The sequence below is a fragment of the Escherichia sp. TW09308 genome (assembly GCF_000208565.1).
GTDB classification, from domain to species: domain Bacteria; phylum Pseudomonadota; class Gammaproteobacteria; order Enterobacterales; family Enterobacteriaceae; genus Escherichia; species Escherichia marmotae.
The window spans coordinates 1-56,497 of the sequence record NZ_AEME01000001.1; the positions used below are offsets into that span (position 1 = coordinate 1).

Consider the following 56,497-nt stretch of genomic DNA (forward strand, 5'->3'; position numbering starts at 1 on the left):
ATCGTCTGTCTGTCATGGGCGGTTAATCATTACCGTGATAACGCCACCGCCTACAAAGACCAGCGCGATAAAGCCACATCCATCATCGCTGATATGCAGAAGCGTCAACGTGATGTAGCAGAACTCGACGCCAGATACACAAAGGAGCTTGCTGATGCTAACGCGACTATCGAAAGTCTCCGTGCTGATGTTTCTGCTGGTCGTAAGCGCCTGCAAGTCGCCGCCACCTGTGCAAAGTCAACGACCGGAGCCGGCGGCATGGGCGATGGAGAAAGCCCAGGACTTACAGCAGATGCTGAACTCAATTATTACCGTCTCCGAAGTGGAATCGACAAGATAACCGCGCAGGTTAACTACCTGCAGGAATACATCAGGACGCAATGCCTGAAATGATCGGGCGATGAAAACCAAAAAAAACAGGAGCAATACATGACTAAGCTTTATCACCGCATCTCAACTTTTCTCTCTGGTTGCTGGGCGTTTATCACGTCTATTTCGTTCGCCATCTTTAGTTTCGGTAGCACAGCGTGCTCGCTTAGTCGGGGTCTGTGGCGTGCTATTTCAGCACTAGCGCCGAAATTTTTACCTGAAAAGGCTGTTTGGCGAATTGTAGAGCGAATGTGTAGTGAGAGCGTTCGCGAGAAGATTAACGTATTTGGACGTCATCCTCGAAATACAGGCGCATTGTGCAGTCCGTTACTGTAGTCATTACAAAGCCCATCTACGGGTGGGCTTGATAATGAAACCGGAATTTATTCTGGGTAACCAGTTACGGCAGTACAGCGATACAACCCAAGCCAGTAAGTGGGGAAATAACACTGGCAGCCACTGAAAGATGAACCTCCTGCCTTATGGCAAAAAAGATTCTTTGTGGTGGCGGACTGATGGAAAGACATCCGCTGAATCGATAACGAACAAGTGGAAGATGTTGCGATGGTTTCCGTAAACAAAGACCAGAAGGAAGGCGTTGAATACATCACTGGTGCTGATGGTGTGAAAAGGCCAATGGCTTATTACAAAGCGGCTGAAGAGAGGGCAAGAATGGAAAATATCCCTAAATGCGGCTCATTTTTCGACATGCTGAACCTTCAGCAATGGAAGTTGTGAACAACTAACAGGTCGCTCAGGCGGCCTTTTTATCGCCATCACAAAAACATCTTTAACAACCAACAAGGTCATAATTATGAACGGCCAGCAAATCGAAAAAGAAATCGTTGAGAAAGGCAAAACAGCCCCGCGAATCACTCCTCAGCACATCGAAGACGTGATTAAAAGCGAGCATTACTTTACTGCTTATGATGGACGTAATGGTGCCATTTCCAGCAACGAATATTGTGGCAGGGAAAAACCAGAAGAAGACGATCGTGATTTATCACCATTGAAGTTGCTCACTTTCTGCGTACTGGTGCTGAAGAATGGCTTCACCGTCACCGGAGAGAGTGCCTGTGCAAGCCCTGAAAACTTTGATGCAGAAATTGGTCGGAAGATTGCCCGGCAAAATGCTGTAAACAAAATCTGGATGCTCGAAGGTTACTTGCTGAAGCAGAAGATAAGCGAACAGTAGTTATTACAAAAGCCATTCCCTACAGAGTGGCTTTGATAATGGCTTATACCCTGCACGGGATAACTTAACTGATATCCCTTTTAACGGATAAACGTAGCCAATAATGGCAGAGATTATTCCCATGACTGAAGAACAGAAATTCCAGCTAGAGATTTACAAACTGGTAATGAACCAGAACGCAGCCGCAGAAGAAGCATTTCAATTCATTGGCACTGACGAGCTGAAGCTTGAGCTATTTAAAATTCACTTCCAGTCAGGCGGCGCTAATTCAGATGTCACGACCCGCACTATCGAAGCGGTGCGTAAATCGAAGGAAGCGTTAGACCTGTTCACTACCGGAGCATAAACATGGCAACTCAAGGTTTCGACAACCCATCCAAATTCCGCGATGAATGGGATAAGCAAGCAGAAGGGAAATAATCAATATGGCGACTGAGAAAAAGAATGTCGGTCGCCCTTCGGATTACCTGCCGGAGGTGGCTGATGATATCTGTGCGCTGCTTGCCTCCGGGGGAAGTCTGGTTAAGGTTTGCAAGCGCCCCGGCATGCCAGCAAAGGCTACTGTATTTCGCTGGCTGTCAGAGCATGACGAATTTAGAGACAAGTACGCGAAGGCAACTGAGGCACGAGCTGATTCTATTTTCGAAGAGATATTCGAAATTGCTGACAATGCGATTCCAGATGCTGCTGAGGTGGCAAAGGCAAGACTTCGCGTTGATACCCGCAAATGGGCGCTGGCCCGAATGAATCCCCGTAAGTATGGCGACAAGGTAACTAACGAGCTTGTCGGCAAAGACGGCGGCGCAATCCAGATTGAAACATCACCGATGAGCACTCTATTCGGAAAATGACCTCGATTAATCCTATCTTTGAACCGTTCATTGAGGCGCATCGCTACAAAGTCGCCAAAGGCGGTCGAGGTAGCGGTAAGTCATGGGCAATTGCGAGGCTGCTTGTTGAAGCGGCGCGTCGGCAGCCTGTGCGTATTCTCTGCGCTCGTGAACTGCAAAACAGTATCAGCGATTCGGTAATCCGGTTGCTTGAAGACACCATAGAGCGGGAAGGGTATTCGGCTGAGTTTGAAATTCAGCGTTCAATGATCCGTCATCTCGGAACGAATGCTGAATTCATGTTCTACGGCATAAAAAACAACCCGACGAAGATTAAATCGCTAGAAGGCATTGATATCTGCTGGGTTGAAGAAGCGGAAGCGGTAACGAAGGAATCGTGGGATATCCTGATTCCAACCATCCGTAAGCCGTTCTCTGAAATATGGGTAAGCTTCAACCCGAAAAACATACTCGACGATACCTATCAGCGGTTCGTCGTAAATCCTCCCGATGATATTTGCCTGCTGACGGTGAACTACACCGACAACCCGCACTTTCCTGAAGTTCTCCGTCTGGAGATGGAAGAGTGTAAGCGCAGAAACCCGACACTGTATCGTCACATCTGGCTTGGTGAGCCAGTAAGCGCAAGTGATATGGCAATCATCAAACGTGAATGGCTTGAAGCCGCAACCGATGCGCACAAGAAACTCGGATGGAAAGCGAAAGGCGCTGTTGTCTCTGCGCATGACCCATCAGATACAGGGCCAGATGCTAAAGGTTATGCATCGCGTCACGGTTCGGTAGTTAAGCGCATTGCCGAAGGTCTGCTGATGGACATCAACGAGGGTGCTGACTGGGCTACTTCGCTGGCGATTGAAGACGGTGCTGACCACTACTTGTGGGATGGTGATGGTGTCGGTGCAGGGCTACGCAGACAGACAACGGAAGCATTCTCCGGCAAGAAAATTACCGCCACGATGTTCAAGGGCAGCGAATCGCCATTCGATGAAGATGCGCCTTATCAGGCCGGAGCATGGGCTGATGAAGTCGTGCAGGGAGACAACGTTCGCACTATTGGCGATGTTTTCCGCAATAAGCGAGCGCAATTCTATTACGCACTGGCTGACAGGCTGTATCTGACATATCGTGCGGTTGTTCACGGTGAGTATGCAGACCCAGACGACATGCTGAGTTTCGACAAAGAAGCGATAGGCGAGAAGATGCTGGAGAAGCTGTTTGCAGAACTGACGCAGATTCAGCGCAAATTCAATAATAACGGGAAGCTGGAGCTTATGACTAAGGTCGAAATGAAGCAGAAGCTCGGTATTCCATCTCCTAACCTGGCTGATGCGCTGATGATGTGTATGCATTGCCCGGAGTCGGCTGCGCAACCCGACTATTCCAGTTACTCAATTCCTTGTGGTGTAGGTTGATATGGCAGAAAAAAAGATGACTGACTGGCATCGCAAGGTGCTGTGCAACTTTGATAATGCCTGGTCAGCAACGCAGGATATGCGTGAGCAGATTATTGAGGCTCAACGTTTCGTCCGGGTATCCGGCGCACAGTGGGAAGGCAGCACAAACGCTGGTTACTCATTTGATGAAGGCAGGTTTGAGCATTACCCGCGCTTTGAACTGAATAAGATTTCCCGTGAATGTGATCGCATCATTGGCGAGTATCGACAGAATCGCATCAGCGTTAAATTCAGACCGAAGGACGATAAGGCATCGGAAGCGTTAGCCGAAAAGATGAACGGCAAATTCCGCGCTGACTATCAGGAAACATCCGGTGGCGAAGCGTGTGATAACGCATTTGATGATGCTGTAACGGGCGGATTCGGTTGTTTCCGCATGTGTGCTGATTACGAGGATGAAATGGATCCGAGTAACGAGCAGCGACGCATCAGCCTTCTTCCTGTTTACGACCCAGCGACATGCGTCTTCTTCGATCAGGACAGCAAGCAATATGACCGCTCTGATGCTATGTGGGCTATGGAAATGTTCTCCATGACGCCTAAAGCGTTCGAGGCTGAATACCCTGATTCCATTGCGGCAAGCCTTTCTCGTGATGACACTGGTACTCAGTATGACTGGTCAACGCCCGATGCCATCTATGTTGGACGCTACTACGAAGTTCGCATAGAGAAGGTGAAGCTCACGGCGTGGCGCAATCCTGTCAGCGGAGAAACAGCAATCTATGATGAAGAGCAAATCAAAGATATTGTCGACGAGCTAACCGATGGCGCATTCGAACTGATTGGTGAGCGGACAGTGAAGAAACGCCGCGTTTATTGCGGTCTTCTGTCTGGCGCTGAATGGCTGGAAGAACCGAAGCGTATTCCGGGTGAACATATTCCTCTCATCCCGGTATATGGGCGTCGTTCATTTGTTGATAATCAGGAGCGAATCGAAGGCCACGCAGCAAAAGCGATGGATGCACAGCGTCTTGAGAACCTGATGGTTTCCATGATTGCAGATAACGCTACTCAGGCTGGCGGTGATGGCATTCCTATCGTGGATGTTGATTTCATTCCCGGTCCATTAATGAATCACTGGGCAGAGAGGAATAAGAAAAGACCTGCAGTTCTTCCCATGACCAGCAAGAAGGACAAAAACGGAACGGTCATTTCAGAGGCTCAGGTTGCTGGCTGGACACCTCCGACACAAATGCCTCCTGCTCTTGCCGGGCTATTGCAGTACACCGGAACGGCTATTCAGCAAATTACAGGTGCGTCGCAGCTTGAGAACATGCCGAGCAACGTCGCCACCGATACCGTTGATAGCATTTTTAACCGGATGGACACGCAGTCCTATATCTACATGGACAACATGGCTAAATCCATGCGCCGCGCTGGCGTTGTGTGGCTTTCTATGGCGCGTGAGGTCTATGGCAGTGATACGCCGATGCGTATCGTTAATGAGGACGGCAGCGATGACGTGGCGCTGATGACTGGTGAAGTGATTGACCGTCAGACAGGGCAGGTTATCGCGCTTAATGACCTTTCGCAGGGCAACTATGAAGTGACTGTCGATGTCGGTCAGTCGTTCGCTACTCGCCGTGATGCAACGGTTAAGTCGTTACTTTCCATGCTGGCACTTATCCCGCCAGGAACGCCGAAGCATGACCTTGTATCGTCGATGATTCTCGACAATATGGACGGCGAAGGGATGGACGACCTGAAAGAATACAACCGCAATCAGTTGCTTCTGTCTGGCGTTATCAAGCCGAGAACGCCTGAAGAACAGCAAATGGTTGAGCAGGCGAAACAACAACAGGCCAGTCAGCCAGATCCGGCTATGGTTGCTGCGCAAGGTCAGCTTCTTGCTGGTCAGGCTGAATTGCAGAAAGCGCAGAACGAGCAGGCAGCCATTCAGGTTAAAGCATTCCAGGCACAGACTGATGCTCAGGTTGCAGCGGCAAATGTTGTGAAAATCCTCGCATCTGCTGATAGCCAGCAGAAATCTGATATCCGCGAGGCTCTGAAACTGCTCGGACAGTTCCAGCAACAGCAAGGAGACAATGCCCGTGCTGATGCAGAGCTTGTCCTGAAAAGTCAGGCACAGGGCCATGCGCAGCGCATGGACATCAGCAGCATCCTGCAAAAATCAACTCAGCAACAACCACAGCAGTAATTAACCCATAACGTGCAATGGCTGTCTTTATGAGGCCTGGCACCCTATTGCCTTCCGATGGGCTGAACATCGAGTAAACAGGGGTAACAAATGGACCAGATGGCAGAAAACACACCAGAAGTTGAAATCGAAACCGACGCGTCAGAGCAGATTCCTGATGATGTCGAACTGGCTGAAGAAGTCGAAACAGAAGATGGCAGTGAGTCATCCGGCAATGATGTAGAGGAAGCTACTGAAACTGATGACGACGAATCAGAACAGGAATTCTACTTTGGTGACGAAAAGCTGGATTCGCCAACCAGCGAAGATGGCGCAGAGCATGGACTGGTAAAACACCTGCGCAAGACGATTAAAGAGAAAGACCGTGAGCTGAAAGAGCTGATGCGTCAGTCTCAGAAACCCGTCGAGCAGCAGCCGGTAATCACTCAACCACCGCGAATGCCAAAACTGGATGATGAGGACATCGGTTTCGATGAAGAAATCTACCAGCAACGCATGGCTAAGTGGGCAGAGGATAACGGCAAGTACCAGCAACAGGAGATGGCTCGCAAGCAGAAGGAGCAGGAGCTTCAGGCTGCCTATCAAGAGCGATTATCCAAATATCAGCAACGTGTTAAGGCTCTCAAAGTTCCTGGCTATCAGGAAGCTGAGCAGGCCGTACTCGAGGAAATCCCCATCGAGACACAAAACGCGATCTTGTTTGAGTCAGAGAAGCCGGAAATCGTTGTTCTGGCACTCGGTCGCAACGCTGAACTGCGCAAGCAACTGGCAGAAGCTACCAACCCCGTAGCAATTGGTCGTCTGCTGGAACGTATCGAATCGAAGGCCAGAATCATGCCAAAAGCAAAAACCACGGCAGCCACAACCCCGACAGTTAAGGGGAGCAACGGCGCAGTAATCAACAACCTCGACAAACTGAAAGCCAAGGCGCTGGAAACTGGTGACTGGACGCCGTATTTCGCCGCTAAAAAGGCAAAAAAATAACCTATCGGAGCATTAAGCATGGCTAACCAATTAGCAAAAGACCTTGAAATCATGTTCGAAAACTACGTTGAAGGCTTTGAGGCCGCCTGCGTAGTTTCCCGTAACGCTAAAAAATTCCGTCCCGGTGATACAGCAATGCAGCGAGCAGGTGATGTTCTGTATCGTCCGCAGCATTACCACATGAACATTGAGGAAGGCCTAGACCTCAGCGGCAAAACGCCAACAGCACTGGTTCAGCGCCTTGTTCCTTCTGTGTTCAAGGAGCCGAAAAACATTCTGTACACTCTGGATGCGCGTGAAATGCGTGACCCGGAACATAAAACTGAAGCTGGTCGCGCCGCAGGTATGCGCCTTGCTGCACAGATTGACTCTGACCTGATTTCCATGGTCACGCAGCGTGCTACTAACGTGATCACAATGGCTGACTCAACCACTGGTTCACAGGGCCGTGATTTGTGGAACTGTGCGGCAGGTATTGATGCCACCATGACGGCGATTGGTGTACCACAGGGTATCAACCGCCGCTCTTTCTGGAACCCCTTCAACTACAAAGACCTTGCTGGCGAGCTTGGTCACCGTGCCTATGCTCAGGGCGCAACCCTGACAGCATACGAAAAAGCGCAGATCCCTCCGGTTGCGTCCTTCGATAGCTACAAGACCGATATTTCCGGTCGTGTTCCGAAGGGTACAGCAACTTCCATTACGCTGGCAGCAGCACCTGCGCACAAGGTTGAAGCGAAAGATGCTAACGATATGCCAGTGGATAACCGACAGGGGACCATTACGGTATCTGCTGAAGGTTTGCAGGTTGGCGATGCGTTCACCATTGCAGGCGTGAATTCTGTACACCAGATTACCAAAGATACCACCGGGCAGCCGCAGGTATTCCGCGTTCTGGCAGTAAGCGGAACGACAGTGACTATCTCCCCGAAAATTCTGCCGCCTGACAACGCAGATGTCGCCAGCCGTCCATATGCAAACGTTGATGCTAACGCGGCAAATGGTGCAGCAATCACCATTCTCAACAAAAATGCCGCACCGGCTAACCTGTTCTGGGCTGATGGTTCTGTTGAGCTGATGTACGGCAAACTGGCGTTCCCGACTGGTCAGGGTCCACAGGTAATGACAGCAACCACCGAGCAGGGCGCTACGCTGATCATGTCTTACTCCTTCGACCACATCAAAGGCGTAACCACTGCTCGTTTCACCACTCTTTACGGTTGCTCTGTACTTGTTCCTGAATATACGGGCATCGTTATTGCCGGGCAGTAATTTTGGTGGGGCTTCGGCCCCATTTTTATTGGGAGAATACAATGGCACGAACAATGCTCTATAAGCCTGGCAACATGATCATCTGTGGTCAGTTTGCTGTCGATTACATCATTGTTGATGACGAAGAGGTTAAATCTCACCTGAAAAAAGGTTGGGTAAAAACTCCTGAAGAAACCGCAACGAAGCAAAAATTGGCTAAGGCGGAAGAAGATGGCGAAAACGAAGGGTGATCTCGTTCTAAAGGCTTTACGAAAAGCTGGGCTGTATTCCAATGCCACGTTGACAGATGCTGACCCTCAGGCAATTGAAGATGCCATTAATGACCTCGAAGACATGATGGCAGCATGGCAGGCTAAAGGTATCGAGCTTGGGTATCAGTTTGCTGATACAGAAAACGGCATCATGCCGTTACCGGACGATGATTCAGGTATCCCTGCATGGGCAAATGATGGCGTCGCTTTGAAACTCGCTGTGCAAGTGTGCATGGATAACGTCATTCAGCCGTCGGATGCTCTCCTGACCGCTGCTGACAGTGCATATCAGACAATCTGCATCGCTTTAACCAAAATACCACCACTTGAGCGGCGAAATGACATGCCTCGCGGTAGTGGTAACAAAAGCGCGTTTACGTGGAATCGGTTTTACATCGAGAAAGATGATCCGAGTACGTGAGGTGAATAAATGCCGATTCAGCAACTTCCGCTCATGAAAGGTGTCGGCAAAGACTTTCGAAACGCCGACTATATCGACTATCTGCCAGTGAATATGCTGGCTACACCCAAAGAAATACTCAACAGCAGCGGATATCTTCGCTCATTCCCGGGCATTGCCAAACGTTCTGATGTGAACGGAGTATCGCGAGGCGTCGAGTACAACATGGCTCAGAATGCTGTTTATCGTGTGTGTGGCGGCAAGCTCTACAAAGGCGAAAGCGAAGTCGGTGACGTCGCCGGAAGTGGTCGCGTATCAATGGCACATGGTCGGACATCTCAGGCTGTAGGCGTTAATGGTCAACTGGTCGAGTATCGTTATGATGGCACGGTTAAAACAGTCTCAAACTGGCCTACAGACAGCGGATTCACGCAGTATGAGTTAGGTTCAGTTCGCGACATTACGCGCTTGCGTGGGCGTTATGCGTGGTCAAAAGACGGCACTGATTCATGGTTCATCACTGATCTTGAAGACGAATCGCATCCTGACCGCTACAGCGCACAATATCGCGCAGAATCGCAGCCGGACGGCATCATCGGCATCGGCACATGGCGAGACTTCATCGTCTGCTTTGGTTCATCGACGATTGAATATTTCTCCCTGACTGGTGCAACCACCGTTGGTGCAGCTTTGTATGTCGCACAGCCATCACTGATGGTGCAAAAAGGCATCGCCGGGACTTACTGCAAAACGCCATTCGCTGATTCTTATGCGTTCATCAGCAATCCGGCAACAGGTGCTCCGTCTGTTTACATCATCGGATCCGGTCAGGTGTCACCAATCGCCAGCGCGAGCATTGAGAAAATTCTCCGCTCCTACACTGCTGATGAACTGGCTGATGGTGTGATGGAGTCTCTGCGATTTGATGCGCATGAGTTGCTGATTATCCACCTTCCGCGCCATGTTCTCGTGTACGACGCATCTTCAAGCGCCAATGGTCCGCAATGGTGTGTACTGAAAACAGGCCTGTATGACGATGTGTACCGCGCTATCGACTTCATTTACGAAGGCAATCAGATAACGTGCGGCGATAAGCTGGAGTCCGTGACCGGGAAATTGCAGTTCGATATCAGCAGCCAGTACGACAAGCAACAGGAACACCTGCTGTTTACTCCGTTGTTCAAAGCGGATAACGCCAGAGTGTTCGACCTTGAGGTTGAATCGTCAACTGGCGTTGCGCAGTACGCCGACCGCCTGTTCCTCTCTGCAACCACTGACGGCATAAATTACGGACGTGAGCAGATGATTGAACAGAATGAACCGTTCGTTTACGACAAACGTGTTTTGTGGAAGCGAGTCGGGCGCATCAGGAAAAATGTCGGCTTCAAATTGCGCGTTATCACGAAGTCACCTGTCACTCTGTCTGGCGCTCAGATAAGGATTGAGTAATGGCGGATTCGAATCTAAATGATCCGGTAATCATCCAGGCTACGCGGCTCGACACATCAGTCCTTCCACGCAATATCTTCTCGCAGTCATATCTGCTGTACGTTATCGCACAGGGTACTGATGTTGGTAACGTGGCGAACAAGGCCAACGAAGCAGGGCGGGGCGCTTATGACGCACAAGTCAGGAACGATGAGCAGGATGTGATTCTGGTCGGTCACGAAGAAAGAATTCGTCAGCTCCGCATTGAAGTAGATGACCATGAAATCCGTATTACTGCAAATACCAATGCAATCGCGTCGCTGGATGTCAGACTAACCACGGCTGAAGGTGAAATAGTCACCTTGCAGGCTGATGTCAGTGCTCTTGATGGTAGAGTGACGGAGGCTGAAGGAAATATTTCTGCATTGCAGGACGATTACGTATCGAAAACAGCAACAGCAACACAATCGCTGGCATCCCCCCTCAACGTAACAACATCCTATTCGGTCGGCGGCACCAAGGTTATTGGTGCTCGTCAGACAGGGTGGACAGCGGCTACAGGTACGGCTCTTCGCGGCTCATTCAACGCTAACCAGACATACACGGTAAGTGCCACATACACACGGTCTGAGGTGTCGGCTATGGCTACAGGATTGCAGCAGGCGCGGCAGCGTATCAAAGCTCTGGAAGATGCATTACGGACTCATGGGTTGATTGACTGATGATTACATTCAAACCAACGCGAAACATCGACCTGATAGAAGCAGTAGGAAATCACCCTGACATTATCGCCGGGAGCAACAACGGTGATGGATACGACTACAAACCTGATTGCCGTTACTTTGAGGTGAACGTGCACGGGCAGTTCGGCGGCATTGTTTACTATCAGGAGATTCAGCCGCTGACATTCGATTGCCACGCCATGTACCTGCCAGAGATTCGCGGCTTCAGCAAGGAAATCGGGCTGGCGTTCTGGCGATACATTCTGACTAACACCACCGTTCAGTGCGTCACATCGTTCGCCGCACGCAAATTCCGCCACGGGCAGATTTACTGCGCAATGATTGGCCTTAAGCGTGTAGGAACCATCAAGAAATACTTCAAAGGCGTGGATGACGTGACGTTTTACAGCGCAACACGCGAAGAACTAATCGACTTCCTTAATCACGGGAGATAGCCATGTTATATGCATTTAAGCTGGGCAGAAAACTGCGCGGCGAGGAACCTTATTGCCCTGAAAAAGGCGGGAAAGGTGGCAGTTCTGATAAAAGCGCAAAGTATGCAGCAGAAGCTCAGAAGTATGCCGCAGACCTGCAAAATCAGCAGTGGCAGACGATCATGAAAAACCTTGCTCCGTTCACGCCGCTTGCGGAGCAGTATGTTAACCAGCTTCAGAATCTTTCCAGTTTAGAAGGACAGGGGAAGGCACTTAACCAGTACTACAACTCTCAGCAGTACAAAGATCTTGCTGGTCAGGCTCGTTACCAGAGTCTTGCTGCTGCGGAGGCGACGGGTGGACTTGGTTCGACAGCCACAAGCAATCAACTGGCTACGATCGCGCCGACTCTCGGTCAGTCTTGGTTATCAAACCAGATGAGCAATTACAACAATCTGGCAAACGTTGGGCTTGGTGCGCTGCAAGGTCAGGCAAACGCCGGGCAGACGTACGCCAACAACATGAGCAGCATTGCACAGCAAAGCGCAGCTCTTGCCGCTGCTAATGCCAATAAACCATCAAGTCTTCAGACTGCAATTAGCGGTGGCACGTCTGGTGCGATTGCCGGTGCAGGTCTTGCCAGCCTTTTGGGAACATCAACACCTTGGGGCGCTGGCATTGGTGCTGGTATCGGATTGCTTGGCTCGTTGTTTTAAGGGGTAATCATGGCTACTTGGCAAGGATCAAATGGCGGATTGTTGGCTGGTATCGGCGGCGTCAACTCAAACGCTCCGAGCGTAAATGACATCGGCAATACGCTTCAGCTTATCAGGCAGAACAATGATATTGAGCGTTCAGGCGCTAACAATGTTGGGCTGACTGCTTTGCAAGGCCTTTCAGGTATTGCGGGGGTGTTTCAGCAGGAAAAGCAGGCTCAGCGGCAGAAAGAATTTCAGCAGGCATACGCTAATGCTTATGCGTCTGGTGATCGCGGTGCTTTGCGTCAGTTGGCCACTCAATATCCAGACCAGATTGAATCCGTTCGTAAAGGCATGGGATTCATTGATGAAGAGCAGCGTAATTCTATCGGCACCTTAGCGGCTGGCGCACGCCTTGCGTCATCGTCTCCAGAAGCAATGCAATCATGGCTGCAAAACAACGCCAATGAGCTGGCGCGCGTCGGTGTTGACCCTAATAACGTTGCTCAGATGTATCAGCAGAACCCTTCAGGATTTGGTGAGTTTGTTGATCACCTTGGGATGGCTGCGCTTGGTCCGATTGATTACTTCAATGTTCAGGACAAGATGGCTGGTCGTGAAATTGACCGAGGCAGGCTGGCAGAGACAATCCGCAGCAATCAGGCTGGTGAAGCACTTCAGGCGAGAGGGCAAAACCTTTCCTATCAGTCAGCAATGACTGGGCACAATATCGCAGCACAACGCTTGGCTCTGGATCAGCAAGAGTTCGGGTTTAAGATGCAGCAAGCGCAGGAAAAGGCTCAGCAGTTGATTAGCGAAGCACCTAAGCTGTCAGTAAACATGGAAAAAGGCATCGAGACGGCTGTAAACAATGCCACAGCATCATCAAACTCAGCCAATTCCATGAGTGCGCTTGCTCAACAGTTCAGAGCAGAAAAACCAACGACCGGTTTGTTCGGTAACGCACAGAACATGTTCGCAAAACTTACCGGAAGCGATACGACATTGCGTGATTTGCGCATTCGCCAAAATGCCCTTGTTAACAGTCAGGTTCTTAAATTCCTACCTCCCGGCCCAGCAACGGATAAAGACGTTGAGATCGTTCGACAGGGTGCGCCAACTGACATGGATAACCCTGAGACGGTCGCAAGATGGCTTGATGCAATGGCAAACCTTGAGCGACGAAACGCGCAGTTTAATGAGTTTAAAGCTGAGTGGATGAGCGCGAATGGCAACCCTGGACAATCGCGTAATGGCGGTCAGATATTGGGGTTGGATGTTAAAAAAGGTGAATCATTGGGGAGTGCCGTTAAGCGGTATATGTCAATGAATACTGACGCAGCGCCAGCACAAGATTCGACACCTTCAGGAGAACCACGGAATCAGGTTGGATCATATACCTCAAAATCAGGCATTCAATTTACGGTGGAATGATGAAAGTAACTGCAAACGGTAAGACATTTACCTTTCCTGATGGTACGAGCACCGAAGATATTGGCACCGCCATTGATGAGTATTTTGCTGGTCAGGCTGTTCAGCAACAAACAGTTAATCAGGCCAATAATGCACCAACACGGGAAGAACCATCATTGATGCAACAAGCTGGCGATTGGCTCACTGGTGGTCAAAGTGCAGGGCAAATTGCAGAACAGGCTGGTCGTGGTCTGGTAAACATACCATTTGACGTATTGCAGGGCGGCGCAAGTCTGATTAATGCAATCAGTCAGGGGCTTGGTGGACCCAAGGTTTTGGATGATGTTTATCGTCCAGTAGACAGACCGACAGACCCCTACGCGCAATCCGGTGAAACAATTGGTGGGTATTTAGTTCCAGGAGTTGGAACGGCAGGAAGCATGGCTATTGGATCACTGGCAGAGGCCGCAAATCAGAAAGGCGATTTCGCACAAAATGCAGCTAAAAATGCCGGAGTTAACCTTGCCGCTCAGGGTGTTCTTTCCGCAGCAGCAAAGGGAATAGGGCGTGGAATAACGGCTATAAAAGGTGATATTGCGCCAGAAGTGGCGAAGAAAATTGCCACATCAGAATCGATGGGCGTGACACCAATGACATCTGATGTTATCCCGCCGAAAAATGCTTTCACTCGCGGCCTAACTCAGGATGCCGAGGGGGCTTTGCTCGGGACAGGCTCAAAGCGAGCGGAGCAATATGCAACGCGTAGTAAGCTGGTAAGTAATTATTTTGACCGTTTTGGTGAGTACAACCCTGATGATGTGGTGAAATCTCTTACCACCACGTTAAGGGGGCGGAAGGATGCCGCTGGCGCTGTTATCAATGACGTCACCAATAAAATGGGTAATGCCGCAGTTGATACCACAAATACCATGAATGCTCTGAATACAGCGATCGCAAGACAGGAACGGCTTGGGACGTCTGCCAATCAAAGCCTGCTTACATCCTTGCGTAACCTACGTGAAGAATTAGCAAACCCTGCAACTGATTTGGATGTTACGTTTGATCTCTTGCGTCAGCACAGAACAGCATTTAGATCTAATGTTCAGGGAGATGCTATGGTCTTCCCCAACCAGGCAAAAGCAGCTACCAATATGGTAGAGAATGCAATGTCAAAAGACCTTCGTAACGCAGTTGCTAAAAACCTCGGTGCATCAGACGCAGCAAAATACCTTAAAGCAAATTCCGATTATGCAAACGTTTATAATAAGGTGCTTAATAAAAACATTGCCAACAAGCTCAACAAGGCAAGCAGTGAAGCCAGTCCTGAACTTATAAATACCGTTGTATTAAGCAGAAAACCATCTGACGTGAAACGAATCTGGAGCGCACTGGATGATAAGGGGAAAGATGCTATGCGTGCAGCTTACGTCAGCAAAATAGCGGAAAAGGCCGGGGACTCTCCAGCCAAGTTCATCACTGAAGTTAATAAGCTGAAATCTCAGTCAGGCGGTGAAATTTACAACACTATTTTTTCTGGAAAGCACATGAAAGAGCTTGATGCTCTTCATGAAGTTCTACAGCAAACAGCAAGGTCAGACACCGCAAATGTAGTAACTCAGACTGGGCAATCGCAAGCCAACAGGATAAGGACGATTGGCGCAACTGCGACCCTTGGCGTATCAATGGGGCTTGAGGCTGGTTTTGGTGCAATGATGCGCTTGTATGAGTCCAAAGCAGCAAGGAATGCTCTCTTACGTCTGGCAAACACTAAAACTGGAACGCCAGCTTATGAAAGAGCGCTAAATAATGCTGCAAATGCGATACGCCCTATACTTTCAAGCCAAATTACAGCAGAACAGCAATAAAAGATAAGATATAACTACCTGATATTACTGCTACTGTTGCATGTTACCGTGTTTCCAAATCCTGAATTGCAGTTTGTATATGTGTCAACGCGTGTTGGGTAAGGTTGAGTTATAACAGGCTGGCGCGCTTTTTGCTCGATCGCTTGCATTGTGTTTACAGCCTGATAATTCAATAAAGCCTGCTGGAATGCTTGGCTTTGTGCTATTTGTTGGGCTTGTTCTTGGCTTTGTAATTGAACATAAAGATTCTGAAGCTCAAGTCTTGCCTGTGCGTCACTTATCTTGCCTTCATCGACACCTTGCCCGAGCATCTTTGCAGCAAGGACATACAGCTTAGGTGTTGGTGCTGATGCCATGCGTGAGTCGTTCTTCACACTGGCATCAAGGCAATTAGCCATATCGCTAAGCTTTTGATAGCGTTGTTCGCAACTTGCTTGATAGTCACTTACTTTTGCGCATCCAACCAGCAGAAGCGGGATAATTAACAGTGATTTTTTCATATGGTTAACTCTCCTTAGTTTTTCACAGGATATCATGAAGGCAATGCCATTTTAGCCGGAAACTAGATTTCTATGTTTCCTTTTTATTATTGCTATACATGGTCTTAAGCGTATCAAAGACAATTTTCTTAACCATATCAGATTGTTGTTCTGCCATACGCTCTGCATCGTCAATGTAAACTGATGCAGAGCTTTGTTTAGCCAATGATTCTTCAATCGCTGCAATTATCTCTGAGTTCAGCGACCTGTTATTCATCTTCGCACGCTGCTTAATTTTCGCGTGGAGTTCATGCGGAAGTCTCAAGTGAAACTGCGCCTCGTCGTATTTGCTGTACATCCTTGATGCCTCACCAGTTGGGTGGAATGGCATCGTAACCTACTGGATAAACACTCAATAGTACCATTTTGGTATGTAATGAATCTCAATCATATCCACGCTGAGTCTATTACTTGCATTTGGAGCCCTTAAATGTCAGAGACGTCACAGTCAATTCTTGTAAATATGCCAATGAGTCTGTACACAGCATCGCGTTCATTCAAAGCTATTTCAAATGGTAAAATATATGTAGGTATTCCTGACACAGACCCTGTATATCCTGAAAATCAGGTTCCAGTATATATCGTTAATGAGAGTGGAAATAAGATACAGATTCCACAACCGATTGTTATAAACTCCGGTGGTCATCCTGTTTATAATGGTCAAATAATAAATAAAATAATTACAGATGAACAATATAGTCTTGCTGTTTACGACTCTTATGGTTCTCAGGAATATTATTTTGACAATGTGGTAAGGTATGATCCTGAAGCATTAATGCAATTATTGGCTGGCAAGGAAGGTTATTCGTACATAGGGGAGTTGCAATCAGCTGCTGACTTCTTTGGTCTTGTTAAAAACGACGGCGCTCGTGTAAAACTACGTAGTTGGTATGCTGGTTGGAGTGTAACTACATATGGAAAGCCAAAAGGTGGTGGTGAGTTTATCTTCCAGGCTAATGTTCCGAAAGCTAAGCATGACGGCTGCATATACTTCAGCCCGACCGTGCCTTACAGCACAAATCTTTCATCATATGTTACTGGTCAGGGTGAAACTGATCCTACCGGGAGTGGCGTGTGGGTGAGAGATATTGGTGATGCCACACATATTCATACTGATTGGGCTGGTATTGGAGATGGATCAACATCCACATCTTCATCCGCGCATAGTGATGCATTACAAAATGTCTTCAATGCAGCGGCAGCCTTAGGTAAACATGTTCAGCTTGGGTATGGGTTTATCCACTTAGAAAAAGCTGTGAGTATGCCAGCTTTTTTTGACAATACGTCAGCCATGCCGCGGATTGAAGGATACGGCATAAACAGCAGTTACTTTATATGCACCCCGTTGGGTACTGATACATATAACATCACGTGCATGTTGGATAGTTTTACCCAAACTTGGGGTATGAAAGACTTCCAGATTCGAGAGAAAGGCCTTACCAAAACTGGCTATTTAATGAAGTTGGGCCGCCTGACAGGGGCAGTAATTGAGCGTGTCAAATGGGCGGGGGGATACCAACAACTTCTTGCGCAAAGCGTACTGTCATGCACATGGATTGAGCCATGCTGGTTTAGTGGCTATCGTGGGGCGAAGTTTGAGGCAGGGGGAACGGTTGGTTCTGGTTATGCCAACCCTAACGCTAACAGATTCATTCGCCCACAGATTCTTACTATGGAAAACCAGGGTTTATGGATAGTTAACGCTACACAATTCCAAATTGATGGCGGTAGCATTGAAGGGTGTGGTTCTCCGGGGGACACTACATTCCGTGGGTTCTACGTGCAGGGTGGAGGTTCTGACGGCACCGTCGGGTTAGTAGTAGATGGGTTGTATGTGGAAACTGTTAGTGGATACCCGTTCTACATAACCCATAGCAACAACCGCTCTATCAAGCATGTTATTTCAAATAGTAACTTCAACAATAACGATACGCAGTATCCTGTTAGCCAAGTAATAGTTCTTGGTGGTAATTATAGTTACCCGTCAGGGGTAACTATGACTCTGGAGATGCGTGGTAATACCTGCCTTGGGGTTGGCTATACGGCAAGCGCATCGAGGCCAGATGTTAGTATAAGTGGATATTCCGCCAATGAGCAGGCTATTTTTATCGATTATGATAACTTATGGATCCCATCACAATCACCGGTTGTGGATGCTACTGTTAAATGGAAAAGCTCTCCTGACTTCGCTTTTGGTGTGAGCGTTGTTGGTGCGACTGGAGCAATGGGAAACAGGAGAAATATACTCAGTGTTACAAGGGGAGCGACTGGGGTTTATACAGTAAATGCAAATCATGATATAGCAAACGTGGCTGTAGAAATAACTACTGTAGGGGTACCAGGATACGGAATAATAGGTGGTTATCCTACCGCAAACTCATTCGTTGTAAGGATGTACAATACTGCAGGCGCTCCCACTGACATAGATTTCATAGCATTAGGAAAAGACTATAGAGCAAGATTTAACGCTACATAAAATCCCCCCCCAGGATAACTGTGGGGGGGGGGATGTTTACTTATAAATTCCTGATGCTACCTTATCCAATATAATTGATAGTACTATAAATATCATTAGGTCAAATGAAAAGTTCATTGCAAAAAGATGCTTGTCTAAATCTCTATATCCTTCGCCAATGAAGCTAATATAAAACTGAGAGATGCTAAAAGCAGATAATGTAAAGATTGCAACAGAATATTTTTTTCGGATAAAAATCAGTGATGCTATCATGGCTATAAATGCAACAGGAATCCTCACAGTTGATAGAGCAGAGTCTTTTATTTTTTGAACTTCATTCAAAAAAACACTCTTACTTATTATTAGCTTATTTTCCTTGAAGACATGGAAGTAATCTTCAGTTAATTGGGTTCGAACTCCAGAATCAAAAGGAAGAAGGAGGAACATGGAAGGTTGCTTTAGCATCAAAAGCAAAGAATCCTTCAATCCCCTTTCTTTATTTTTTGCGAAGCAGGCTCCAGCATCTTTTGTGGTAACAGCTCCCTTATCCAAATCAAATTTATTTCCCCATGCATCAACACCAATGCATTCGTCCACGGCCCACGATGGATTTTCTTTTCCATTGCTTTTATTGTATAGCAAAGTCCCGAAATAAAGGGAGTGATAGCTGTTATTTTTAGTTGCGCTTGGCGAGAAAAATGAAAATGACAATGCAATTATCGTCGCAATTACCATAGCTAAGTGAAATTTTTTATCTCTTATGTCAATAAATATTATTGAAATTAAAGAAATTAAAATGGGAATATAGAAGAACTGAGATTTTGATGTGGCGATTAGCGCTGCGCATGCAACTAGTAATACTTTATCAAACCTTGATATTTCTTTTTTAAGAATTATATAAGTAATTACCGGAAGTAAAGTGATTACTATTTGCTCCTGATAAAATGCTGTGAATTGTGAAAGTATGGAAGGAGTAAATAGCAATAATGCTGATACCGGAAATAAAAGATAAGAATATTTTTTATTGTTTATTTCTACAAATAGTTTATATAACGCACAAATATACACGATTTTGGAAAGAGATGACCATAACCTAAGATCAAATGTGTGTGTGAATATCGATATAACATAAGCGTATAAATAAAGAATATAACTAAATGAGCTTTTATACTCATAGTTCACAATTGAACTGAAATTTTCCTTCAGGGTATAAAGTAATGTGCCATCATGTGAGAACTGTCTGATCCCATTCATGAAAGGTGTTATGGCCCTATCGAAGTCGCCATTATTCATCATCCATATGTCAATTGACTCCTTGCACAGTAATGCACAAAAAATTGCAAGGAATACATACCTTATTCTTTCAGCCATTTTATTTCTCTTTTAACAAGTAGCGAGGTCTCTGTTTAACTTCGGTATAAATCCGGCCAATGTACTCGCCCAAAACTCCGATACCAATGAGCTGCACACCACCGAGAAAAAGTATTGATACCAGCAATGATGGATAACCGCGCACAGGATTCCCGAATGCAAGCGTATCAATGATCATCCAGGCACCGTACAGGAAAGCCAGGCCTGCAACGAACAGGCCAATGTACGTCCACATGCGTAACGGAAATGTTGAGAAGCTGGTAATCCCTTCAAGCGCCAGGTTCCAGAGCTTCCAGCCATTAAACTTAGTGCTGCCAGCAACACGCTCAGCGCGAGCATATTCAACAACATCTGTACTCCCACCAACCCAGCTCAATACTCCTTTCATGAACAGGTTGCGTTCAGGCATGAGTTTGATGTTTTCGACCACCTCGCGAGACATTAGCCTGAAATCTCCAACATTTTCCTCGATCTGCGGGTTGCTGATTTTGTTATGCAGCTTATAGAACCACTCGGCGGTTTTCCTCTTCAGTCTGCCATCAGTTGAGCGGTCAGATCGTTTAGCAAGCACCATGTCAGCACCTGCCTGCCACTTTTCAATAAGATGAGGAATAACCTCAATCGGGTCTTGCAGGTCAACATCAATAGGAATCACTGCATCACCAGTTGCATGCTCTAATCCTGCAAACAATGCTGGTTCTTTACCAAAGTTGCGTGTAAATGACAGCGGAACAACTAGCGGATCAGAAACAGCCAGAGCGTTAATGATTGACTCCGTAGCGTCTTTGCTGCCGTCATTTATGAAAACAATTTCAACTTCATGTGGCTTCAACTTTTCGAATTCACGTACCGTTTTATAAAAAATTGGTATCGCTTCTTCTTCATTGAAGACAGGAACCACAAGAGATATCTTCATTTCGCATCCCTAAAGACAATAAACTTTGAATAGACGAAACCGCACACCAGGCTGATGGCGGAGAAGGTGATAAGAGTGACAATTGGAGGAAGTGCGCATCTATCAGCGGCCCATCCAACAGTAGCACTCAGTGTTCCCATGAACCCGGCATATAACATGTAGCGCATCGTTGTAGTCGATGCTTTGAATGTGAATTTTGCATTCGCGAAGAAGCTAAAGCTCACAGCCACAACGAAACCTGCGAAGTTTGCCAGAGCCTGATTGGTATGCGCGACATAGATACATACACCAAAAACCACCCAGTGTATAAGTGTGTTCAGCACACCAATCGAGGTGTACTTTGCAAATAGCTTTAACATTTCTTCTATCAGCTAATAATCAAAGGCATGAAGTCTATCATCCAAGTCTCAATCGATCGATGACTTGCTGTGGTTGATGAGACAAAACTGATGCACACAAAGCTTTGCACTGGATTGCAAGGCTTTGTGCTATTCGATAGTTGTTAAGGTGGATCACTACGGCTTTTCATCAATCCAGTCCGCCCACCACTGCATCATTTCTCTGCGCTTAATGTAGCGGATGCCTCACTATCACATAGTGATGGTTCATTACTGCTTTGTAGAATGGATAGGGAACTGAGGATAAAAAGATATCCCAAAACCCCAAAATCTCATCTTTAGGATTTGCAGAAAGGGAGGCGTGAACAGATACCTGCGCATGAAGACGGAACTAGTCCAGATGTGATATTTGTGGTGATCACATACATCATCAACGATGCTCGTTATGGTGAGTTTGATGACTACCCGCTGAAGTGAAAATAGTGTTGTGTACCAAATTGCGTACCAAACTAAAATCACAAATCATGAAACCCTTGTTCATGGCGGTTCTCAGGGGTATTGCGCGTAATCGTGAAACAAAAAGGTAGATTGTTGCTTACCGTCATTCATCATTAGGTTAAATCCGTTATTTCTGCTGTATGCCAGAGTACCAAATATCACAACGCTAATCAGCTTTAGAGCGACAATTTGGCAGCGTGTGGAAACAGATAATGTCAGATTAAAATGAGATAAATGTCACATTTTCTTGCACTTTATTCCAGCCAGTTCATCAGGATTTCCGTAAAAAGAACAGCTATTTGAAACTCCTGAGGATTTGCTGTTGAAACGCCGTCTTGTTATTGCTGCTTCTTTGTTCGTTTTTAATTTATCGTCTGCTTTTGCAGCAGAAAATATTCCTTTTTCACCCCAGCCTCCAGAAATTCATGCGGGGTCATGGGTATTGATGGATTACACAACCGGACAGATCCTCACGGCGGGTAATGAGCATCAACAACGTAATCCTGCCAGCCTGACTAAGCTGATGACTGGCTATGTCGTTGATCGTGCTATCGATAGTCATCGCATTACACCAGACGATATTGTCACTGTGGGGCGTGATGCGTGGGCAAAAGATAACCCGGTATTTGTCGGTTCTTCACTGATGTTTTTGAAAGAGGGGGATCGCGTATCGGTACGTGATTTAAGCCGTGGATTAATTGTCGACTCCGGCAATGATGCTTGTGTTGCGCTGGCTGATTATATTGCTGGTGGGCAACGGCAGTTTGTTGAAATGATGAACAATTACGCCGAGAAGTTGCATCTAAAGGATACGCATTTTGAAACGGTACATGGTCTGGATGCGCCGGGTCAGCATAGTTCAGCCTACGATTTAGCCGTACTTTCGCGCGCCATCATTCATGGTGAACCTGAGTTTTATCATATGTACAGTGAGAAAAGCCTCACCTGGAACGGCATCACCCAGCAAAACCGTAACGGCTTATTATGGGATAAAACCATGAATGTCGATGGCCTGAAAACCGGACATACTTCCGGGGCCGGGTTTAATCTCATTGCTTCGGCTGTGGATGGTCAGCGTCGACTCATTGCGGTGGTGATGGGGGCTGAAAGCGCAAAAGGTCGTGAAGAAGAGGCGAGAAAGCTACTGCATTGGGGACAACAGAACTTTACTACGGTGCAAATTTTACATCGTGGGAAAAAGATTGGCACAGAACGCATCTGGTATGGCGATAAAGAAAAGATTGCGCTTGGAACCGAACAAGAGTTCTGGATGGTGCTGCCAAAAGCGGAGATTCCGAATATCAAAGCAAAATACACCCTTAATGATAAAGAACTGACCGCGCCAATTAATGCCCATCAGCAGGTTGGGGAAATTGAACTTTACGATCGGGATAAACAGGTGGCGCACTGGCCGCTGGTCACCCTGGAATCCGTCAGTGAAGGCGGCATGTTTTCCCGGTTGAGCGATTATTTCCACCATAAGGCCTGACCTTTCTTTTGCAGCAGACTGGCAGGAGTGCGAGTCTGCTCGCATAATCAACACTCATTCCTTGTGGTTTTTATATTGCAAATGTACTGTACATAAAACCAGTATTAATGGAGGCATCATGAACTACGAGATTAAACAGGAAGATAAACGTACCGTTGCAGGTTTCCATCTCGTTGGCCCGTGGGAACAGACGGTAAAGCAAGGTTTTGAGCAGTTGATGATGTGGGTAGACGACAAAAATATCGTGCCAAAGGAGTGGGTAGCGGTCTATTACGATAATCCAGACGAAACACCCGCCGAAAAGTTACGTTGTGACACCGTCGTCTCGGTGGCAGATGACTTCACTCTCCCCGAAAACAGTGAGGGCGTCATCCTGACGGAAATTTCTGGAGGTCAGTATGCGGTGGCGGTTGCACGCGTAGTGGGTGATGACTTTGCTAAACCCTGGTATCAGTTCTTTAATACTCTCTTGCAGGACAGCGCTTACGAAATGTTGCCAAAGCCCTGCTTTGAGGTTTATCTGAACAATGGTGCGGAAGAGGGGTATTGGGATATCGAAATGTATGTTGCGGTGCAGCCTAAACAGCGCTGATAAGTGGCACTGGATCAGAGGATAACCCGATTGCTACGCTGTTTTTCGTTATGTAAAAGAGTAAGATTCGTCTGCAGTTTTCTGACAACCAAACCGGGAACGTCTGCTATTCCCGGTTTGCCGGACAGATTTGTTACATAGCGTTATCGTTCCCGGACTGCCAGATTGCATTATGACCGTTTTTTCTCTTATTCCACGGAGTGCCCGCGTGCGTGCCGATAAGTCCTTAAGCCCGTTTGAAATTCGAGTGTACCGCCATTACCGCATTGTGCATGGTACGCGAGTTGCGCTGGCGTTCTTGCTCACCTTTCTCATCATTCGCTTGTTTACCATCCCGGAAAGCACCTGGCCGCTGGTCACTATGGTGGTGATCATGGGGCCAATTTCGTTCTGGGGCAACGTTGTCCCTCGCGCCTTTGAACGTATTGGCGGTACTGTGTTGGGTTCGATATTAGGTCTTATCGCTCTGCAACTGGAGTTAATCTCTTTACCGTTGATGTTAGTCTGGTGTGCTGCAGCCATGTTCCTTTGCGGTTGGCTGGCGCTGGGTAAGAAGCCATATCAAGGTTTATTGATTGGTGTGACGCTGGCAATTGTTGTTGGCTCGCCAACCGGTGAAATTGATACTGCATTATGGCGAAGCGGCGATGTGATCCTCGGCTCTTTACTGGCAATGTTGTTTACCGGCATCTGGCCGCAACGTGCTTTTTATCCACTGGCGCATTCAACTGGCGAAAAGTCTCACTGAATATAATCGCGTCTATCAGTCAGCGTTCTCACCGAACTTACTCGAACGTCCACGTCTGGAAAAACATCTGCAAAAACTCCTGACCGATGCCGTGAAAATGCGTGGGCTGATTGCGCCCGCCAGCAAAGAAACCCGTATCCCAAAATCGATATATGAAGGGATCCAGACAATTAACCGTAATCTGGTTTGTATGCTGGAACTGCAAATCAATGCTTACTGGGCCACGCGCCCCAGCCATTTCGTGTTATTGAACGCGCAAAAACTGCGCGATACACAGCACATGATGCAGCAAATAGTGTTGAGCCTTGTTCATGCCCTGTACGAAGGTAATCCGCAGCCGGTTTTTGCTAATACGGAAAAATTGAACGATGCTGTGGAAGAGCTGCGTCAGTTGCTCGATAACCACCATGATCTCAAGGTCGTTGAGACCCCGATTTATGGCTATGTGTGGCTTAACATGGAAACGGCGCATCAACTGGAGTTGTTGTCAAATCTGATTTGCCGGGCCTTGCGCAAATAATTCCCGATCTTCAGAATCATCTTGCTGCTTCGATTCAGCAAAGATAAAGGGTATGATAGTGAAAAGGGATAAAAGCATTGTCATCTGCGGCAGCTATGAGTAATGTTGGCCCTAACGAATAGCGGCTGCTTAAACGAATCCGACTCTCACATTATCAGGGGTATAAAAATGGAAACTACCAAGCCTTCATTCCAGGACGTACTGGAATTTGTTCGCCTGTTCCGTCGTAAGAACAAACTGCAACGTGAAATCCAGGACGTTGAGAAAAAGATCCGTGACAACCAGAAACGCGTTCTGCTGCTGGACAACCTGAGCGATTACATCAAACCGGGTATGAGCGTCGAAGCAATTCAGGGCATCATCGCCAGCATGAAAGGCGACTATGAAGATCGCGTTGATGATTACATCATCAAAAATGCTGAGCTTTCCAAAGAACGCCGCGATATCTCCAAAAAGCTGAAAGCTATGGGTGAAATGAAAAACGGCGAAGCGAAGTAATTTCTGCTTTATTCAATGAGGGTTGCCCGGCAACCCTCATTGTTCATGATTCCTTTCTCTGTGTCACAAGTCATCATTCCCATCTGATAACATATTGAAATGTCGAAATTAACGACAACTTTCTTCTGTATGCAACAAGGTAAAAAGTTCTGCAACCCCGGTGTTATTTATTGCGCTGGTTACTAATACGTTGCGTGCCCCGGCTTCCCGTAACCAGCATTTCACCAAAGATATTTGTTCTACGCTGGCTAAATCCGCTTTGGTTACTACCCCAATGACCGGGCGATTCATCGATGTAGTAAAGCCTGGCGAAAAAGGGGACCACGGTGCGTTCGCATTAAGTACCAGTGCGATAATGTCCGCTTCGCAGGCACAGACCAGCAGTGCGCTGTAAAGGCTGCGGTTTTCGAGGTATTCCCCGGGTGTGTCAATGGTGGCCGGTGACCAGACGATTGCCTGCGTCTTCTGATACTGAATATTCTCTCCGCGCAGGCATTGTGTGAGTGACGTTTTTCCGCACTGACTGGGGCCGATGAGCATCATCCGTTGCATAGTGTCAGGTCCGTGTAATGGAACAGGCGGTAAAGTGCATCATTTCGCCCAGCGTGCGTGTAACCTGGCTAAGTGCATATTCGATAGCAGAAACATCGCCAGTCAGAACTACCGCGCCGGTAAAACGATCAAGAAAACCAATCTCTACAGCGCCTGATTTTGTGGCGATATCACACGCGATGATAGATGCTTCGCTGGGGGTAATCGTCAGAATACCAATGGCAGAAACGGTGTCTGGTAAACCTAATTTCTTAAACAGATCCTTTCCGGGATTCGCAATCACATGCGCCAGTGTGACCTGTTTACCGGGAACATATTCCTGAATCATCCGTTCAGTCGTGTGTTGAGTTGACATTATCCCTCCACCATCTGATGCCACATGGCTTCATGCGGACGGGCAATCACCGAACGATAGACCAACAAACCTTTTTCCCCCGCGCGCTCGCTGGCGACAGAGACCGCGTTATTAACATCAGAAATATCGCCTGCCACTACCATGTAGCATTTACCGCCAATACCGAAGGCCATATGCACCCGCACGAGCGTGACGTTTGCCGCTTTCACTGCACAATCGGCAGCGTCAATGCAGGCTGCTACACTCCAGGTTTCTACTACACCGACAGCCCGTCGCTGGTCAACATGGTTCAGACCGCTGATTGCAGACAGGATAGTGGGATGAATATTAGGAAGAACCAGACTGTCGACCAGCATTTCACCAGCAAGGGCCGTGCCATTATCGATGGCCTGTTGCACCGCACCGACATCGCCACCGAGCATCAGCAGAAATTTACCGGGGCATAGCGTTTTGCTGACCAGTAACTCAACGTTGGCGCTTTTCAGCATGGCATCGCCGGTTTCCATCCCTTTCGCGATACTGCTAAGTTCTAAAATACCTACCGCTTTTGACATGGTTAACCTCTCACAACCGTAATCGCGTTTTCTGTCACATCACTGATCTTGCCATCAATACTGGCATGAATGGGGGCACCTAATGTGCCGTGTGGAATTTGGCCTACACATTGCCCACGAACGACACGATCGCCTTTTTGGACACACGCAATTGCGCTGGCTCCGATGTGCTGGCGTAACAATAGCGTCACTTTTTCGGGCTGTGGCACGTGTTCAGACCATGGCGCATCCTGATACCACGGTGCTAAGCCCAGTCTGGTTACCAGCCGTTTTACGGGAATCAGTCGATAATTTGCCATGACATCCGCAGGGTTTAAGGTGCCTTCGTAGCGGAGATTTTTAGCGCGTAATTCCTGCTTAAGCAGGCGATTTATGCGCATTGGTGAAATACCTACCGGGCAGGCGACGCTGGCACAGACGTTGCACTCCGAACAGGTGAGTGCTGTCAGTAACAGTTGCGGTGTAGCGAGCTGTTGGTAGTTAACCGCACGTACTAACAAATGTGGTGACAGTTCGTGACCGATTAAATGACGTGGACAGAGATCGGTACATAAGCGGCATTGTTCACAAACGGTTTTCGCGACGGCAAGTACGTTGCGATCATCCTGCATTCGACGTTGGATCAGTGAATGAGAGTTGGGTAAGACCAGCAAGCCGCCGGTGGTTTTGCTGACTGGCGTATCGAGCGATGGGATCAAACTCCCCATCATCGGCCCGCCATTGATAAAACCGGGATTATCTACCGTAGCGCCTCCCGCCAGCGCCAGTACCTCGCGTAAAGACATTCCGATGGGAACGGTCACTGTTACTGGTTTAGCAACTGCACCATTAACGGTTAACGTGCGGCGCGTTACCGGATACTGTTGCTCAACGGCTCTGGCAATATTCAGCACGGTCTGGACGTTATTCACCACCACGCCGACGCTAACGGGCAACGCGGCGGGTGGAACGCGACGACCTGTTGCCATCCAGATGGTCAGCACCTCATCCCCAGCGGGATAAACGTCGGGCAAAATATGCAGGCGGATATCCGTTGGAAGTAATGGTGTAAGTGCTTTTATTGCGGGTTGATACTTCTCTTTCAGCGCGATGATTCCGCTAGCAGCCCCGGTGGCTTTCATCGCATAGTGAACACCGCGCAGCAGGCGGCTGGCTTGTTGTGCCATTAACTGCTGGTCCACTTTCAACATTGGTTCGCATTCCGCGGCATTTACCAGGAAAGTGTCAACACACGCCTGCAGCTTGATATGTGTTGGAAAGCCTGCGCCGCCAGCACCCACAACCCCGGCTGCCTGAACTCGCCCACGGATCGTCTGACTGTCACAGGACGTTAACTCGACGTTCATAACAACTCCTCAAGCAGTTCCTCAATAGCGGAGGCATCAGCCGCTCGTGGGTTGGTACGCAATGTTGCATCCGCCAGCGCTGCCTGAACCATATCTGGAAGACGTGCTGACCATTCTGCTTTTTTTTCTTTCAGTGCATTAGCGAGAGTCGGTATTGCACAGGCTTTTTTAAGCTGTTCAATATGTTGAATGAGTGCATTCAGGCTGGCGGTGTCATTGGCGTTATCAGGGCATAAATGACACGTTTTTGCCAGCCGGACGTAGCGTTTGGCGGCGCGCGGATCGCCAGCATTAAAGCGGATAACCGCCGTGAGCAGGAGAGCATTCGCCAGGCCGTGTGGCAGATGAAACTGCCCGCCGAGTTGATGGGCAATTGCATGATTTAACCCAAGCCCAGCCTGGCTAAAGGCCATTCCGGCAAGCGTCGAGGCATTATGCATTTTGCCGCGAGTAGCAAGACAATCGCCTTTATTCACTGCTGTAGGCAGGTAGTGAAAAACAATTTGCACGGCTTTTTCGACCAGAGCATCCGAGAAATCACTGGCGCGTGGAGAAACATAGGCTTCTAGCGCATGGGTTAAAACATCCATTCCGGTATTGGCAGTTATCGCGGGAGGCACGCTGACGACCAGCGAGGGATCGAGGACTGCAATATCCGGATAAAGTGCATTATCGAAAAGGGGATATTTAATCCCTTTCTCTGGATCGCTGATGACACAGGCGCTGGTCACTTCTGAGCCGGTGCCGCTGGTGGTGGGAATGGCTACGCAGGTGTCAATCTCAATAGCACACTGGCGACTAAACCAGACAATCGCTTTTGCGGCGTCCAGCGCAGAGCCGCCGCCAAAACCGATAACCACATCCGGGCGTAAAGTCTGCATTTGTGCAATGCCTTTTACCACGGTCTGGATAGTTGGGTCGGGTGTTATTTCGCTAAAAATACTGAGGCGGTTGCTGTCAGGCAGCGCCTGGCGCAACGTGTCAATCAGTGGTGAGCGTGCCAGAAAGGCGTCGCAAATAATCCAGATGTGCTTATTGGTGAAACGGCTAAGCACTTTAAGACTTCCTGGTCCGCTGTATAAACGCGTCTGCAGTGAAAAAGTATTCATTTCCGTTTCTCTAGCGAATGGAAAAACCAGTGGTCAACACGCAGCGTCGTGAGCGGGCAAAAGTCCGTGCTGACGTTGTCCCCTCTCCGGTCGGTGTAGCAATGGTGAAGGTCGTAAATCCTTCACCGCCGACGCCAATGCCTGCCCAGGAGGGGCCGTTTTTGACAAAGATGGAGGTTTGCATAACGCGCGCGGCAAGGTTGAGCCGAGAGACATTCTGCGAGTGCATAATTGCCGTGTGGTGCAAGCTGTCTTCCACTTTCAGCGCCAGGGTGAGGGCGCTATCAAAATCATTAACTTTTACAATGGGCAACATTGGCATCAGTTGTTCGCAGGTAACCCAGCTATCATCGGCGTCGACAATAGCAATTAGTAATCGAGGGGCTTTCTGCGGTAAAGGAATTCCCGCTGCTTCCAGCATGGCTGAAGGACTTTTACCCACCAGCTTTTTGTTGGCAACATTGCCAGGAAGGCAAATAGCACGCAATTGGTCAGTTTGTTCCCGGTTAAGAAGAAAAGCGCCAAAACTTTGCATCTGTTGGATTAGGTAATCTGCTACTGATTCAACGACTATCAGGCTTTTTTCAGCGATACACGGCAGGTTGTAATCGAATGAAGCGCCGTTGATGATGTCTTCGGCGGCTTTCACAATATCCGCCGTTTCATCGACGATGCAGGGCGGGTTACCCGCACCGGCACCAATCACTTTCTTGCCACTTTTCATCCCCATCGCGACGATACCTGGACCGCCAGTAATTGCCAGAACGACGATTTTAGGGTGCGTCATCATCTGTTCGGTGGCGGCAAAGGTTGGTTCAGACACGGTAACGATAAGGTTATGAATGCCACTACAGCGAAACGCGATGTCTTCGATTATGGCGATCAGTTTCAGCGATACGTTTTTGGCTCCCGGGTGAGGACTGAAATAGACACTATTGCCTGCAGCCAACATGCTGATGCTGTTGTTAATGATGGTTTCCGTTGGATTGGTACTTGGCGTGACTGAGCCAATAACCCCAAACGGAGAGTATTCAAATAAAACCATGCCACCATCACCGGTTAGCGCAGTGGTGGTTAAGTCTTCAATTCCAGGTGTGTTATCGAGAGCCGCTTTGTTTTTTAGATACTTATCTTCTTTATTTCCCATCCCCGTTTCGATAGTGCTCTCTTCTGCCAGTTCGGTAAGGCGGGGGGATAATTCTTCGCGAATGGCGTTGATAATGGCACTGCGGGTTTTAAGTGGGCACTGTTGAAAGCGCAAAAAGGCCTGGTGTGCAGCGCAGACGGCGTCATCGACAGTCTGGAAGATACCATTTCTTTGCGTTTGTGACGCAGTGGGCATCATTTGTTCGCGCAGGATATTGCGGATAATCGTTTCTAATTCAGTGGTATTCATAGGTTTGCTCCTGCGTTAATTGCTGCCATTGCGGTTTGTGCAATATCCATATCTTGTTCAACGCTACCGCCGCTGATACCAAGCCCTCCAAGCAATATTCCGTCACGCCAGAGGGGGAAACCGCCACCAAAAGTGACAACTTTGCCTTGCATATGGCTTTCGAGTCCGTAAAGCGGCGCTCCGGGTTGCACGGCATCAGCAAGCTTGTGTGTCGCCGTTTTCATCGCCACGGCGGTCCAGGCTTTTTTCGGTGCCAGTTCACTGCTAACCAGCAGCGCATCAGGCATCCGCCAGGTAACGCTTTCCGTACCGTTGGCATCAACGATGCTAATGACTACGGGAATATGCAGTTCATCTGCGCGCATTGCCGCGCTACGAATGAGCTGATGAAGATCCTGAAAAGTGAGCGGCATCGTGCGTTCCTTCAATGCTGGAGGGTGGTTAGCTTCGTGATAACGTTTTGTTATTTCCTGAATCATCAGGTTCTGATGAGCAACATTGTCTTCCACGCGGGCGAGGGCATACAGGCAATCGGAAAGCCGGTTGATGTAGTGCAGTAAAACATGGCGAACGGTGGCTTCCGTTGTCAGTTCAACCAGACGTCTTTCGGCCCTGCGAGCCACTGTGCGGGCGAAATGCATGCGGCTTGCGGCTTCACAACGACCAGGTAGAATGAAGCTGCGAACTGGAGGAACCGCGTTCATTGCACTGTCGATCGCTTTTTCCAGCGCGGCGATTTCTTCCGTACTGATGTAACGTTGCTGCGCTGATGGCTGTTCGCTTTCACTGGCGAGCTCGGCACTAAACCAGAATATCTGTTGCTGAATGGCTTCCAGTAAGATGCGATGACTTTCGATGGTGGTGGCGCAATAACACAGACTGAGTGTCGCGTTCAGTTCATCCAGCGTGCCATAGGCTTCGACACGTAGATGAGTTTTACTGACACGTTGCCCGGTAAATAGGGACGTATTTCCTGAATCGCCTGTTCTGGTATAAATCGCCATCTTTCAACTCCTTAGCGCGAAAGCGTATCGACAATGCCAACCACTGCCAGGTCGATGGCTTCGTTAGGTCCGGAAAACACATGTCTGGCGCTGGAACCGCTGCTGAGGAGTACCAACTCACCGACGCCAGCACCGACTGAATCAACGGCAACTTCGTCACCGGTTAATGGCGTGAGAGGCAGTTCACCGTCAGCGCTGACCCGGCGAACCAACAGCAGTTTTTTCCCGACCAGAGAAGGTGATTTTTGCGTGGATACCACCGCGCCAGTGACTCGAGCCAGATGCATGGGTTACTCCTGCCTGATTAACTGAATGTTTCGGGTAATTGCCGCTTCACGCGCAAGAGCGGTCACACAACATTTCCGTTGCAGCACCAGTATTCCCGTGCATAACTGCGCTATGTCGACATAACTTAAAAGTCGACCACGATGAAGGTAGACCGGTTGCCCTTGTTCGTCGCACCAGGTTAACGGTAGACGGGCGAGTGACTTTAATTTGATGGCGTTCAGAAAATGATGCTGCAACGACAATTGAATGTGCATTCCCCAGGCTAACGCCTCGTGAATGTGGATTGCTGCACGATCTGACGTTTCGTTTTCCGCGAGTTGTCGCAACAACGGCAGATCGACATATTGAATTTGTAACGATGCATACTGATGAACTATCTCGTGAACGCTGGCTTCTCGCAGTTGCGAAACAGTTAGCGCGAGTGTTTTTCCCGCACGCTGTTTCAGGCGAAAAATCACTTCGTCAACAATGTGTTGCATCAGCACGTTATTCATGGCACCGACACCAGCGTGGCAAAAACGTCAGGATTATCAGCGCCTGCGGCGTTGGCTTCGTCGGTATCAATATGCATTTCAAGACGCATATCCGGTGAGACGCGAACGGCAACGTTATCGAATATCAGTCGTCGCTCATCCCCTTCAATGGCGACCGCCACCTTATCACCATGTGTAACGCCATAAATCAGGGCATCAAGCGGAGACATATGAATATGCCGTTGCGCGACAATAACGCCAGAAGCGATTTCCAGCTCTGCAAAAGGGCTTATCAGACGAATTCCCGGAGTGTCGCTGAGATCGCCAGACATGCGTAGCGGAGCGGCGATCCCTAACGTTCTGGCGTCAGTCCGGGAAATCTCCACCTGACTTGAGTTACGTAATGGCCCCAACAAGCGAACGTTGTGTAATTTGCCTTTTGGTCCCACCAGCGTAACAACCTGTTCAGCAGCGAACTGACCAGGTTGTAATAACGACTTTTTCTCGCTGATCGGTTGTTCAGGAAAAAGGCGCACATAATCCGCCGTTGAAAGATGAATGTGACGACTGGAGACGCCCAGAGGGATAGGGCGCTCGCGCATCTCATCCAGGACCAGGCTAACAGCCTCCTGCAAGGTTTGTTTATCCATTACTACCCCCCTCGCTTATCGGAATGCAGGCAAAGTGAACGGGGTTCACCTTTTTGCCGTTGGCACGCCGGGTCAAGACACAAATTACAACTGATAATTTCTGAGGCGACTGTTGTTGCAGGTGTTTCGCTTGCTTCGACTGTCGCATCCAATGCTTCTGTTGTGCGGGGCAGTATTCCTTCTCCAGGTCGGGCAATCACTTTGTGCGCGACAAGACCATTTCGCTGTCTGGCGAAACTGACGCCTGTTGCGATCGCTGCATTAATCGAGGCGACGTCACCGATAATTTTGATGAGCGTCCAGCCCGAACCATTGGTCTTCTCAAGGCCAACCAGCGTGATGGACGCGGCCTTAGCCATAGCGTCCGCGCAACTGATGGCGAGTGCCAGACCACTGACTTCAAGTAATCCCAGTGATTGCTTCACGCTGTGCTCCTTAGCGAATGGGGTTATGCAGATTTAGGTAAAATGGCCTCAACATCGCTGTGCGGTCGTGGAATGACATGGCAGGATTTCACTTCACCAACGGCGCTTGCTGCTGCGCTCCCCGCATCAACGGCGGCTTTTACTGCGCCGACATCGCCGCGGACCATCACCGTAATCAGACCCGAACCAATCTTTTCATAGCCAACCAGTTGCACGTTGGCGGATTTAACCATGGCATCCGCGGCTTCAATTGCGCCAACTAACCCTTTTGTTTCAACCAGTCCTAGTGCGTTGTTCATACAGCGTTTCTCCTGTGGATTATGGGTGGTATTCCCTGAAGGGAATGCCTTTGACCAGGCGGGCGGCGTTATTGCCGATGCTACGCCGGGCATAGTTATCTTGTTGATACATCAGCGTAAACAACGGTGCTGATGCCGGTAAATTTTTGTAATGTACAATTAGTTTTTCCCGGTCGCAGGCTATGCCAACCAACAGGGGGGACTGACGAGCGGCCTGCCAGGCGCTATCGATCACCTCACCTGACGGGATTTGTTGAATGCTAAAGGGGATCCCCTCTTCTTCAATACCGAAAAGCACCTCATCCCATGCGTTGGTGTAAGCACCGATTACCATGACGACAATGGCGGGGGCTCGTCCTTTACTTTCCATAAGCCGACTCCTTGCGCCAGGCGATGAGTAGCCCGGTAGCTACCGCATTGCGCGGTCCTTCGTTGCCACGGATATTCCCCCGCCCGGCGACCAGTCGATAATGCGCCAACGCATCGGTGACTAACTGTGGTACTTCAAAATCCAGCGAAGAGCCGCCCACCAGCACGACGAATGGAATGTTGCGAATATTTCCACCTGGGCTTACCTGACGTAACGCACGCAGAGCGTTTGTTACGAAGACGCGCTCTTTCGCACTGCGACGAACGGCACGCACTTTTTCCAGTGTTAAATCGCCGGGAATCGGCACCAGCTCGTCGGGTTTCACCACACAAACGCGGGCAAAGACATGAGGGGATAGCGGAGTAGGGAAGAACTGAACGCTGCCGTCTTCATGGCGTAAATGGAACAGGCTTTCTACTTTTGCCAACGGGTACTTTTTGATTTCTTCAGCCAGATAACGATCATTTAAGCCCAGTTCCCGGGCGATAATCATCGTCACCATGTCGCCTGCTCCTGCAAGGTGAGTGGCAATCATTTCCCCTTTCTGATTGATGATGGAGGCATCGGTAGAACCGGCGCCTAAGTCCAGAATTGCCAGAGGGCGCGTTGTCCCCGGGGTAGTTAATGCTCCCTGAATTGCGGCTTCTGCTTCTGCGCCTCCGACCTGAACATCAATATGCAGTTTTTGCTTAATTTCACTGGCGATCATCGCCATTTGCAGGCGGTCTGATTTCACCATTGAGGCGATACCCACTGCCTGTTCCAGTGAAAATTCTCCAGCCAGACCACCGGTTACGCTGACCGGAACAGACGTATCTATCGCCAGCAAATCCTGAATAAAAATTTCGTGGCTGGGTTTATTGGTCAGCACCGCCATGGTCTGGCGAACATGTTCCAGCATTCCGCCGATGTTGGTGCCCGGTTCGCCCGTCACGTTCTCCAGTTTTGGGCACTCACCGACCGCTTTCATAATGGCGTCGGCACCTGCGGCAACATCGACCCGCATTGTGCGCCCGGCAGAAAGCAGCTCAATGTTTCCGGCGGGTATCGAACGAGCTTTAACGTCACCAGACGGTGTTTTCACTACTACTGCTGAACGGTTGCCGATAAGCGCTCGTGCCACAGGAACAATGTTTTGAGTCTCTTCAGCATTGAGGGCAAAAACAGTGGCAATCCCATACGGGTTAGACAGGGTTTCGATAACTTTCCCGGGAACGGCAACTTCAATCGCGGCCAGCATACCGAGTGGAATACGCTCGATATAGAGGACTTCATCAACAATGGGTAAAGGGATTTCCAGTCGGTTACTGACCAGCACGCCATCATCGCGTTGCAGAATTACGCCAGTCAGTTGATATCCGGCACGCACGGAGGCGTTTATCATGGTCGCGATATCGGCAAAATCAAATGCCGATGACACGACCAGGATGTATGGTGCTTCCGCCGGGCGTGTTAACAACTCTTGCGGAGTGATGGTGAGTCCCACTCCCAGACCTACTCCGCCTGGCGTTTTCGGGTTGTGGCCGATCATGGTTGATTCGGTGATGATGGTTTCCGTAATGGTTTCCATCGCTACATCACCAATGACCGGAGTTGCTTCGTTGATACGAATAAGCGAAATATCGCTGACAGTGATACCGACTTTTTTCGTTGCCTGTGCGAGCGCCTCCTGAATACCATGTACGTTACGCAACGTACCTTTGATTCCGGTGGTTTCTGCCAGAGCGCTGCTCACGAACGACAATTCTCCAGACGCACTGAGCGTTGCCAGCGCAACCTCTGTCGATGAATTGCCGATATCAATGCCTGCTATATAGCGCATAGTTCGTCCTTAATCGTCGCCTTTCAGTTTTTTACGCTCGACATAGAGTTCTGCGGCTTCACGGACAAATGCAGCGCAAATTTGGGCTTGATAACGCTGTTCAAGATCGTCGGCAATGGCAATGAGTTCTTGCTTAGTCGAACGATAAGGGCGCAACGCATTGTAGATTTCAAGGATGCGATCATCCGGCACTGAGGTAAGTTCGGCAGCACGTTCAAAATTCACCGCCAGGCGATCACGACCAGCATCTCTGGCAATCTCGGCCTGAATACGCAATGTTTCAGGGGTTATGCGCATATCCTGGGCGGTAACTTTATCGCTGAGTACATTTTCCAGAGTGAAATCGTCGAGCGTTTTATTGGTTGCCGTTTTGACCCATTCTGGGTGTTTATTTGCCAGCGGGTAATCAGTCACTTTGGCGCTCAGTGTTGATGAGTGGGGGGCCGCAGAAACAGGAGTTGTATCCTGTAGACTATTCATACGGTTCAACACGTCCCTGACCATCGACTCAATTGCATCGGTATTCATGAAGGTTTCCTTTGTTAAAACGTCACGCGCAGTTCTTGCGGCTTTTTGCCAGTGACCACGTACCTGGTCTCTTTGATATGCAAAATGGCAGATTTGGCCTGGTATTTCGGTCGCGCCATCTGATCGTTGAGGGTCGGAACGGGTTGTGGAGACTCACGCTTCGCATAACGCGCGGCGTTTTTGCCAATCTGGCGATAGGTTTCCAGCGTCAACAATGGCGCTTGTGGGAACAGCTCCAGGTTAGACAGGGGAGGAAGCCCTTGCTGGTGGATAACTGTGGTGCCTTTCGACTGGATACCAATAGCAATGCCTGAACCACTAAGACGATCGCCTTCGACCGCTACGAATGCGACATCAGACGATTTAAAGCAGCGAATCACTCGGGCTTTAATGCCTTCTTCTTCGATACCGGCAATCACTTCGCGCAAAATGTTTTTATGCGGAATGCCGATAATATTGACGGTCTGCGCCAGGCCAAAAGCCGGGCCTACAGCAATAATGACTTCATCTTGCTGAACACCTTGTTGGGCTTCACCAATTTCGGTCAAAAATTTTCCGCCATCCGGCGCGGAAGTGGCAGTTGCGGCGACAGGTGCGCGAAATGAAACGGACTTGTCGCTGGTTTGCATTTCTGCCAGCACGTCTTCGATGATCTGACGAAGTAATTTCTCGTTAATTTCCATTTCTCACCCTTAGTCAATTTCGTTGGGATCAAGTGCACCGGGAATATTTTTGATCTCTTCCCAGCGTTCCCCTTGCAGGCGATAACCCGTAGCCGGTCCGGCGTAATCATTGACGTCATTGACCGCAGAGAGTACTTGTCCGTCATCGACGATAATGGCTGAGGTATGGAGATAATCGCCGGTCAGTTTCGCTTTTTGCATGTTGAGCATGTCCTGCGCGACATCGGTAAAACCGCCTTGCGCCAGGGCTTTCACCACTTCCAGACTGTTACGGTTTTTATTGATAATTTCCTGGGCAAACTTTATGTCTTCTACGATGTTGCGCTCTGGCATATCTTTCGAACCGTGGGCATAGGTCGCTGCTTCGACTTCTTCATCGGTAATGGGCGGTAATCCCATACCTGCAAAGACAGCCTGTAAAGCGCGTGCGGCTTTATTGCGGATGGCGATAACATCCTCTTCGCGCACCGGTCGCAGGCCGCCATCAACCTTCAGGTCACGTTGAAGGACGTTATAATCATCGAAGTCTTCGGCATCTTCGTTTGAGCCGGCAAACATGTTGTCGTAGTTTGGTACTGCGGAAAAACCGGAAGAGATAAAGTCGGTGCCCGGCAGAAACTGCATCAGGAAACGTGCGGTACGGCGCATATCTGAGTGGGTAAAGGTCTGGTCATTACTGGAGGCGCATTCCAGATCCAGCGATGAGCAAATTAAGTTTTCCGCCAGTACTGCACGGATGCCTGACGGCACAGCCGATGGCACGCCGATGCAGCTTACGGAACCGTTTTGCAGACCCTGAACACCCGCGGCTTTGGTGATGTAAATGCAACGTGCCTCAAGATAAAGCATTGATTTTCCTTCCGCATAGCCCATCTGCACTTCAGAACCGGAGCCGGAAGTAAAACGCATTTTTAAGCCGCGAGAAGCATAAGATGATGCGAGAAACCCTTTTGACCACGGTGTATCGTCGCCGTCGGTGAAAACGGGTTCCGTACCGTAGACAGAAATCGTTTCGGCGTAGCAGGTGTGGCCTAACATACCGAGTTTCAGTTCAGTGGCTTCTTCCAGTGAACACTGGGTTAAGACGCCAGGGCGTCCCACCTGCGAACCTACCAACAGGGCGATAGCATTGAAAGGTGCATAACGAGCAACGGCAACGGTGGTTTCCTGTTCGTCAAACCCGCGCCATGCTCCCTCGGCCGCGTCGGCAGCAATTTGCACCGGGTTATCTTTGACGTTGGTGACGTGAGCCTGTTGCGATGGTGTGCGACGGGCGCGCATTTTCTGCATCGCCATCATCATTTCTACCACGTTCATTTGTGAAACAACTTCGACGATTTTGGCGGGCGTCATTGCTGTGGTCAGGGGAACAATATCGCTACGTTTGACATTTGGATCGCACAACATATTGGCAAGTTTGACCGAGCTCATCGCGATGACTTCTTCGGCACGCGCGAGATTGATACCGTAGCGGGCGATAAAGTGGTCGATCAAGTCAAACTGGCTGGCGGGTTTTCCATCCAGCTCGGTGACGATGCCGTTAACAATTTTTATTGATGGTTTCGGGTCGTTCGGGCTTTCCATCGCAATGAAGCCTTCTTCAATCCACTCTTTAACGAAACCATCCTGGTTAACCGGGCGTTTTTCCAGTGCTTCAAATCTTTTCGATCTCATGAATCTGCCTCATGGAATTCAGATGTAGGAAGGGCGATCGTTTTTCGGTGTATCACCGAGAGTCGAAAGCACGGTTTTACCGATTTCGCGAGCGGAGATGACCGCCTGTCGGACAGCGCCGGAGTCACCCGAGATAATCAGAATGACTTCATTACTGAAGCTGGTGCCATGAGCTGGGGAGCTGTATGCCACGACATCCACATTGGCGGATTTCAGCGCAGTATCGGCCATCAGAACACCAACAGCAGCCGGAGCGCCGACAATGACGCCACAAGCGCGGCCCAGTGGTGCGCCAAACGCTTTTTCCAGTGCATAGCTGGCGCGAGCGGTATATTGCAGTTCAAGATGTCCGGCTTCATTGGCGTAGACGTCGCCAAAGGTTCGGTCGAGTTCTTTCAGTGCAACTTCAATACCGCGTTTCACGTCGGAAACATCGTTGCCACCTAAGAGGATTAATGAGCCGTGTCCGGCACCACCTTTGGTATCGCGAGGAAGTTCAATGCTAATAACTTCAGTGTTCGTGGCTTTTACTGCTTCATCCGCGGCCATAATGTGTGGCCCCGCACCAATACGCGCGCCCAGAATGCCAATGGAGCGATAGCGTTTTTCAAGTTTCATCGCGTCCAATAGGGCGCTATCAACATTCGCAATGACCAGACCTACAGTGTCGCCAATAGCGGTGCCAACAAATTCCGTTAACGTGCAGCTTTTTTCTGCCATAGCCGTCTCTCGTGTTTGATGAGTGGTTTTCGGGAGAACCTCATGCTCTGGCGTCGCTACGCGAGCGATGACCTGCGCCATGATCTGTTCGACCAGTTCATTGCTGCTCATGGGTTAATTCCCTTTGGTAAGATTTTTTCGACATCAGTATGTGGGCGGGGAATTACGTGTACGGCTTTCACTTCACCGACGTTACGTGCGGCGGCGGCACCTGCGTCTGTTGCCGCTTTTACCGCCCCGACATCACCACGAACGATGACGGTCACCAGCCCGGAACCTATTTTTTCGTAGCCAACCAGCAATACATTTGCCGATTTAACCATGGCATCTGCGGCCTCTATGGCGGCAGTTAAGCCTTTGGTTTCAACCATTCCTAACGCTTCTTGTTGCATAAAGACCTCGCCTGGATTTTTTGACGATATGACTATAAAAAAAAGCGAGAAAAAAGAATGGCTGACTTAATCATCCGATGAGCAAAATTAATAGAGGGTAAATATTATAAAATTGCCTTAATTATCTATACGTTATTAATTTACTGGTAGTTTTCTGGTTTTTTTAATGTGAATTAATTGCATTGGTCGGTAGATTTAATTTGCACTAATGCTTTGTCGGGTTGGGCTTTGCGGAAGTGAATTGTGATATTTGTTTAAGTTTTATTATATAAGGATGGCAATTTTTTATTGTGGAAATCTGGCAGAGTTGGCGAGCTCAATAGCGATTGTATCTAAGTTGAATACTTTTTGAATGACAATAATTTGCTATATCAACACGATTTTTCAGCGTGCCGGTCATGCATGTTGGCAATATTTTCCCCGGCGCAATTTTTATAGTTGCGCTCGATATACACGACAATCAGTGCACGATTAACTGATAAAGAAACAAACTCCGTAAAGAAGGTGTCACTATGAATGATTCACTCAAGGCGCAATGCGTTGCCGAGTTTTTGGGCACCGGACTGTTCCTCTTTTTTGGCATTGGTTGTTTATGCGCCCTAAAACTTGCTGGGGCAAGTCTGGGTCTGTGGGAAATTTGTATCATTTGGGGGTTAGGTATTTCACTTGCTGTTTACCTTACGGCAGGCATTTCTGGCGCCCATCTGAACCCGGCGGTTACCATTGCTCTGTGGTTGTTTGCTGCTTTTCCTGCCCGTAAAGTGTTGCCATATTGTGTGGCACAATTGGCGGGGGCCTTTGGTGGAGCCGTTCTGGCGTATTTTTTATACAACAGCTTGTTTACCGATTTTGAATCCACTCACAATATAGTTCGTGGTAGCGCTGAAAGTTTGCAACTCGCCAGTATCTTTAGCACTTATCCGGCTGCCGCGTTAAATGTATGGCAGGCGGCGTTGGTTGAAGTGGTCATTACGTCCATGTTGATGGGGTTGATTATGGCGTTAACCGATGACGGCAATGGCATACCAAAAGGACCTCTTGCTCCTTTACTTATTGGCATTCTGGTTGCTGTTATTGGTGCATCTACTGGACCATTAACCGGTTTTGCCATGAATCCAGCGCGTGATTTCGGGCCAAAAATTTTCACCTGGCTTGCTGGTTGGGGGGAAATAGCGATGACCGGTGGGCGTAATATTCCTTATTTCATCGTCCCCATTATTGCTCCGATCATTGGGGCATGTGTTGGCGCAGCAATTTATCGTTTTCTCATTGCAAAAAACTTACCTGTCAATAGTGTTACGCCTAAAGACATCATCGAATAGTGAAATAACATAGCGGTTATAAACGTTTATTTTTTTACTGTTTGTGATCTGCTTTCAGAACTTATTAAAAAGTCTCCCGCCTCACGGAGGCTTTTGTTATTGTCCTTTGTGCTTCTCGTCAGTAAATCATTAGGGATGATGTGAAGATTAAATGTAAAACAATTGTTTTACTATAACAATAAATTAACAGGGAGGTTTTATCATGATTTCTGCGGCGACACTTAATTCAGAACTCATTAATAAAATCGCGCAGGATTTTGCGCAGGCGACCAGCCTTGCGGTTGTCGTGGTTAATATCCACGGTGATGAAATTTCCGAGCTGTTTAACTTCACCTCATTTTGTCAGATGATGCGGCGACATCCTCAGCTTAGCACACGCTGCCGCATGAGCGATCGTTGTGGGGGGCTGGAAGCCTCTAAATCCGATCAACCTTGTATTTATCGTTGCCATGCAGGATTAACCGATTTTTCTATCCCTCTGGTGATTGCCGGGCATTTAGTCGGCTTTGTATTGTGTGGACAAGTCCGCCTGCGTAATGATGATGTCGATTTAGTCGATATTCTGAATGTCGATGATTGTTGGCAGGCAGATCCCGAGTTACTTAATGAATTTCGCAAAGTCCCGGAGATGGATTACTCGCGAGTTATGGCTTCTGCTGATCTGTTGAAGTTAATTGTGGAAAACTGCCTCAAAAAACAACTCAATTTTGTTGTTATTAAAGAGAATAAACCTTATTCGGATCCGCTACGTCAGACTCGCACGCCTAATCCCCACGATAACAAAATGAAAAAAGCATTACGCTATATTGATGCGCATTTATCAGACGATTTGCGCCTGGAAGATGTTGCCTCCCATGTTTATCTCAGCCCTTATTACTTCAGTAAATTGTTCAAGAAATATCATGGGATTGGTTTTAATGCGTGGGTAAACCAACAACGGATGGCCAGCGCCCGCGAGTTGCTGTGCCATAGTGACTGGAGCATCGCCAGCATTGCGCGTAATTTAGGCTTTTCGCAAACCAGTTATTTTTGCAAAGTTTTTCGTCAGACGTATCAGGTAACACCGCAGGTATATCGTCAGCAAATTAGCGAAAATACAGCAGCGGAAACAGCATAAATTGAATGTAAAAATGAGGGATGACTAAATAGATTCCGACAGTAATAATTAACGTTATTTACGTGTTATGGGAAAAGTGAAATCAGCTCATAACATACGCTGACAGGTTTGGCACATTTGTGCCTGGGAAGTGGGTGTAAATCCCTCGCAGCCCCCGCTGCTGTAATGCTGACAACCCCGAAAATACCACTGATCGCGAGATTGGGAAGGGTGGGGGAGGATGACGCTAAGCCAGAAGACCAGCCTGCCAGTCAATACCAACAACTTCGGTGGGAAGTGGGTTGCCCGGAAGCGTCTGCTTGAGCACTGACGCGTCTTTATACCCCTACCACCCTGAAAGGATCAGGGGATGGCGGCATCATTTAGTTTATTCATCGTAGTGCCGACAGGCATCAGGGCTGCACTCAAGGCGCAGCAATCTTTTTTTATGGTATATCAACCTGACCGTCATTGCAGGAAACCAAGCGGAGGACGGAGGGTATGAAAACGATGAAACCCGAATCGATAGCACTTTTTTGCCTCTCCACTGGCGATATTGAATTGGCTAAACATCTGGCTGAAATGTTGCCAATGACCTGTTTTGTTGGTGAGGACTGGCAGCAAGGTTTTCTGCCTTTTAACGGAGGGCCAGTACAATCGTTGTCAGATGCATATAGCGATTATTCAGTGCTGTTATTGATTGCTGAAAACGGGGCATCCATACCAGAAAGCTTTTCTCATCCTGATGGTGCGACGGTAATCTTAATTGCAGAGCACAATGCCCGTTTGTTGGCCGGTCCGACCGGTGGAGCAGTAGCATTAATCCATTATCTGAATGAGACGTGTCGATGGAGAGAATCTGTTGCTAATGACGCATTTTGTCGGGCGTTTTCACAGGGAAATCAGACTATCTCACAATGCCGTCCTCATTCGTAATGAATTGAGAATACTGGATTTTTATTTTTATTACGCGCAGTATTAATCGAGGGAATGTTATTACGGTCAGCACGGTGGTGTATCCATTGTTCTGGTCAATGAATACCATCATACAATTGAATCAGGAGTCCGTATGATGATTTTAGTGACGGGTGGAGCACGGAGCGGGAAAAGCCGGCACGCTGAGGCGCTTATTGGGAATTCTCCACAGGTTCTGTATATCGCCACTTCGCAAATCCTTGACGATGAGATGGCGGCACGAATTGAGCATCATCGACAAGGCCGCCCGGTGCACTGGCGTACAGTGGAACGCTGGCAACAGCTTGATGAGTTAATTAATGCGGACATTAATCCGCAACACGCCGTGTTGCTGGAATGCATTACGACAATGGTGACTAATCTGTTGTTTGAATATGGCGGCGATAAAGACCCTGACGAATGGGACTATATGGCGCTGGAGCTGGCGATTAATGACGAGATTCAGTCGTTGATTGCCGCCTGTCTATGTTGCCCTGCAAAAGTCGTAGTAGTCACCAATGAAGTGGGAATGGGGATTGTGCCGGAGAATCGCCTGGCGCGACATTTTCGTGATATTGCCGGGCGAGTGAATCAGCAACTGGCCGCTGCGGCAGATGAAGTATGGCTGGTGGTTTCGGGTATTGGAGTAAAAATCAAATGAGTAAATTATTTTGGGCGATGCTCTCTTTTATTACGCGTCTGCCTGTACCGCATCGTTGGTCCCAGGGGCTGGATTTTGAGCATTATTCTCGCGGTATTATTACTTTTCCTTTAATTGGTTTATTACTTGGTGCTATTAGCGGACTGGTCTTCATGGTGTTGCAGGCATGGTGTGGTGTGCCGCTGGCGGCATTGTTTAGTGTGCTGGTTCTGGCGCTGATGACCGGAGGATTCCACCTGGATGGGCTTGCAGATACCTGTGATGGCGTATTTTCTGCTCGTAGCCGCGATCGCATGTTGGAAATCATGCGTGATAGTCGTTTAGGAACCCACGGAGGTCTGGCACTGATTTTTGTTGTGCTGGCAAAGATTCTGGTGTTAAGCGAGCTGGCATTACGTGGTGAGCCGATCCTTGCATCTCTGGCAGCAGCGTGTGCGGTCAGCCGCGGAGCCGCTGCGTTATTAATGTATCGTCATCGTTATGCCAGGGAAGAAGGGCTTGGCAATGTGTTTATTGGTAAAATCGATGGACGACAAACCTGTGTCACCCTCGGTTTAGCCGTTATTTTTGCAGCCGTATTATTGCCAGGTATGCACGGTGTTGCTGCTATGGTGGTGACGATGGTGGTGATTTTCATCCTCGGTCAGCTTCTCAAACGTACTCTGGGTGGGCAGACCGGCGATACGCTGGGAGCGGCCATTGAACTTGGTGAGCTGGTTTTCCTGCTGGCGCTGCTGTAAGACAGATAACCCAGGAGAAGTGACATGCAAACACTCGTCGATTTACTGAATACAATCCCTGCTATCGATTCTGCCGCTATGTCGCGCGTACAACGGTATATTGACGGGTTACTAAAACCCGTCGGTAGTCTGGGAAGACTGGAGTCGCTTGCCATACAACTGGCGGGAATGCCGGGGCTGAATGGCACACCTCATGTGGGCAAAAAAGCAGTACTGGTCATGTGTGCCGATCACGGCGTCTGGGATGAGGGGGTCGCTATTTCCCCGAAAGCGGTGACAGCCATTCAGGCTGAAAATATGACACGCGGAACAACAGGCGTGTGTGTGCTGGCAGCACAAGCGGGTGCTAAAGTTCATGTGATTGATGTGGGGATAGATACTGCAGAGCCAATCCCCGGACTTATCAACATGCGTGTCGCCCGAGGTAGTGGCAACATCGCCTCAGGCCCGGCAATGAGCCGCTGCCAGGCTGAAGAGTTGCTTCTGGAAACCATCCGTTATACGCGTGAACTGGCGAAAAATGGCGTAACGCTGTTTGGTGTGGGCGAACTGGGGATGGCAAACACGACTCCGGCAGCGGCGATAGTTAGCGCTATGACGGGACATGATCCTGAAGTTGTGGTGGGTATTGGTGCAAACCTGCCAACAGATAAACTGGCTAATAAAGTGAATGTTGTCCGTCGGGCAATTACGTTGAATCAACCGAATCCACTGGATGGTGTTGATGTACTGGCAAAAGTCGGTGGGTTTGATTTGGTCGGAATGGCTGGCGTGATGTTAGGTGCCGCCTCCTGTGGTTTACCTGTATTGCTGGATGGATTTCTATCTTATGCCGCCGCGCTTGCAGCCTGCCAGATGTCACCCGCTATTAAACCTTATCTTATTCCTTCTCACTTATCGGCAGAAAAAGGGGCGCGTATTGCGCTGGCGCATTTGGGAATGGAGCCTTATCTCAATATGGAAATGCGCTTAGGTGAGGGGAGTGGAGCGGCACTGGCGATGCCCATCGTTGAAGCAGCTTGTGCGATATACAGCAGCATGGGCGAACTTGCTGCCAGTAATATTGTTCTACCCGGAAATACAACTTCTGGATTGAACAGCTAAAAACGGAAAGCCTGACAAAAGCTATACTTATTGGATAACTTTCGCGACTTAGGAAAGGGATATGATGCGTCGTGTAAATATTCTTTGTTCATTTGTTCTGCTTTTTGCCAGCCATCATAGTCTGGCGGTAACTTATCCACTACCTCCAGAGGGTAGCCGTTTAGTGGGGCAGTCTCTTACGGTTACGGTTCCCGATCGCAATATCCAGCCGCTTGAAACTTTTGCTGCGCAGTACGGGCAAGGGCTGAGTAATATGTTGGAAGCGAATCCAGGCGTTGACGTTTTCTTGCCGAAGTCTGGCTCGCAACTCACCATTCCGCAGCAACTGATTTTGCCCGACACTATACGTAAAGGGATAGTCGTTAACGTTGCTGAGATGCGTCTTTATTACTATCCGCCAGACAGTAACACTGTAGAAGTTTTTCCTATCGGGATCGGTCAGGCCGGGCGTGAAACCCCGCGTAACTGGGTGACTGCCGTTGAACGAAAACAAGAAGCGCCAACCTGGACGCCAACTCCCAACACTCGCCGCGAATATGCGAAACGTGGGGAGAGTCTGCCCGCGTTTGTCCCTGCCGGACCCGATAATCCTATGGGGTTGTACGCTATTTATATCGGCAGGTTATATGCCATCCACGGTACTAATGCCAATTTTGGTATTGGCCTACGGGTGAGTCAGGGCTGTATTCGTCTGCGTAATGACGATATCAAGTATCTGTTTGATAATGTTCCGGTAGGCACGCGTGTGCAAATTATTGATCAGCCTGTGAAATACACAACGGAACCGGATGGTTCAAAGTGGCTGGAAGTTCATGAACCGCTGTCGCGCAATCGAGCAGAATATGAGTCTGACAGAAAAGTGCCATTGCCGGTAACGCCTTCTTTGCGGGCGTTTATCAACGGGCAAGAAGTTGATGTAAACCGTGCAAATGCTGCGTTGCAACGTCGCTCGGGAATGCCTGTGCAAATTAATCCTGGCGCAAGGCAGAGGTTTTAAAATAACTGCCGAGTGAATAGCAAAAAGCCCGCGTTAAAAGCGGGCTTTTCAAAATCTGGCTCCTCTGACTGGACTCGAACCAGTGACATACGGATTAACAGTCCGCCGTTCTACCGACTGAACTACAGAGGAATCGTGAGAACGGGGCGAATATTAATGGCGAGGCCTGGGGATGTCAAAGGGGGAAATGCATTTTTTTGTTCGTTTGCTGCCAATTTCAACAAAGCGATGAACTTTCAATCTTTTTAATCATGTTCCATCGTGGTGCATATCACCCTTTCATGGGGCATGGGACATTTGTTCTGTAAAAAAGAGCAAGGGCAAAACAATCATAATCTCTTATTTGACAGGCTATTAGCTTTAGTACCAGCGGAAAAATGAAACTGGCAAGTATCTTGCAATCTGGTTGTAGTAATGTCGGCACTTGGGCTGACTTTTAAAAAACCGGAGGCACCATGAACTTTAGACGCCTGAAATACTTCGTAAAAATTGTAGACATTGGTAGCCTGACCCAGGCTGCTGAAGTATTGCATATAGCACAGCCTGCGCTCAGTCAGCAGGTTGCTACGCTGGAAGGAGAGCTGAATCAACAACTTTTGATTCGCACAAAACGAGGCGTTACACCGACAGACGCCGGAAAAATTCTCTACACCCATGCGCGGGCAATTTTACGTCAGTGTGAACAGGCCCAACTGGCGGTACATAACGTAGGACAGACATTATCGGGTCAAGTTTCGATTGGCTTTGCGCCTGGGATCGCCGCGTCATCTATCACCATGCCCTTATTACAGGCGGTTCGCGCCGAATTTCCAGAGGTGGTTATCTATCTACATGAAAATAGTGGTGCTGTTCTTAACGATAAACTTATTAATCGTCAGCTTGATATGGCGGTGATTTACGAGCATTCCCCTGTGTCAGGCGTATCCAGCCAGGCCTTGTTAAAAGAAGATCTGTTTCTTGTCGGTACTCAGGATTGTCCTGGGCAAAGCGTTGATGTTAATGCTATAGCGCAAATGAACCTCTTCCTTCCCGGCGATTACAGTGCAGTAAGACTTCGTGTCGATGAGGCTTTTTCCCTACGGCGACTCACAGCTAAAGTTATCGGTGAAATTGAGTCTATCGCCACACTTACCGCCGCGATTGCCAGCGGTATGGGCGTTGCAGTATTGCCGGAATCGGCCGCGCGTTCGTTATGTGACGCTGTTAACGGTTGGATGTCACGTATTACCACACCTTCAATGAGTCTCTCATTGTCATTAAATTTACCCGCCAGATCGAATTTATCGCCACAGGCGCAGGCAGTGAAAGAGCTTCTGTTGTCAGTGATTAGTAATCCAGCCATGGAAAAAAGACAATGGCAATTGGTGAGCTAAACGTTATATCCGAATGGAATAAGATGCAGGTTTTTATTATTTGTTATGCCGGGCATTAGACTCTAACAATAGTGGATGTCTGATATGCCCGGAGTTTACCGTGAATTTCCAACAGCTAAAGATAATCCGCGAGGCTGCCCGTCAGGATTACAATCTGACAGAGGTCGCGAATATGCTCTTTACCTCACAGTCTGGTGTCAGCCGTCATATTCGAGAGCTGGAGGATGAACTTGGTATAGAAATATTCATTCGTCGGGGCAAACGGCTTCTTGGCATGACTGAACCGGGCAAAGCGTTACTGGTTATTGCAGAACGTATTCTGAATGAAGCCAGTAATGTTCGTCGGCTTGCCGAGCTGTTTACCAACGATACGTCTGGCGTACTCACTATCGCAACGACGCATACTCAGGCTCGCTACAGCTTGCCGGATGTCATTAAAGTCTTTCGCGAACTTTTCCCGGAAGTGCGACTCGAGCTTATCCAGGGAACGCCACAGGAAATTGCCACATTGCTACAAAATGGCGGCGCTGATATTGGCATAGCCAGTGAGCGTTTGAGCAATGACCTCCAACTCGTCGCCTTCCCCTGGTTTCGTTGGCATCATAGTTTGCTTGTTCCTGTTAATCATCCTTTAACAAAAATTACGCCATTAACGCTGGAATCAATAGCGAAGTGGCCGTTGATCACTTACCGGCAGGGGATTACAGGCCGCTCGCGTATTGATGATGCATTTACCCGCAAAGGTTTGCTGGCAGATATTGTATTGAGCGCCCAGGATTCTGATGTCATCAAAACCTACGTCGCTCTTGGGCTGGGAATCGGATTAGTAGCCGAACAATCCAGCGGTGAACAAGAGGAAGAGAATTTAATTCGTCTGGATACTCGCCATCTTTTCGATGCCAATACTGTCTGGTTGGGGCTGAAACGAGGGCAACTGCAGCGTAACTACGTCTGGCACTTTCTGGAACTGTGTAACGCTGGATTGTCGGTTGAGGATATTAAGCGGCAGGTGATGGAAAATAGTGAAGAGGTAATTGATTATCAGATATAACAAAAAGCCCGCTATCAAAGCGGGCTTTTCAGAAATTTGGCTCCTCTGACTGGACTCGAACCAGTGACATACGGATTAACAGTCCGCCGTTCTACCGACTGAACTACAGAGGAATCGCTGTTGGGGCACATCTTAACGGCGAAAAATATTTTGTCAAACCCGATTTTTAAAAAACCTAACTGTTTGCCGTTTCTATCAACAGTTTGTTGCATTTGCAGACAATTTGACAGCGAAAATCTTTGCAGCTTTGCTGATTCTCCCTCATTATTTGAAATGTGGTTTCACTTTCTGCAATTAGGGTCGGCTTTGAATATCTCCTCTGCTTTACGCCACACTCGCTGGCACGCAAAACGCAAGAGTTACAAAGTGTTGTTCTGGCGTGAGATAACTCCGCTTGCTGTTCCTATCTTTATGGAGAATGCCTGTGTCCTGTTGATGGGCGTCCTGAGCACTTTTCTGGTCAGTTGGCTGGGAAAAGATGCGATGGCGGGCGTAGGGTTGGCTGATAGCTTCAATATGGTCATTATGGCCTTTTTTGCCGCTATCGATCTTGGTACTACTGTCGTTGTGGCATTTAGTCTCGGTAAACGTGATCGACGGCGAGCCAGAGTAGCGACACGGCAATCATTGGTAATCATGACGTTGTTTGCCGTGCTGTTGGCTGTTCTTATTCATCATTTTGGCGAGCACATTATCGAATTTGTTGCAGGTGATGCCTCGACGGAAGTGAAAGCACTGGCGCTGACTTACCTGGAGCTAACGGTAATCAGTTATCCTGCGGCGGCTATCACCTTGATTGGCAGTGGGGCACTTCGCGGTGCAGGGAATACGAAAATACCGCTGCTTATAAACGGCAGCCTGAATATTCTTAATATTATTATTAGCGGTATATTAATTTACGGTCTTTTTTCCTGGCAGGGATTGGGTTTTGTCGGGGCTGGGCTGGGATTAACTATTTCCCGTTATATTGGCGCAATTGCAATTTTGTGGGTACTGGCGATTGGTTTTAACCCTGCGCTACGGATCTCGTTAAAGAGCTATTTTAAGCCTTTGAATTTCAGCATTATCTGGGAAGTAATGGGGATCGGTATTCCTGCGAGCGTTGAATCTGTATTATTTACCAGTGGCCGGTTATTAACACAAATGTTTGTCGCCGGGATGGGAACCAGCGTTATTGCCGGGAACTTTATCGCTTTTTCGATCGCGGCTCTTATCAATTTACCAGGAAGTGCACTCGGTTCAGCCTCCACAATAATCACCGGTCGAAGACTGGGGGTAGGGCAGATAGCGCAAGCAGAAATTCAGTTGCGGCATGTTTTCTGGCTGTCCACTATTGGACTAACGGCAATAGCCTGGTTGACTGCCCCTTTTGCCGGAGTTATGGCGTCGTTTTATACCCAGGATCCACAAGTTAAACATGTCGTTGTGATTCTGATTTGGCTAAACGCTTTGTTTATGCCTATTTGGTCCGCCTCATGGGTGTTACCTGCTGGTTTTAAAGGTGCTCGTGATGCACGCTACGCCATGTGGGTTTCTATGCTGAGCATGTGGGGATGCCGCGTGGTTGTGGGTTATGCGCTGGGAATTATGCTTGACTGGGGCGTGGTTGGCGTCTGGATGGGGATGTTTGCCGACTGGGCCGTGCGTGCCGTGCTGTTTTACTGGCGGATGGTGACCGGGCGTTGGCTATGGAAATATCCTCGCGCTGAACATAAAAAGTGTGAAAAAAAGCCAGTTGTGTCGGAATAAACGGCAAAACGCAGAATATTTCAGCAAACGCTTTCAAAATTAAAAAACAGGCTTTGACATTGTGGATGGGCATAGTTAATATTCGCCCCGTTCTCACGATTCCTCTGTAGTTCAGTCGGTAGAACGGCGGACTGTTAATCCGTATGTCACTGGTTCGAGTCCAGTCAGAGGAGCCAAATTCTGAAAAGCCCGCTTTGATAGCGGGCTTTTTGCTTTGCTACTTATCAAATCCTTCACATTTTTTCCTGACACACCTGACGCAAAGGATCTGAACTCATTACCGGAACGGCGGCTCATTAAAGGTTCGCAGTTTACGCGAATGCAGTCGATCGCCTTCCGCGCGCAGCAAATCTATCGCCCGAATGCCAATTTGCAGGTGCTCGGAAATAGCGCCTTCGTAAAAACGGTTAGCCTGGCCGGGAAGTTTAATCTCACCATGCAACGGCTTATCTGAAACACACAGTAGCGTCCCGTATGGCACGCGGAAACGATATCCTTGTGCTGCAATGGTTGCACTTTCCATATCAATCGCCACGGCCCGGCTTAAGTTAAAACGCAGTGCAGAAGCCGAGTAGCGCAGCTCCCAGTTCCTGTCATCTGTGGTTACCACAGTGCCAGTACGTAACCGCTGTTTAACTTCCTCACCCGGTCTACCGCTGACCAGCTTGGTCGCGTCATAAAGCGCACGTTGCACTTCAGCAATGCTGGGAATAGGAATATCGGGCGGCAGAACCGCATCGAGAACGTGGTCATCGCGTAAATAAGCATGCGCAAGTACATAATCACCAATAGACTGGCTTTCACGTAATCCACCGCAGTGACCAATCATTAACCAGACATCCGGACGTAGCACCGCCAGATGATCACAGATGGTTTTTGCATTTGACGGCCCCACGCCAATATTCACCAGAGTGATGCCCTGACCATCAATAGTGATTAAATGCCAGGCGGGCATCTGGTGTTTTTTCCATGCGAGGTCGGAAATTGCTTCTTCAGGTGCTTCTGTTTCGGCAGTGATCCAGTTCCCGCCAGCGCAAGAAAGTGCAATATAAGGGCTTTCAGGATCAAGGATCTGGCTGCATCCCCAACGAACGAATTCATCCACATAACGTGTGTAGTTGGTAAACAAGACGAACGGCTGAAAATGTTCGACAGGTGTGCCGGTATAATGGCGTAACCGCGCGAGGGAAAAATCTACCCGGCGTGCATCAAAATGCGATAACGGAGAAAATTCCGCCGGATGATAAATGCCGTCTGCAGTTTCATCGCCAATTTGTGCCAGCTCTGTTGTCGGGAAATAACGCGTTAGCCCGGCGCTCATTGAGCGATCAAGCGTTAACTCGGAGCCATCAATGACATAGGGGTAGGGGATTTCATGCTGTGACGGTTGCACGGAGATATGCGCGCCATAATCCTGATACAACAAAGTAAGTTGTTCATTGAGATACGAACGAAAGAGAGCAGGGCGTGTGATGGTGGTGGTATAGCTGCCAGCGTGAGTAAAGCGACCGAAAGCGCGTGTTTTGGGGGGATTGGTTGTGCTGCCGTCCCAGGTCACGGTCAGTGATGGATAGACAAAAAGACCTTGTTTGCGGGCGTTTTCATCAGGCAATTCGCCACTTTTAATATATTTGCCAATGGCATTGCGTAAAGCGACTACAGATTGCTCATACAGCGCGTCGAGTTTATCCAGTGCCTGAGCTGGGGTCAGACCGGAGCCCTTATTATTCATGTGTGTCTCCTGTTCCATACAATTACCGCGTTTCCGATAGTATGTCACAGGAATGTGAAACAAAAGTGGAAGGCGAAGATCGAATGATCTTCGCCATACCCTCAGGCGCGTTGATTGTCTTTCATCAACAAAGCAGTTATTGCGGAAATCAGGCATCCTGCCAGCAAATAAATGGCGACGCTATGCCAGTCTCCAGCAAAATAAGTAATGAGAGCTGCAGCAATAAAAGGTGTAAATCCACCCCCTACCACACTGGCAACCTGGTATCCGACCCCCGCGCCGCTGTAGCGATAACTGGCACCAAACATCTCGGTGAACATCGGTTGTTGCACACAAACCACCATGTCATGCGCAATGTTCGCCAGCATAATGGAGAAGAAAACAATCCAGAAAATAGACTGTGCCTCAAGTGCCATAAAGAAAGGAAACGCGCTTAACGCTCCAATTAACGCGCCAGTGATATACACCCTACGGCGGCCAAAACGGTCGGCAAGCCAGGCAAAACAGGGAATTGTCAGACAGCTTAACCCACCCACCAGCAAACCAATATTAAGGAACAATTCGCGCGGTAACCCCATATTCTGGGTTGAATAGTTAAGTGCAAAGGCGGTAACGATATACATTGTCAGCAACTCGCACAGGCGTAGTGCAATAATCTTCAGGAAAGCGCCGGGATGTCGTAACAGGGCTTCGATAACCGGGATACGCTTTTGCGCGGTCACTTGATTATGTTGCTGTTGTTCAAATTCAGCGGACTCCTCCATGCCATTACGCACCCACAATGCGCCCAGCACCAGTATGATGCTAAACAGGAAAGGGATGCGCCAGCCCCAGCTCAAAAACTGCTCATCAGTAGTCATCATGCTGATCAGTGAAACCAGTCCGGTTGAAAGTAGTAACCCTACACCGTAACCAACTTGTACGCCGCTGCTGTAAAAGGCTTTTTTATTTTTCGGCGCGCTTTCAACGGACAGCAATGCAGCGCCTCCCCACTCTCCGCCGACGGCAAAACCCTGAATGGCACGCAGCGTCACCAGTAAAATCGGTGCCCACCAGCCAATAGTCGAAAACGAAGGGAGAATACCAATCAAAGCTGTTGCGATGCCCATCATCCAGACGGTCAGCATTAACATGCGTTTACGTCCCAGACGGTCACCAAAATGGCCGAAAATGACACCTCCGAGCGGACGGAAAAGGAAACCGACCCCAAAAGTAGCAAATGCGGCGAGCGTTCCCATTGCCGGGCTTATTTGCGGGAAAAACTCGCGATTAAACACCAGTGCGGCGGTAATGCCATAGAGTAAAAAATCGTACCAGTCGACGACGGCACCGGCGAAACTGCCTAACGCAGCTCGTCGGGCGCGACTTAACGAAAGCGTGCCTTCATCGGGACGCGTGGAGATGAGCGTGGAGTCCATAATGTTCCTGTTTGTACTGTCTTTTTATAATTAGTATGGAAAAGGTAACTCACATTGCCGTCGAACTATAAACGAACCTTATGAGACTACCGCGACAGAGAGCATCTGCAAATGTTTTTATGTCAGAAAATGACTATGGGGGACGGGTAGGGGCATCACTGTAATGTGCGGAAACGAAACAGAATTGTGGGTTCAGGCGCGTATTAGAAATTCAAAAACAGCGAGAAAAATGTGATTGCTAAAGTAGCGCAGGTTACTTACAGGCGTTATTTTCCGCGGATGAATTTTTCGAATTTTCTCAATGGGATTTGTGTCACTGACATGGGGCGGACTAGCTGTTTGAATGATTGGCGGAGAGAGGGGGATTTGAACCCCCGGTAGAGTTGCCCCTACTCCGGTTTTCGAGACCGGTCCGTTCAGCCGCTCCGGCATCTCTCCGTTCAGATTGTTGCCATGATGCCAGGAAATTTGGCATTTTAACAGTCTCTGTCCGTGCAATTTTGTTCAAGTGACGAGTTTGCGAGCAAAACGATGATTAAGTGGCCCTGGAAAGTACAAGAAACCGCCCATGATGATGCAATTCCGTGGAAGGAAGCTTTGGCGATACCTCTTTTGACATGTTTGACTGAGCAAGAGCAAAACAAATTAGTCACTCTGGCTGAACGTTTTTTGCAACAAAAACGGCTGGTTCCTTTACAAGGCGTTGAACTTGATGCATTGAAAAGTGGTCGCATTGCCTTGCTGTTTTGCTTACCTGTTATGGAACTGGGACTGGAATGGCTGGATGGATTTCATGAAGTGTTAATTTACCCGGCACCATTTGTGGTAGACGATGAATGGGAAGACGATATAGGGCTGGTTCATAATCAACGTATTGTTCAGTCAGGTCAAAGCTGGCAGCAAGGTCCCATCGTGCTGAATTGGCTCGATATACAGGATTCTTTCGATGCCTCGGGATTTAATCTGATTATCCATGAAGTTGCACATAAACTGGACACCCGAAATGGCGATCGCGCCAGTGGCGTCCCCTTTATTTCTTTACGCGAAGTCGCGGGCTGGGAACACGATCTTCACGCTGCGATGGATAACATTCAGGAAGAAATTGAGTTAGTGGGGGAGAATGCCTCCAGCATCGATGCTTATGCTGCCAGTGATCCTGCCGAATGTTTTGCCGTGCTTTCCGAATACTTTTTTAGTGCTCCGGAGCTTTTTGCGCCTCGCTTCCCCTCGCTGTGGCAACGTTTCTGCCAATTTTATCAGCAGGATCCACTGCAAAGACTGCGAAATGCTAATGAAAGGGACGCATATTCAGCACCAGATGTTCATTAAATATCAATTTTGTTGCTTAATTAACCGATTGAAATGGCTTGTGAATTTTAGTGTTGACACTCGCTGCACCACTCAGTAATATTCGCCTCGTTCTCACGATTCCTCTGTAGTTCAGTCGGTAGAACGGCGGACTGTTAATCCGTATGTCACTGGTTCGAGTCCAGTCAGAGGAGCCAAATTCAAAAAAGCCTGCTTTAAGCAGGCTTTTTGCTATTTAGCGCCAAATCATAACAGACATATCTAAAATCTCTTAAATCTGATAATTACATCAGGATTGAATTTTTACGATAATTCTTTTCACCGTGTTTCTGAATTCATCCAGATTGATGCGATCAATCTCTTTCCCTACTACAATTGTCTCTGAAATATCCGCCATTGCAGGCCAGCGTGTTTTATAATCGGCATACACGGCGATGACAGGAACATTATAAGCACTTGTCATATGCAAAATAGAGGTATCTGGCGTTATCGCGAGAAAAGCATTTTTTATGACGGCAGCAGAACGTACTATTGAAGGAGCCAACGATAAATGATAGACATTGTCAAAATACTGGGTTAGCTCTACTGCTTTTTCAGTACCATTGGGTCCATGAACAATGACAATTGGCATATTTGTTTCATTTTTAATCATAGCTATTAGCTTTTGAGCTATTGTTTCTGAAAAGGTTCTTTCCTGGGCACTGCCATCAAGATTAAGAGCGATGTAAGAACCCAATGGATCCAGTTCATAATGTACCTCGTCTATTACCTCTTCGTGGATCGGTAATTCAAATAAAGGGGGGACGGGTGGGAAACCTGCTTCTCGCATCATGAAAGCCCATGTCATTGGTACTGGCGCTCGAAGAGACTGATCCATTGTTGATGCCGATTTAC

At 48.5% G+C, this 56,497-nt stretch carries 58 protein-coding genes, 5 tRNA genes, 3 pseudogenes and 1 riboswitch (1 of these 67 cut by a window edge); of the genes and pseudogenes, 36 read left to right on the forward strand and 30 right to left on the reverse strand.

All coding sequences use genetic code 11. The features are described from left to right. The 17 genes from ESM_RS0100005 to ESM_RS0100085 form a co-directional block, all read left to right on the forward strand. A partial coding sequence (locus ESM_RS0100005) for a lysis protein (RefSeq protein WP_010375556.1) occupies positions 1-393 on the forward strand: 393 nt, incomplete at its 5' end. Positions 394-918: 525 nt separating this feature from the next. After that, the gene (locus ESM_RS1000000128220) at positions 919-1,107 is read left to right on the forward strand and encodes a hypothetical protein (RefSeq protein ID WP_136766902.1); all 189 of its coding nucleotides are present in this window, start codon (positions 919-921) and stop codon (positions 1,105-1,107) included. 76 nt (positions 1,108-1,183) lie between these two features. Beyond that, positions 1,184-1,564, forward strand: coding sequence for a Gp49 family protein (locus ESM_RS0100015; protein WP_001014346.1), 381 nt, complete (start codon positions 1,184-1,186; stop codon positions 1,562-1,564). A 103-nt stretch (positions 1,565-1,667) separates the two neighbouring features. After that, entirely contained in the window at positions 1,668-1,910 is a 243-nt protein-coding gene (locus ESM_RS0100020; RefSeq protein WP_000807795.1) for a DUF2560 family protein, read from the forward strand. A gap of 79 nt (positions 1,911-1,989) precedes the next feature. Then, complete coding sequence (locus ESM_RS0100025; RefSeq protein ID WP_000179916.1) at positions 1,990-2,415, forward strand: hypothetical protein; 426 nt, start codon at positions 1,990-1,992, stop codon at positions 2,413-2,415. Beyond that, on the forward strand, positions 2,412-3,827 hold the full coding sequence (locus ESM_RS0100030; protein ID WP_000200766.1) for a PBSX family phage terminase large subunit: 1,416 nt from the start codon (positions 2,412-2,414) through the stop codon (positions 3,825-3,827). Before ESM_RS0100025 ends, ESM_RS0100030 begins: the two co-directional genes overlap by 4 nt. Position 3,828: 1 nt before the next feature. After that, a complete protein-coding gene (locus ESM_RS0100035; RefSeq protein ID WP_000818373.1) occupies positions 3,829-6,027 on the forward strand; it encodes a portal protein in 2,199 nt (732 codons plus the stop codon). A gap of 90 nt (positions 6,028-6,117) precedes the next feature. Then, entirely contained in the window at positions 6,118-7,011 is an 894-nt protein-coding gene (locus ESM_RS0100040; RefSeq protein ID WP_000372585.1) for a scaffold protein, read from the forward strand. 18 nt (positions 7,012-7,029) lie between these two features. After that, complete coding sequence (locus ESM_RS0100045; protein ID WP_000013265.1) at positions 7,030-8,283, forward strand: P22 phage major capsid protein family protein; 1,254 nt, start codon at positions 7,030-7,032, stop codon at positions 8,281-8,283. A gap of 41 nt (positions 8,284-8,324) precedes the next feature. Continuing rightward, a complete protein-coding gene (locus ESM_RS0100050; RefSeq protein ID WP_024257646.1) occupies positions 8,325-8,513 on the forward strand; it encodes a hypothetical protein in 189 nt (62 codons plus the stop codon). After that, positions 8,494-8,955 carry a packaged DNA stabilization gp4 family protein gene (locus tag ESM_RS0100055; RefSeq protein ID WP_001140510.1) on the forward strand — a complete coding sequence of 154 codons (462 nt, stop codon included), beginning with the start codon at positions 8,494-8,496 and terminating at the stop codon, positions 8,953-8,955. Before ESM_RS0100050 ends, ESM_RS0100055 begins: the two co-directional genes overlap by 20 nt. Positions 8,956-8,964: 9 nt before the next feature. Further along, on the forward strand, positions 8,965-10,383 hold the full coding sequence (locus ESM_RS0100060; protein WP_001122391.1) for a packaged DNA stabilization protein gp10: 1,419 nt from the start codon (positions 8,965-8,967) through the stop codon (positions 10,381-10,383). After that, the gene (locus ESM_RS0100065) at positions 10,383-11,084 is read left to right on the forward strand and encodes a hypothetical protein (RefSeq protein WP_000785515.1); all 702 of its coding nucleotides are present in this window, start codon (positions 10,383-10,385) and stop codon (positions 11,082-11,084) included. The genes ESM_RS0100060 and ESM_RS0100065 overlap by 1 nt, the downstream gene beginning before the upstream one ends. Then, positions 11,084-11,539 (forward strand): DUF2824 family protein, encoded by a 456-nt coding sequence (locus ESM_RS0100070; RefSeq protein ID WP_000627628.1) that lies wholly within the window; start codon positions 11,084-11,086, stop codon positions 11,537-11,539. The genes ESM_RS0100065 and ESM_RS0100070 overlap by 1 nt, the downstream gene beginning before the upstream one ends. A gap of 2 nt (positions 11,540-11,541) precedes the next feature. Further along, on the forward strand, positions 11,542-12,234 hold the full coding sequence (locus ESM_RS0100075) for a DNA transfer protein (protein WP_000964875.1): 693 nt from the start codon (positions 11,542-11,544) through the stop codon (positions 12,232-12,234). Positions 12,235-12,243: 9 nt separating this feature from the next. Further along, positions 12,244-13,650 (forward strand): phage DNA ejection protein, encoded by a 1,407-nt coding sequence (locus ESM_RS0100080; RefSeq protein WP_000246932.1) that lies wholly within the window; start codon positions 12,244-12,246, stop codon positions 13,648-13,650. Further along, the gene (locus ESM_RS0100085) at positions 13,650-15,494 is read left to right on the forward strand and encodes a hypothetical protein (protein ID WP_010375579.1); all 1,845 of its coding nucleotides are present in this window, start codon (positions 13,650-13,652) and stop codon (positions 15,492-15,494) included. Before ESM_RS0100080 ends, ESM_RS0100085 begins: the two co-directional genes overlap by 1 nt. A gap of 14 nt (positions 15,495-15,508) precedes the next feature. On the opposite strand, the gene ESM_RS0100090 is transcribed toward ESM_RS0100085, so the two are convergent. Together ESM_RS0100090 and ESM_RS0100095 are read right to left on the reverse strand one after the other, a co-directional pair. Beyond that, positions 15,509-15,994, reverse strand: coding sequence for a hypothetical protein (locus ESM_RS0100090; protein ID WP_000749291.1), 486 nt, complete (start codon positions 15,992-15,994; stop codon positions 15,509-15,511). Positions 15,995-16,064: 70 nt separating this feature from the next. Beyond that, entirely contained in the window at positions 16,065-16,331 is a 267-nt protein-coding gene (locus tag ESM_RS0100095; RefSeq protein WP_000287054.1) for an Arc family DNA-binding protein, read from the reverse strand. A 132-nt stretch (positions 16,332-16,463) separates the two neighbouring features. Here ESM_RS0100095 and ESM_RS1000000125850 point away from each other — a divergent pair, with 132 nt between their 5' ends. After that, on the forward strand, positions 16,464-18,509 hold the full coding sequence (locus tag ESM_RS1000000125850) for a phage tailspike protein (RefSeq protein WP_000005464.1): 2,046 nt from the start codon (positions 16,464-16,466) through the stop codon (positions 18,507-18,509). Positions 18,510-18,545: 36 nt separating this feature from the next. Here the strand turns inward: ESM_RS1000000125850 and ESM_RS0100105 are convergent, their stop codons facing one another. From ESM_RS0100105 to ESM_RS0100115, 3 genes are read right to left on the reverse strand one after another with little or no spacing between them, the layout of a single operon-like run. Beyond that, a complete protein-coding gene (locus ESM_RS0100105; protein ID WP_000840802.1) occupies positions 18,546-19,859 on the reverse strand; it encodes a hypothetical protein in 1,314 nt (437 codons plus the stop codon). Position 19,860: 1 nt separating this feature from the next. After that, complete coding sequence (locus tag ESM_RS0100110) at positions 19,861-20,775, reverse strand: glycosyltransferase family 2 protein (protein WP_000703652.1); 915 nt, start codon at positions 20,773-20,775, stop codon at positions 19,861-19,863. Next, entirely contained in the window at positions 20,772-21,134 is a 363-nt protein-coding gene (locus ESM_RS0100115) for a bactoprenol glucosyl transferase (protein ID WP_000915540.1), read from the reverse strand. The genes ESM_RS0100110 and ESM_RS0100115 overlap by 4 nt, the downstream gene beginning before the upstream one ends. Positions 21,135-21,338: 204 nt before the next feature. On the opposite strand from ESM_RS0100115, the pseudogene ESM_RS1000000129570 reads away from it, so the two are divergent. From ESM_RS1000000129570 to ESM_RS0100135, 5 genes and pseudogenes are all read left to right on the forward strand, one after another. Beyond that, positions 21,339-21,590: pseudogene (locus tag ESM_RS1000000129570) on the forward strand (S24 family peptidase); the annotation flags it as partial. Positions 21,591-21,933: 343 nt separating this feature from the next. Continuing rightward, positions 21,934-23,100 carry a serine-type D-Ala-D-Ala carboxypeptidase DacD gene (gene dacD / locus ESM_RS0100120; protein WP_010375585.1) on the forward strand — a complete coding sequence of 389 codons (1,167 nt, stop codon included), beginning with the start codon at positions 21,934-21,936 and terminating at the stop codon, positions 23,098-23,100. A 118-nt stretch (positions 23,101-23,218) separates the two neighbouring features. Further along, positions 23,219-23,692 carry a DNA gyrase inhibitor SbmC gene (gene sbmC, locus ESM_RS0100125; protein WP_001105399.1) on the forward strand — a complete coding sequence of 158 codons (474 nt, stop codon included), beginning with the start codon at positions 23,219-23,221 and terminating at the stop codon, positions 23,690-23,692. 208 nt (positions 23,693-23,900) lie between these two features. Then, positions 23,901-24,960, forward strand: a pseudogene (locus ESM_RS01000000123590) (FUSC family protein). Positions 24,961-25,128: 168 nt separating this feature from the next. Further along, positions 25,129-25,458, forward strand: coding sequence for a DUF496 family protein (locus ESM_RS0100135; protein ID WP_000450409.1), 330 nt, complete (start codon positions 25,129-25,131; stop codon positions 25,456-25,458). 108 nt (positions 25,459-25,566) lie between these two features. On the opposite strand, the gene ESM_RS0100140 is transcribed toward ESM_RS0100135, so the two are convergent. From ESM_RS0100140 to pduA, 19 genes are read right to left on the reverse strand one after another with little or no spacing between them, the layout of a single operon-like run. Then, entirely contained in the window at positions 25,567-26,010 is a 444-nt protein-coding gene (locus tag ESM_RS0100140) for a EutP/PduV family microcompartment system protein (protein WP_001189442.1), read from the reverse strand. 4 nt (positions 26,011-26,014) lie between these two features. Continuing rightward, on the reverse strand, positions 26,015-26,365 hold the full coding sequence (gene pduU / locus ESM_RS0100145; protein WP_000107121.1) for a propanediol utilization microcompartment protein PduU: 351 nt from the start codon (positions 26,363-26,365) through the stop codon (positions 26,015-26,017). Beyond that, positions 26,365-26,919, reverse strand: coding sequence for a propanediol utilization microcompartment protein PduT (gene pduT, locus ESM_RS0100150; protein WP_000030720.1), 555 nt, complete (start codon positions 26,917-26,919; stop codon positions 26,365-26,367). Before pduT ends, pduU begins: the two co-directional genes overlap by 1 nt. 2 nt (positions 26,920-26,921) lie before the next feature. Continuing rightward, positions 26,922-28,265 (reverse strand): 4Fe-4S dicluster domain-containing protein, encoded by a 1,344-nt coding sequence (locus ESM_RS0100155; protein WP_001100248.1) that lies wholly within the window; start codon positions 28,263-28,265, stop codon positions 26,922-26,924. Further along, positions 28,262-29,374 carry a 1-propanol dehydrogenase PduQ gene (locus tag ESM_RS0100160; RefSeq protein WP_001091444.1) on the reverse strand — a complete coding sequence of 371 codons (1,113 nt, stop codon included), beginning with the start codon at positions 29,372-29,374 and terminating at the stop codon, positions 28,262-28,264. Before ESM_RS0100160 ends, ESM_RS0100155 begins: the two co-directional genes overlap by 4 nt. Positions 29,375-29,384: 10 nt before the next feature. Next, positions 29,385-30,770, reverse strand: coding sequence for a CoA-acylating propionaldehyde dehydrogenase PduP (pduP, locus tag ESM_RS0100165; RefSeq protein ID WP_001098300.1), 1,386 nt, complete (start codon positions 30,768-30,770; stop codon positions 29,385-29,387). Further along, positions 30,767-31,774: a two-domain cob(I)yrinic acid a,c-diamide adenosyltransferase PduO gene (pduO, locus tag ESM_RS0100170; protein ID WP_001029496.1), complete on the reverse strand. Its 1,008-nt coding sequence runs from the start codon at positions 31,772-31,774 to the stop codon at positions 30,767-30,769. Before pduO ends, pduP begins: the two co-directional genes overlap by 4 nt. An 11-nt stretch (positions 31,775-31,785) precedes the next feature. Then, positions 31,786-32,061, reverse strand: a complete 276-nt coding sequence (locus ESM_RS0100175; RefSeq protein ID WP_000549830.1) for a EutN/CcmL family microcompartment protein — start codon at positions 32,059-32,061, stop codon at positions 31,786-31,788. Between the two features lie 3 nt (positions 32,062-32,064). Continuing rightward, positions 32,065-32,556 (reverse strand): microcompartment protein PduM, encoded by a 492-nt coding sequence (gene pduM / locus ESM_RS0100180; protein WP_001067061.1) that lies wholly within the window; start codon positions 32,554-32,556, stop codon positions 32,065-32,067. Beyond that, the gene (locus tag ESM_RS0100185) at positions 32,553-33,185 is read right to left on the reverse strand and encodes a phosphate propanoyltransferase (protein ID WP_000361033.1); all 633 of its coding nucleotides are present in this window, start codon (positions 33,183-33,185) and stop codon (positions 32,553-32,555) included. The genes pduM and ESM_RS0100185 overlap by 4 nt, the downstream gene beginning before the upstream one ends. A 2-nt stretch (positions 33,186-33,187) precedes the next feature. Continuing rightward, positions 33,188-33,610 (reverse strand): BMC domain-containing protein, encoded by a 423-nt coding sequence (locus ESM_RS0100190; protein ID WP_000814159.1) that lies wholly within the window; start codon positions 33,608-33,610, stop codon positions 33,188-33,190. A 23-nt stretch (positions 33,611-33,633) separates the two neighbouring features. Continuing rightward, positions 33,634-33,909, reverse strand: coding sequence for a propanediol utilization microcompartment protein PduJ (pduJ, locus tag ESM_RS0100195; protein WP_001057752.1), 276 nt, complete (start codon positions 33,907-33,909; stop codon positions 33,634-33,636). Positions 33,910-33,928: 19 nt separating this feature from the next. Beyond that, complete coding sequence (locus ESM_RS0100200) at positions 33,929-34,279, reverse strand: glycerol dehydratase reactivase beta/small subunit family protein (RefSeq protein WP_000444065.1); 351 nt, start codon at positions 34,277-34,279, stop codon at positions 33,929-33,931. Then, the gene (locus tag ESM_RS0100205; RefSeq protein ID WP_001268904.1) at positions 34,269-36,101 is read right to left on the reverse strand and encodes a diol dehydratase reactivase subunit alpha; all 1,833 of its coding nucleotides are present in this window, start codon (positions 36,099-36,101) and stop codon (positions 34,269-34,271) included. The genes ESM_RS0100200 and ESM_RS0100205 overlap by 11 nt, the downstream gene beginning before the upstream one ends. A gap of 9 nt (positions 36,102-36,110) precedes the next feature. Continuing rightward, complete coding sequence (gene pduE, locus ESM_RS0100210) at positions 36,111-36,629, reverse strand: propanediol dehydratase small subunit PduE (RefSeq protein WP_001090590.1); 519 nt, start codon at positions 36,627-36,629, stop codon at positions 36,111-36,113. Positions 36,630-36,643: 14 nt separating this feature from the next. Beyond that, complete coding sequence (locus ESM_RS0100215; protein WP_000405038.1) at positions 36,644-37,312, reverse strand: propanediol/glycerol family dehydratase medium subunit; 669 nt, start codon at positions 37,310-37,312, stop codon at positions 36,644-36,646. 9 nt (positions 37,313-37,321) lie between these two features. Then, positions 37,322-38,986, reverse strand: coding sequence for a propanediol dehydratase large subunit PduC (gene pduC / locus ESM_RS0100220; RefSeq protein ID WP_001256922.1), 1,665 nt, complete (start codon positions 38,984-38,986; stop codon positions 37,322-37,324). An 18-nt stretch (positions 38,987-39,004) separates the two neighbouring features. Next, positions 39,005-39,817, reverse strand: coding sequence for a propanediol utilization microcompartment protein PduB (pduB, locus tag ESM_RS0100225; RefSeq protein WP_000097486.1), 813 nt, complete (start codon positions 39,815-39,817; stop codon positions 39,005-39,007). Continuing rightward, a complete protein-coding gene (gene pduA / locus ESM_RS0100230) occupies positions 39,814-40,098 on the reverse strand; it encodes a propanediol utilization microcompartment protein PduA (RefSeq protein WP_001183614.1) in 285 nt (94 codons plus the stop codon). The genes pduB and pduA overlap by 4 nt, the downstream gene beginning before the upstream one ends. A gap of 512 nt (positions 40,099-40,610) precedes the next feature. Here pduA and pduF point away from each other — a divergent pair. From pduF to ldtA, 7 genes are all read left to right on the forward strand, one after another. Further along, positions 40,611-41,420, forward strand: coding sequence for a propanediol diffusion facilitator PduF (gene pduF, locus ESM_RS0100235; RefSeq protein ID WP_001000030.1), 810 nt, complete (start codon positions 40,611-40,613; stop codon positions 41,418-41,420). 202 nt (positions 41,421-41,622) lie between these two features. Further along, positions 41,623-42,537: a transcriptional regulator PocR gene (pocR, locus tag ESM_RS0100240; RefSeq protein WP_000622053.1), complete on the forward strand. Its 915-nt coding sequence runs from the start codon at positions 41,623-41,625 to the stop codon at positions 42,535-42,537. An 87-nt stretch (positions 42,538-42,624) separates the two neighbouring features. Continuing rightward, positions 42,625-42,799: riboswitch (cobalamin riboswitch) on the forward strand. 218 nt (positions 42,800-43,017) lie between these two features. After that, positions 43,018-43,452, forward strand: a complete 435-nt coding sequence (locus ESM_RS0100245) for a hypothetical protein (RefSeq protein WP_000855623.1) — start codon at positions 43,018-43,020, stop codon at positions 43,450-43,452. Positions 43,453-43,585: 133 nt separating this feature from the next. Then, positions 43,586-44,131 carry a bifunctional adenosylcobinamide kinase/adenosylcobinamide-phosphate guanylyltransferase gene (gene cobU, locus ESM_RS0100250; protein WP_000973182.1) on the forward strand — a complete coding sequence of 182 codons (546 nt, stop codon included), beginning with the start codon at positions 43,586-43,588 and terminating at the stop codon, positions 44,129-44,131. Further along, positions 44,128-44,871: an adenosylcobinamide-GDP ribazoletransferase gene (cobS, locus tag ESM_RS0100255; RefSeq protein WP_001516588.1), complete on the forward strand. Its 744-nt coding sequence runs from the start codon at positions 44,128-44,130 to the stop codon at positions 44,869-44,871. The genes cobU and cobS overlap by 4 nt, the downstream gene beginning before the upstream one ends. 24 nt (positions 44,872-44,895) lie before the next feature. Beyond that, positions 44,896-45,975 carry a nicotinate-nucleotide--dimethylbenzimidazole phosphoribosyltransferase gene (cobT, locus tag ESM_RS0100260; protein ID WP_001194240.1) on the forward strand — a complete coding sequence of 360 codons (1,080 nt, stop codon included), beginning with the start codon at positions 44,896-44,898 and terminating at the stop codon, positions 45,973-45,975. Between the two features lie 61 nt (positions 45,976-46,036). Further along, positions 46,037-46,972 carry a L,D-transpeptidase gene (gene ldtA / locus ESM_RS0100265; RefSeq protein ID WP_000986354.1) on the forward strand — a complete coding sequence of 312 codons (936 nt, stop codon included), beginning with the start codon at positions 46,037-46,039 and terminating at the stop codon, positions 46,970-46,972. 56 nt (positions 46,973-47,028) lie between these two features. Here ldtA and ESM_RS0100270 read toward each other — a convergent pair. Beyond that, positions 47,029-47,104 (reverse strand) — tRNA-Asn (locus tag ESM_RS0100270). Positions 47,105-47,427: 323 nt separating this feature from the next. On the opposite strand from ESM_RS0100270, the gene nac reads away from it, so the two are divergent. Further along, a complete protein-coding gene (gene nac / locus ESM_RS0100275; RefSeq protein WP_001011486.1) occupies positions 47,428-48,345 on the forward strand; it encodes a nitrogen assimilation transcriptional regulator NAC in 918 nt (305 codons plus the stop codon). A 100-nt stretch (positions 48,346-48,445) separates the two neighbouring features. Beyond that, the gene (cbl, locus tag ESM_RS0100280; protein ID WP_001010989.1) at positions 48,446-49,396 is read left to right on the forward strand and encodes an HTH-type transcriptional regulator Cbl; all 951 of its coding nucleotides are present in this window, start codon (positions 48,446-48,448) and stop codon (positions 49,394-49,396) included. A 37-nt stretch (positions 49,397-49,433) separates the two neighbouring features. Here cbl and ESM_RS0100285 read toward each other — a convergent pair. Beyond that, positions 49,434-49,509, reverse strand: a tRNA-Asn gene (locus tag ESM_RS0100285). A gap of 160 nt (positions 49,510-49,669) precedes the next feature. Here ESM_RS0100285 and yeeO point away from each other — a divergent pair. Then, positions 49,670-51,145 carry a toxic metabolite efflux MATE transporter YeeO gene (gene yeeO / locus ESM_RS0100290; RefSeq protein ID WP_077627720.1) on the forward strand — a complete coding sequence of 492 codons (1,476 nt, stop codon included), beginning with the start codon at positions 49,670-49,672 and terminating at the stop codon, positions 51,143-51,145. A gap of 100 nt (positions 51,146-51,245) precedes the next feature. Continuing rightward, positions 51,246-51,321: transfer RNA gene (locus ESM_RS0100295), tRNA-Asn, on the forward strand. Between the two features lie 101 nt (positions 51,322-51,422). Here the strand turns inward: ESM_RS0100295 and amn are convergent. The 3 genes from amn to ESM_RS0100310 all read right to left on the reverse strand — a co-directional run bounded on the left by amn (position 51,423) and on the right by ESM_RS0100310 (position 54,733). Continuing rightward, positions 51,423-52,877 carry an AMP nucleosidase gene (gene amn, locus ESM_RS0100300; RefSeq protein ID WP_001060212.1) on the reverse strand — a complete coding sequence of 485 codons (1,455 nt, stop codon included), beginning with the start codon at positions 52,875-52,877 and terminating at the stop codon, positions 51,423-51,425. Positions 52,878-52,978: 101 nt separating this feature from the next. Next, entirely contained in the window at positions 52,979-54,295 is a 1,317-nt protein-coding gene (gene shiA, locus ESM_RS0100305) for a shikimate transporter (RefSeq protein WP_000378543.1), read from the reverse strand. A 348-nt stretch (positions 54,296-54,643) separates the two neighbouring features. Then, positions 54,644-54,733: transfer RNA gene (locus ESM_RS0100310), tRNA-Ser, on the reverse strand. Between the two features lie 93 nt (positions 54,734-54,826). On the opposite strand from ESM_RS0100310, the gene mtfA reads away from it, so the two are divergent. Together mtfA and ESM_RS0100320 are read left to right on the forward strand one after the other, a co-directional pair. Next, positions 54,827-55,624, forward strand: coding sequence for a DgsA anti-repressor MtfA (mtfA, locus tag ESM_RS0100315; RefSeq protein ID WP_001516583.1), 798 nt, complete (start codon positions 54,827-54,829; stop codon positions 55,622-55,624). Between the two features lie 100 nt (positions 55,625-55,724). Continuing rightward, positions 55,725-55,800, forward strand: a tRNA-Asn gene (locus tag ESM_RS0100320). 92 nt (positions 55,801-55,892) lie between these two features. Here the strand turns inward: ESM_RS0100320 and ESM_RS01000000123595 are convergent. After that, positions 55,893-56,497: pseudogene (locus ESM_RS01000000123595) on the reverse strand (glycosyltransferase family 9 protein) (it continues 453 nt past the right edge of the window).

What these genes read in the sequence shown, in the direction of transcription:
- ESM_RS0100155 (WP_001100248.1), bottom strand. Translation starts at nt 28,265, where the DNA reads ATGAACGTCGAGTTAACGTCCTGTGACAGTCAGACGATCCGTGGGCGA.
- ESM_RS0100070 (WP_000627628.1), top strand. Translation starts at nt 11,084, where the DNA reads ATGATTACATTCAAACCAACGCGAAACATCGACCTGATAGAAGCAGTA.
- mtfA (WP_001516583.1), top strand. Translation starts at nt 54,827, where the DNA reads ATGATTAAGTGGCCCTGGAAAGTACAAGAAACCGCCCATGATGATGCA.
- ESM_RS0100015 (WP_001014346.1), top strand. Translation starts at nt 1,184, where the DNA reads ATGAACGGCCAGCAAATCGAAAAAGAAATCGTTGAGAAAGGCAAAACA.
- ESM_RS0100245 (WP_000855623.1), top strand. Translation starts at nt 43,018, where the DNA reads ATGAAAACGATGAAACCCGAATCGATAGCACTTTTTTGCCTCTCCACT.
- ESM_RS0100135 (WP_000450409.1), top strand. Translation starts at nt 25,129, where the DNA reads ATGGAAACTACCAAGCCTTCATTCCAGGACGTACTGGAATTTGTTCGC.
- ESM_RS0100110 (WP_000703652.1), bottom strand. Translation starts at nt 20,775, where the DNA reads ATGAAGATATCTCTTGTGGTTCCTGTCTTCAATGAAGAAGAAGCGATA.
- pduP (WP_001098300.1), bottom strand. Translation starts at nt 30,770, where the DNA reads ATGAATACCACTGAATTAGAAACGATTATCCGCAATATCCTGCGCGAA.
- ESM_RS0100030 (WP_000200766.1), top strand. Translation starts at nt 2,412, where the DNA reads ATGACCTCGATTAATCCTATCTTTGAACCGTTCATTGAGGCGCATCGC.
- ESM_RS0100040 (WP_000372585.1), top strand. Translation starts at nt 6,118, where the DNA reads ATGGACCAGATGGCAGAAAACACACCAGAAGTTGAAATCGAAACCGAC.
- ESM_RS0100115 (WP_000915540.1), bottom strand. Translation starts at nt 21,134, where the DNA reads ATGTTAAAGCTATTTGCAAAGTACACCTCGATTGGTGTGCTGAACACA.
- ESM_RS0100085 (WP_010375579.1), top strand. Translation starts at nt 13,650, where the DNA reads ATGAAAGTAACTGCAAACGGTAAGACATTTACCTTTCCTGATGGTACG.
- pduE (WP_001090590.1), bottom strand. Translation starts at nt 36,629, where the DNA reads ATGAATACCGATGCAATTGAGTCGATGGTCAGGGACGTGTTGAACCGT.
- ESM_RS0100045 (WP_000013265.1), top strand. Translation starts at nt 7,030, where the DNA reads ATGGCTAACCAATTAGCAAAAGACCTTGAAATCATGTTCGAAAACTAC.
- sbmC (WP_001105399.1), top strand. Translation starts at nt 23,219, where the DNA reads ATGAACTACGAGATTAAACAGGAAGATAAACGTACCGTTGCAGGTTTC.
- ESM_RS0100020 (WP_000807795.1), top strand. Translation starts at nt 1,668, where the DNA reads ATGGCAGAGATTATTCCCATGACTGAAGAACAGAAATTCCAGCTAGAG.
- ESM_RS1000000125850 (WP_000005464.1), top strand. Translation starts at nt 16,464, where the DNA reads ATGTCAGAGACGTCACAGTCAATTCTTGTAAATATGCCAATGAGTCTG.
- ESM_RS0100140 (WP_001189442.1), bottom strand. Translation starts at nt 26,010, where the DNA reads ATGCAACGGATGATGCTCATCGGCCCCAGTCAGTGCGGAAAAACGTCA.
- pocR (WP_000622053.1), top strand. Translation starts at nt 41,623, where the DNA reads ATGATTTCTGCGGCGACACTTAATTCAGAACTCATTAATAAAATCGCG.
- ESM_RS0100065 (WP_000785515.1), top strand. Translation starts at nt 10,383, where the DNA reads ATGGCGGATTCGAATCTAAATGATCCGGTAATCATCCAGGCTACGCGG.
- pduJ (WP_001057752.1), bottom strand. Translation starts at nt 33,909, where the DNA reads ATGAACAACGCACTAGGACTGGTTGAAACAAAAGGGTTAGTTGGCGCA.
- pduM (WP_001067061.1), bottom strand. Translation starts at nt 32,556, where the DNA reads ATGAATAACGTGCTGATGCAACACATTGTTGACGAAGTGATTTTTCGC.
- cobT (WP_001194240.1), top strand. Translation starts at nt 44,896, where the DNA reads ATGCAAACACTCGTCGATTTACTGAATACAATCCCTGCTATCGATTCT.
- ESM_RS0100200 (WP_000444065.1), bottom strand. Translation starts at nt 34,279, where the DNA reads ATGGAAAGTAAAGGACGAGCCCCCGCCATTGTCGTCATGGTAATCGGT.
- pduU (WP_000107121.1), bottom strand. Translation starts at nt 26,365, where the DNA reads ATGTCAACTCAACACACGACTGAACGGATGATTCAGGAATATGTTCCC.
- pduF (WP_001000030.1), top strand. Translation starts at nt 40,611, where the DNA reads ATGAATGATTCACTCAAGGCGCAATGCGTTGCCGAGTTTTTGGGCACC.
- pduB (WP_000097486.1), bottom strand. Translation starts at nt 39,817, where the DNA reads ATGAGCAGCAATGAACTGGTCGAACAGATCATGGCGCAGGTCATCGCT.
- ESM_RS0100175 (WP_000549830.1), bottom strand. Translation starts at nt 32,061, where the DNA reads ATGCATCTGGCTCGAGTCACTGGCGCGGTGGTATCCACGCAAAAATCA.
- ESM_RS0100105 (WP_000840802.1), bottom strand. Translation starts at nt 19,859, where the DNA reads ATGGCTGAAAGAATAAGGTATGTATTCCTTGCAATTTTTTGTGCATTA.
- ESM_RS0100025 (WP_000179916.1), top strand. Translation starts at nt 1,990, where the DNA reads ATGGCGACTGAGAAAAAGAATGTCGGTCGCCCTTCGGATTACCTGCCG.
- cobS (WP_001516588.1), top strand. Translation starts at nt 44,128, where the DNA reads ATGAGTAAATTATTTTGGGCGATGCTCTCTTTTATTACGCGTCTGCCT.
- cobU (WP_000973182.1), top strand. Translation starts at nt 43,586, where the DNA reads ATGATGATTTTAGTGACGGGTGGAGCACGGAGCGGGAAAAGCCGGCAC.
- ESM_RS0100060 (WP_001122391.1), top strand. Translation starts at nt 8,965, where the DNA reads ATGCCGATTCAGCAACTTCCGCTCATGAAAGGTGTCGGCAAAGACTTT.
- ESM_RS0100075 (WP_000964875.1), top strand. Translation starts at nt 11,542, where the DNA reads ATGTTATATGCATTTAAGCTGGGCAGAAAACTGCGCGGCGAGGAACCT.
- pduA (WP_001183614.1), bottom strand. Translation starts at nt 40,098, where the DNA reads ATGCAACAAGAAGCGTTAGGAATGGTTGAAACCAAAGGCTTAACTGCC.
- ESM_RS0100050 (WP_024257646.1), top strand. Translation starts at nt 8,325, where the DNA reads ATGGCACGAACAATGCTCTATAAGCCTGGCAACATGATCATCTGTGGT.
- nac (WP_001011486.1), top strand. Translation starts at nt 47,428, where the DNA reads ATGAACTTTAGACGCCTGAAATACTTCGTAAAAATTGTAGACATTGGT.
- ESM_RS0100080 (WP_000246932.1), top strand. Translation starts at nt 12,244, where the DNA reads ATGGCTACTTGGCAAGGATCAAATGGCGGATTGTTGGCTGGTATCGGC.
- yeeO (WP_077627720.1), top strand. Translation starts at nt 49,670, where the DNA reads ATGTGGTTTCACTTTCTGCAATTAGGGTCGGCTTTGAATATCTCCTCT.
- pduC (WP_001256922.1), bottom strand. Translation starts at nt 38,986, where the DNA reads ATGAGATCGAAAAGATTTGAAGCACTGGAAAAACGCCCGGTTAACCAG.
- ESM_RS0100090 (WP_000749291.1), bottom strand. Translation starts at nt 15,994, where the DNA reads ATGAAAAAATCACTGTTAATTATCCCGCTTCTGCTGGTTGGATGCGCA.
- ESM_RS0100205 (WP_001268904.1), bottom strand. Translation starts at nt 36,101, where the DNA reads ATGCGCTATATAGCAGGCATTGATATCGGCAATTCATCGACAGAGGTT.
- ESM_RS0100160 (WP_001091444.1), bottom strand. Translation starts at nt 29,374, where the DNA reads ATGAATACTTTTTCACTGCAGACGCGTTTATACAGCGGACCAGGAAGT.
- pduT (WP_000030720.1), bottom strand. Translation starts at nt 26,919, where the DNA reads ATGTCAAAAGCGGTAGGTATTTTAGAACTTAGCAGTATCGCGAAAGGG.
- amn (WP_001060212.1), bottom strand. Translation starts at nt 52,877, where the DNA reads ATGAATAATAAGGGCTCCGGTCTGACCCCAGCTCAGGCACTGGATAAA.
- ESM_RS0100055 (WP_001140510.1), top strand. Translation starts at nt 8,494, where the DNA reads ATGGCGAAAACGAAGGGTGATCTCGTTCTAAAGGCTTTACGAAAAGCT.
- pduO (WP_001029496.1), bottom strand. Translation starts at nt 31,774, where the DNA reads ATGGCGATTTATACCAGAACAGGCGATTCAGGAAATACGTCCCTATTT.
- ESM_RS0100095 (WP_000287054.1), bottom strand. Translation starts at nt 16,331, where the DNA reads ATGTACAGCAAATACGACGAGGCGCAGTTTCACTTGAGACTTCCGCAT.
- ESM_RS0100035 (WP_000818373.1), top strand. Translation starts at nt 3,829, where the DNA reads ATGGCAGAAAAAAAGATGACTGACTGGCATCGCAAGGTGCTGTGCAAC.
- ESM_RS0100185 (WP_000361033.1), bottom strand. Translation starts at nt 33,185, where the DNA reads ATGGATAAACAAACCTTGCAGGAGGCTGTTAGCCTGGTCCTGGATGAG.
- ldtA (WP_000986354.1), top strand. Translation starts at nt 46,037, where the DNA reads ATGATGCGTCGTGTAAATATTCTTTGTTCATTTGTTCTGCTTTTTGCC.
- shiA (WP_000378543.1), bottom strand. Translation starts at nt 54,295, where the DNA reads ATGGACTCCACGCTCATCTCCACGCGTCCCGATGAAGGCACGCTTTCG.
- ESM_RS0100215 (WP_000405038.1), bottom strand. Translation starts at nt 37,312, where the DNA reads ATGGAAATTAACGAGAAATTACTTCGTCAGATCATCGAAGACGTGCTG.